At 54.7% G+C, this 57671-nt stretch carries 52 protein-coding genes, 1 pseudogene and 2 riboswitches (2 of these 55 cut by a window edge); of the genes and pseudogenes, 40 read left to right on the forward strand and 13 right to left on the reverse strand.

Going from position 1 to position 57671, the window contains the following annotated elements; translation table 11 throughout:
• A protein-coding gene (locus M3194_RS23230; RefSeq protein WP_251656474.1) for an acyltransferase crosses the window boundary here: on the reverse strand, positions 1-71 show its 5' end (the start). It extends 1093 nt beyond the left edge of the window; 71 of the gene's 1164 nt are visible here — the first part of the coding sequence; its start codon is at positions 69-71; its stop codon lies beyond the left edge, outside the window.
• Positions 72-263: 192 nt separating this feature from the next.
• On the opposite strand from M3194_RS23230, the gene bglX reads away from it, so the two are divergent.
• Together bglX and M3194_RS23240 are read left to right on the forward strand one after the other, a co-directional pair.
• Positions 264-2408: a beta-glucosidase BglX gene (gene bglX / locus M3194_RS23235; RefSeq protein WP_251656620.1), complete on the forward strand. Its 2145-nt coding sequence runs from the start codon at positions 264-266 to the stop codon at positions 2406-2408.
• Between the two features lie 303 nt (positions 2409-2711).
• Positions 2712-2903, forward strand: a riboswitch (cyclic di-AMP (ydaO/yuaA leader).
• 152 nt (positions 2904-3055) lie between these two features.
• Entirely contained in the window at positions 3056-4882 is a 1827-nt protein-coding gene (locus M3194_RS23240; RefSeq protein WP_251656475.1) for an APC family permease, read from the forward strand.
• 151 nt (positions 4883-5033) lie between these two features.
• On the opposite strand, the gene M3194_RS23245 is transcribed toward M3194_RS23240, so the two are convergent.
• From M3194_RS23245 to M3194_RS23260, 4 genes are all read right to left on the reverse strand, one after another.
• Complete coding sequence (locus M3194_RS23245) at positions 5034-7268, reverse strand: MMPL family transporter (protein ID WP_251656476.1); 2235 nt, start codon at positions 7266-7268, stop codon at positions 5034-5036.
• A complete protein-coding gene (locus M3194_RS23250; RefSeq protein ID WP_251656477.1) occupies positions 7265-7933 on the reverse strand; it encodes a TetR/AcrR family transcriptional regulator in 669 nt (222 codons plus the stop codon). The genes M3194_RS23245 and M3194_RS23250 overlap by 4 nt, the downstream gene beginning before the upstream one ends.
• A gap of 216 nt (positions 7934-8149) precedes the next feature.
• Positions 8150-8998: an aldo/keto reductase gene (locus M3194_RS23255; RefSeq protein ID WP_251656478.1), complete on the reverse strand. Its 849-nt coding sequence runs from the start codon at positions 8996-8998 to the stop codon at positions 8150-8152.
• A gap of 172 nt (positions 8999-9170) precedes the next feature.
• Positions 9171-10385, reverse strand: coding sequence for an MFS transporter (locus tag M3194_RS23260; RefSeq protein WP_251656479.1), 1215 nt, complete (start codon positions 10383-10385; stop codon positions 9171-9173).
• A gap of 159 nt (positions 10386-10544) precedes the next feature.
• Between M3194_RS23260 and M3194_RS23265 the strand changes: the two genes are divergently transcribed.
• A complete protein-coding gene (locus M3194_RS23265; RefSeq protein ID WP_251656480.1) occupies positions 10545-10931 on the forward strand; it encodes a winged helix-turn-helix transcriptional regulator in 387 nt (128 codons plus the stop codon).
• 49 nt (positions 10932-10980) lie between these two features.
• Here M3194_RS23265 and M3194_RS23270 read toward each other — a convergent pair whose 3' ends face one another.
• Complete coding sequence (locus M3194_RS23270) at positions 10981-11553, reverse strand: DUF11 domain-containing protein (protein ID WP_251656481.1); 573 nt, start codon at positions 11551-11553, stop codon at positions 10981-10983.
• An 82-nt stretch (positions 11554-11635) separates the two neighbouring features.
• Here M3194_RS23270 and M3194_RS23275 point away from each other — a divergent pair, with 82 nt between their 5' ends.
• The 3 genes from M3194_RS23275 (at position 11636) to M3194_RS23285 (ending at position 14850) form a co-directional block, all read left to right on the forward strand.
• Entirely contained in the window at positions 11636-12118 is a 483-nt protein-coding gene (locus tag M3194_RS23275) for a DUF6530 family protein (RefSeq protein ID WP_251656482.1), read from the forward strand.
• Positions 12119-12242: 124 nt separating this feature from the next.
• Positions 12243-14024, forward strand: coding sequence for an AAA family ATPase (locus M3194_RS23280; RefSeq protein ID WP_251656483.1), 1782 nt, complete (start codon positions 12243-12245; stop codon positions 14022-14024).
• A gap of 94 nt (positions 14025-14118) precedes the next feature.
• Positions 14119-14850: an HAD family hydrolase gene (locus M3194_RS23285; RefSeq protein WP_251656484.1), complete on the forward strand. Its 732-nt coding sequence runs from the start codon at positions 14119-14121 to the stop codon at positions 14848-14850.
• Between the two features lie 47 nt (positions 14851-14897).
• Here the strand turns inward: M3194_RS23285 and M3194_RS23290 are convergent, their stop codons facing one another.
• Positions 14898-15275: a hypothetical protein gene (locus M3194_RS23290; RefSeq protein WP_251656485.1), complete on the reverse strand. Its 378-nt coding sequence runs from the start codon at positions 15273-15275 to the stop codon at positions 14898-14900.
• A 256-nt stretch (positions 15276-15531) separates the two neighbouring features.
• Between M3194_RS23290 and rbsK the strand changes: the two genes are divergently transcribed.
• The 9 genes from rbsK (at position 15532) to M3194_RS23335 (ending at position 23027) form a co-directional block, all read left to right on the forward strand.
• Complete coding sequence (gene rbsK / locus M3194_RS23295) at positions 15532-16464, forward strand: ribokinase (protein ID WP_251656486.1); 933 nt, start codon at positions 15532-15534, stop codon at positions 16462-16464.
• 80 nt (positions 16465-16544) lie between these two features.
• The gene (locus M3194_RS23300; protein WP_251656487.1) at positions 16545-17273 is read left to right on the forward strand and encodes a polysaccharide deacetylase family protein; all 729 of its coding nucleotides are present in this window, start codon (positions 16545-16547) and stop codon (positions 17271-17273) included.
• A 160-nt stretch (positions 17274-17433) separates the two neighbouring features.
• The gene (locus M3194_RS23305) at positions 17434-17925 is read left to right on the forward strand and encodes a hypothetical protein (protein ID WP_251656488.1); all 492 of its coding nucleotides are present in this window, start codon (positions 17434-17436) and stop codon (positions 17923-17925) included.
• 158 nt (positions 17926-18083) lie between these two features.
• Complete coding sequence (locus tag M3194_RS23310; protein WP_251656489.1) at positions 18084-18344, forward strand: hypothetical protein; 261 nt, start codon at positions 18084-18086, stop codon at positions 18342-18344.
• A 488-nt stretch (positions 18345-18832) separates the two neighbouring features.
• Positions 18833-19537: a GntR family transcriptional regulator gene (locus M3194_RS23315; protein ID WP_251656490.1), complete on the forward strand. Its 705-nt coding sequence runs from the start codon at positions 18833-18835 to the stop codon at positions 19535-19537.
• Positions 19538-19567: 30 nt separating this feature from the next.
• Entirely contained in the window at positions 19568-20641 is a 1074-nt protein-coding gene (uxuA, locus tag M3194_RS23320; RefSeq protein ID WP_251656491.1) for a mannonate dehydratase, read from the forward strand.
• 1 nt (position 20642) lies between these two features.
• Positions 20643-21491 carry an SDR family oxidoreductase gene (locus tag M3194_RS23325; RefSeq protein WP_251656492.1) on the forward strand — a complete coding sequence of 283 codons (849 nt, stop codon included), beginning with the start codon at positions 20643-20645 and terminating at the stop codon, positions 21489-21491.
• 99 nt (positions 21492-21590) lie between these two features.
• On the forward strand, positions 21591-22520 hold the full coding sequence (locus M3194_RS23330; RefSeq protein ID WP_251656493.1) for an aldo/keto reductase: 930 nt from the start codon (positions 21591-21593) through the stop codon (positions 22518-22520).
• Positions 22521-22616: 96 nt separating this feature from the next.
• Positions 22617-23027, forward strand: a complete 411-nt coding sequence (locus M3194_RS23335; protein WP_251656494.1) for a hypothetical protein — start codon at positions 22617-22619, stop codon at positions 23025-23027.
• Between the two features lie 377 nt (positions 23028-23404).
• Here the strand turns inward: M3194_RS23335 and M3194_RS31510 are convergent, their stop codons facing one another.
• Positions 23405-24412, reverse strand: a complete 1008-nt coding sequence (locus M3194_RS31510) for a MerR family transcriptional regulator (protein ID WP_311291792.1) — start codon at positions 24410-24412, stop codon at positions 23405-23407.
• A gap of 255 nt (positions 24413-24667) precedes the next feature.
• A riboswitch (purine riboswitch) is annotated at positions 24668-24766 on the forward strand.
• Positions 24767-24889: 123 nt separating this feature from the next.
• On the opposite strand from M3194_RS31510, the gene M3194_RS23350 reads away from it, so the two are divergent.
• The 4 genes from M3194_RS23350 (at position 24890) to M3194_RS23365 (ending at position 29496) form a co-directional block, all read left to right on the forward strand.
• Positions 24890-26188 (forward strand): NCS2 family permease, encoded by a 1299-nt coding sequence (locus tag M3194_RS23350; protein ID WP_251656495.1) that lies wholly within the window; start codon positions 24890-24892, stop codon positions 26186-26188.
• Between the two features lie 81 nt (positions 26189-26269).
• On the forward strand, positions 26270-27031 hold the full coding sequence (locus M3194_RS23355) for a protein-glutamine gamma-glutamyltransferase (protein ID WP_251656496.1): 762 nt from the start codon (positions 26270-26272) through the stop codon (positions 27029-27031).
• Positions 27032-27296: 265 nt separating this feature from the next.
• Positions 27297-28595 carry a glycosyltransferase gene (locus tag M3194_RS23360; protein WP_251656497.1) on the forward strand — a complete coding sequence of 433 codons (1299 nt, stop codon included), beginning with the start codon at positions 27297-27299 and terminating at the stop codon, positions 28593-28595.
• Between the two features lie 166 nt (positions 28596-28761).
• On the forward strand, positions 28762-29496 hold the full coding sequence (locus M3194_RS23365; RefSeq protein WP_251656498.1) for a sugar phosphate nucleotidyltransferase: 735 nt from the start codon (positions 28762-28764) through the stop codon (positions 29494-29496).
• Here the strand turns inward: M3194_RS23365 and M3194_RS23370 are convergent, their stop codons facing one another.
• Together M3194_RS23370 and M3194_RS23375 are read right to left on the reverse strand one after the other, a co-directional pair.
• Complete coding sequence (locus M3194_RS23370) at positions 29497-30045, reverse strand: TetR/AcrR family transcriptional regulator (RefSeq protein ID WP_251656499.1); 549 nt, start codon at positions 30043-30045, stop codon at positions 29497-29499. It abuts the gene before it with no gap.
• Positions 30046-30132: 87 nt separating this feature from the next.
• A complete protein-coding gene (locus M3194_RS23375; protein WP_251656500.1) occupies positions 30133-30999 on the reverse strand; it encodes a helix-turn-helix domain-containing protein in 867 nt (288 codons plus the stop codon).
• Positions 31000-31089: 90 nt separating this feature from the next.
• Here M3194_RS23375 and M3194_RS23380 point away from each other — a divergent pair, with 90 nt between their 5' ends.
• Positions 31090-32196: a Gfo/Idh/MocA family protein gene (locus tag M3194_RS23380; protein ID WP_251656501.1), complete on the forward strand. Its 1107-nt coding sequence runs from the start codon at positions 31090-31092 to the stop codon at positions 32194-32196.
• 3 nt (positions 32197-32199) lie between these two features.
• Positions 32200-33096 carry a sugar phosphate isomerase/epimerase family protein gene (locus M3194_RS23385; protein WP_251656502.1) on the forward strand — a complete coding sequence of 299 codons (897 nt, stop codon included), beginning with the start codon at positions 32200-32202 and terminating at the stop codon, positions 33094-33096.
• 673 nt (positions 33097-33769) lie between these two features.
• On the opposite strand, the gene M3194_RS23390 is transcribed toward M3194_RS23385, so the two are convergent.
• From M3194_RS23390 to M3194_RS23400, 3 genes are all read right to left on the reverse strand, one after another.
• Complete coding sequence (locus tag M3194_RS23390) at positions 33770-34612, reverse strand: 1,4-dihydroxy-6-naphthoate synthase (RefSeq protein ID WP_251656503.1); 843 nt, start codon at positions 34610-34612, stop codon at positions 33770-33772.
• A complete protein-coding gene (locus M3194_RS23395) occupies positions 34609-35271 on the reverse strand; it encodes a futalosine hydrolase (protein ID WP_251656504.1) in 663 nt (220 codons plus the stop codon). The genes M3194_RS23390 and M3194_RS23395 overlap by 4 nt, the downstream gene beginning before the upstream one ends.
• Before the next feature lie 106 nt (positions 35272-35377).
• Entirely contained in the window at positions 35378-35593 is a 216-nt protein-coding gene (locus tag M3194_RS23400; RefSeq protein ID WP_251656505.1) for a hypothetical protein, read from the reverse strand.
• Between the two features lie 152 nt (positions 35594-35745).
• On the opposite strand from M3194_RS23400, the gene M3194_RS23405 reads away from it, so the two are divergent.
• The 19 genes and pseudogenes from M3194_RS23405 to galU form a co-directional block, all read left to right on the forward strand.
• Positions 35746-36816 (forward strand): lactonase family protein, encoded by a 1071-nt coding sequence (locus M3194_RS23405; protein WP_251656506.1) that lies wholly within the window; start codon positions 35746-35748, stop codon positions 36814-36816.
• Between the two features lie 26 nt (positions 36817-36842).
• On the forward strand, positions 36843-37769 hold the full coding sequence (locus M3194_RS23410; RefSeq protein WP_251656507.1) for an aminoglycoside phosphotransferase family protein: 927 nt from the start codon (positions 36843-36845) through the stop codon (positions 37767-37769).
• A gap of 336 nt (positions 37770-38105) precedes the next feature.
• The gene (locus M3194_RS23415) at positions 38106-38654 is read left to right on the forward strand and encodes a TetR/AcrR family transcriptional regulator (protein ID WP_251656508.1); all 549 of its coding nucleotides are present in this window, start codon (positions 38106-38108) and stop codon (positions 38652-38654) included.
• Positions 38655-38853: 199 nt separating this feature from the next.
• Complete coding sequence (locus M3194_RS23420; RefSeq protein ID WP_251656509.1) at positions 38854-40287, forward strand: MFS transporter; 1434 nt, start codon at positions 38854-38856, stop codon at positions 40285-40287.
• Between the two features lie 975 nt (positions 40288-41262).
• On the forward strand, positions 41263-42027 hold the full coding sequence (locus tag M3194_RS23425; RefSeq protein ID WP_251656510.1) for a YveK family protein: 765 nt from the start codon (positions 41263-41265) through the stop codon (positions 42025-42027).
• The gene (locus tag M3194_RS23430) at positions 42014-42700 is read left to right on the forward strand and encodes a CpsD/CapB family tyrosine-protein kinase (protein WP_251656511.1); all 687 of its coding nucleotides are present in this window, start codon (positions 42014-42016) and stop codon (positions 42698-42700) included. The genes M3194_RS23425 and M3194_RS23430 overlap by 14 nt, the downstream gene beginning before the upstream one ends.
• A gap of 133 nt (positions 42701-42833) precedes the next feature.
• A complete protein-coding gene (locus tag M3194_RS23435; protein ID WP_251656512.1) occupies positions 42834-44663 on the forward strand; it encodes a polysaccharide biosynthesis protein in 1830 nt (609 codons plus the stop codon).
• Positions 44664-44747: 84 nt separating this feature from the next.
• The gene (locus M3194_RS23440; RefSeq protein ID WP_251656513.1) at positions 44748-46142 is read left to right on the forward strand and encodes a flippase; all 1395 of its coding nucleotides are present in this window, start codon (positions 44748-44750) and stop codon (positions 46140-46142) included.
• A complete protein-coding gene (locus tag M3194_RS23445) occupies positions 46139-47383 on the forward strand; it encodes a polysaccharide pyruvyl transferase family protein (protein ID WP_251656514.1) in 1245 nt (414 codons plus the stop codon). Before M3194_RS23440 ends, M3194_RS23445 begins: the two co-directional genes overlap by 4 nt.
• Positions 47380-48519 (forward strand): glycosyltransferase family 1 protein, encoded by a 1140-nt coding sequence (locus M3194_RS23450; RefSeq protein WP_251656515.1) that lies wholly within the window; start codon positions 47380-47382, stop codon positions 48517-48519. The genes M3194_RS23445 and M3194_RS23450 overlap by 4 nt, the downstream gene beginning before the upstream one ends.
• Positions 48509-49870, forward strand: coding sequence for a hypothetical protein (locus M3194_RS23455; protein ID WP_251656516.1), 1362 nt, complete (start codon positions 48509-48511; stop codon positions 49868-49870). The genes M3194_RS23450 and M3194_RS23455 overlap by 11 nt, the downstream gene beginning before the upstream one ends.
• A complete protein-coding gene (locus tag M3194_RS23460) occupies positions 49848-50525 on the forward strand; it encodes an acyltransferase (protein ID WP_251656517.1) in 678 nt (225 codons plus the stop codon). The genes M3194_RS23455 and M3194_RS23460 overlap by 23 nt, the downstream gene beginning before the upstream one ends.
• 351 nt (positions 50526-50876) lie before the next feature.
• Complete coding sequence (locus tag M3194_RS23465; RefSeq protein ID WP_251656518.1) at positions 50877-52172, forward strand: glycosyltransferase family 4 protein; 1296 nt, start codon at positions 50877-50879, stop codon at positions 52170-52172.
• The gene (locus M3194_RS23470) at positions 52169-53215 is read left to right on the forward strand and encodes an NAD-dependent epimerase (protein WP_251656519.1); all 1047 of its coding nucleotides are present in this window, start codon (positions 52169-52171) and stop codon (positions 53213-53215) included. The genes M3194_RS23465 and M3194_RS23470 overlap by 4 nt, the downstream gene beginning before the upstream one ends.
• A 47-nt stretch (positions 53216-53262) precedes the next feature.
• Positions 53263-54321 (forward strand): annotated as a pseudogene (locus tag M3194_RS23475) (glycosyltransferase family 4 protein); the annotation flags it as partial.
• Positions 54322-54390: 69 nt separating this feature from the next.
• Entirely contained in the window at positions 54391-55011 is a 621-nt protein-coding gene (locus tag M3194_RS23480) for a sugar transferase (RefSeq protein WP_285889524.1), read from the forward strand.
• A complete protein-coding gene (locus M3194_RS23485; RefSeq protein ID WP_251656520.1) occupies positions 55008-55709 on the forward strand; it encodes an acetyltransferase in 702 nt (233 codons plus the stop codon). The genes M3194_RS23480 and M3194_RS23485 overlap by 4 nt, the downstream gene beginning before the upstream one ends.
• Positions 55710-55831: 122 nt before the next feature.
• Positions 55832-57004: a DegT/DnrJ/EryC1/StrS family aminotransferase gene (locus M3194_RS23490; RefSeq protein WP_251656521.1), complete on the forward strand. Its 1173-nt coding sequence runs from the start codon at positions 55832-55834 to the stop codon at positions 57002-57004.
• On the forward strand, positions 56991-57671 hold the 5' portion of the coding sequence (galU, locus tag M3194_RS23495; RefSeq protein WP_251656522.1) for a UTP--glucose-1-phosphate uridylyltransferase GalU. 216 nt of this gene lie beyond the right edge of the window; the window shows 681 of its 897 coding nt (coding positions 1-681); the start codon lies at positions 56991-56993; the stop codon falls past the right edge of the window. The genes M3194_RS23490 and galU overlap by 14 nt, the downstream gene beginning before the upstream one ends.

Consider the following 57671-nt stretch of genomic DNA (forward strand, 5'->3'; position numbering starts at 1 on the left):
AAAAGCGCGCGGACAAGCTGAATTTCCGGCAGTCTGCTTCTAGCAGCAGCCGCCCATTTCGTATTTTTCACAGGTGAACTCCAATCTAAGCTGTAACAAGGACATTATCAAAGGGTAGCCGCAAGAGCACCACCTTGTCAACAATTATTGCATATAGCCAGATCGTTGATGTTTTCGGCAACAATCGATATGTTGCTTTCAATCTGCAATCGATATAATTAGAGATAGAAATCACCTATTGGAGGGTTTATGAAGTGACCAATATGAATACCTTGCTTGAACAAATGACGCTGGAAGAAAAGATTTTTCAGTTGATGCAGCTAACTCCCAATTTCCTGAGCGAAGATGATGCGAATCTGACCGGTCCGCTTGCCTGGATGGGCGTAACGGAGAACATGGTCAACAATGCGGGCTCCGTGCTGAGCGCGGTTGGCGCGAAGGAAACGATGGCTTTACAGAAAAAATATATGGAGAACAGCCGCCTCGGAATTCCTCTTCTGTTCATGGCGGATATTATCCACGGCTACCGGACGATCTTCCCGGTAACGCTGGCAATCGGCAGCACATGGGATCTGGAGCTGGCCGAGAAGAGCGCGGCGATCGCGGCAAAAGAATCGGCCGTAACGGGTATTCATGTCACCTTTGCGCCGATGGTGGACCTTGTCCGCGACCCGCGCTGGGGCCGCGTGATGGAGTCGACGGGCGAGGATCCATACCTGAACAGCGAGTATGCCCGCGCATTCGTCCGGGGCTTCCAAGGGGAGGACCTGGCCGGCGATTTGGACCGGGTTGCGGCTTGCGTGAAGCACTTTGCGGCCTACGGGGCAGCCGAGGGCGGACGTGATTACAATACGGTGAATATGTCCGAAAGACAGCTTCGCGAGTCTTATCTTCCTGCCTACAAGGCTGCGCTGGATGAAGGCTGCGAGATGGTCATGACGGCTTTTAACACCGTGGATGGCATTCCCGCGACGGGCAACAAGTGGCTCATGCGCAATCTGCTTCGGGATGAGTGGGGCTTTGACGGCATGCTGATCTCCGACTGGGGCGCGGTAGGCGAGATGATTCCTCACGGCGTTGCGGCGGACGGAGCGGAAGCGGCGCAAAAGGCGATAGAAGCCGGCGTCGATATGGAAATGATGACGTCTCACTATGCCAATCATCTCAAGGAGCTCGTTGAAGCGGGCAAAGTAGACGTTAAGCTCATTGACGAGTCCGTTCTCCGCATCTTGAAGCTGAAGGAGAAGCTGGGACTCTTCGAGAATCCTTACCGCGCTGCAAGCGAGGAGCGCGAGAAGGAAGTGCTGTTGTCGGGCGAGCATCGTGCTGCTGCACGCGAGGTTGCCGCGAAATCATTCGTCCTGCTGAAAAACGAACAGGCGCTTCCGCTTCGGAGCGGACAAAAGCTTGCGCTGATTGGACCCTTCGCGGAGAGCGGAGATATCCTGGGACCTTGGTCGATCTGGGGCAAGCAGGAGGAAGCGGTACAGCTTCATGCCGGCTTGGCTGCCCGCTTGGGAGCGGATATCGTCGCCGTGGCAAAAGGCTGCGAGATCGAATCGGCTACGGAGGAGCAGCTGCGGGAAGCCGTCGCTGCCGCATCGGAAGCGGATGTCATCGTGCTGGCGCTGGGCGAAAGCTCCGAGATGAGCGGGGAAGCGGGAAGCCGCGGCGACATCCGTCTGCCGCAGGCGCAGCTTGACCTTATCGGCAGGCTGAAGCCTCTCGGCAAGCCGATTGTGGTCGTCTTGTTCAACGGACGTCCGCTTGATCTGCATGGCGTCATCGAGGAAGCGGATGCGCTGCTTGAGGTCTGGTTCCCGGGTACAGAGGGCGGCAACGCGATTGCGGACGTTCTGTTAGGCGACGTGAATCCGTCCGGTCGTCTGACCATGTCCTTCCCTTATTCGGTTGGACAGGTTCCGGTCTACTACAACAATTACAATACCGGGCGTCCGCTTACGCCTCAGAACGCGAGCGAGCGTTATGTTTCGAAGTATCTGGATATGCCAAATACGCCTCTGCTGCCTTTTGGTTATGGCCTCAGCTACACGACCTTCTCGTACAGCGGGATCAGTCTGTCGACCGACGTGCTGAATGCCGAAGATACGCTTCACGTATCCGTTGACGTGACGAACACGGGAACAGCGGCGGGCGAAGAGGTTGTCCAGCTCTACGTACGCGATATGGCCGGCGAGGTTGTTCGTCCGCTGAAGGAGCTCAAGGGCTTCCGGAAGCTGCTTCTGCAGCCTGGCGAGACGAAGACGGTGACGTTTGCCGTCACCGAAGAGCAGCTTCGTTATTATCATGCCGATCTGCAGCTGAAGAGCGACGCCGGCGAATTCCAAGTATTTGTCGGGGCCAACAGCCGCGATGCAGAGTCAAAGCCGTTCCGCTTGGTGAAATAAATAAATATTCAAGAAAAAACAACGAACCCGCTACCGCAGGTTCGTTGTTTTTTTGCGGGTAAAGCTCTTATAGAAGCATCCCTCATGCAAAATAGCTAATCTACTCCATAATCTAGGAGATATCGGCTAAATACGCTCTAAAAGAAAGCATGGCTGTTCATTGAGGACATTCCGCACGCGATTACCGAATGTATCCGCATTCATGGACGGAAAACGGTCTATTCCGCCTTTATTTGCGATTATATCGTGGTTTACAGAAAAGGGGGGAGAGGTCTATTATCAAATCTGCAACTCAACTTCATATGTTCGTATTCGCTGAGTTTCCGTTAGAACCGGAAAGCAGGGGAACCAATTGCGATGGGCTGCAAGTCAGCAGTGCCTGTCGCCGGGGTGAATCAGCAAAGCCGCCACATTGTTCGGGCAGCAAGCTGTAGGGCGATTCTCTAGACGCCCGAATCCGTCAGCTAACCTTGTAAGCGTTGATAGAGAGGGTGAACTTCGGTTTTTTACGGGCCGCGGGAGGATACTCTGCGGTTTTTTTGTCGTGTAAAAAAAGGCGAAGATGGTTACATTAGCACTGATAAGTGCCGGCGTGTCCAAGTATCCAGACGTAAAGTTGTTTAACTTCAATGTTGGCGGTGACCTGTGTGTTTACTCTTATCAAAAGATTACTGATCGGGCGTCCCCTCAAGTCCACGGAACTCGGGGAGCAAAAGCTCATTAAGACGAAGGCGCTTGCGATACTTTCCTCGGATGCCTTATCATCCGTTGCTTACGGTCCCGAGCAGATTCTGCTCGTCTTAATGACGGTGAGCGCAGCGGCGTTTTGGTATTCGATCCCGATTGGTGTCGGGGTGCTGGTCTTATTAACGGCACTTATTTTGTCTTACCGGCAAATTATATTTGCCTACCCGCATGGCGGGGGAGCGTATGTTGTATCGAAGGAAAATCTCGGGGTGTTCCCGGGTCTCATATCAGGCGGCGCGCTGCTGGTCGATTATATTCTGACCGTAGCTGTTAGCGTCTCGGCCGGTACGGATGCGATTACATCGGCTTTTCCAAGTCTGCATTCTCATTCGGTACTGATCGCTATCCTGTTTGTCCTTTTTATCACCATATTAAACCTGCGGGGCGTGACGGAATCGGCGTCTATCCTTGCTTATCCGGTGTACCTGTTCGTGCTGGCGATTGTTGTGATGGTCATTGTGGGCGTGTACAAAATCGCCACGGGCGATGTCTCGCCAGCTCTTCACACCTCGTTAGGCACGCCGGTAGCCGGCATCAGCCTATTCCTGCTGCTTCGGGCTTTCGCTTCGGGCAGCTCGGCGCTGACCGGGGTCGAGGCCATCTCGAACGCGATTCCCAACTTCAAGGATCCGGCGCCAAACAATGCGGCCAAAACCTTGCTTGCGATGGGAGCGCTGCTCTCGATCCTGTTCTCGGGCATCGTGTTCCTCGCGTATTACTACGGCGTCTCTCCGAAGGAGGACGTAACGGTTGTGTCGCAGATTGCCGAGGGGATCTTCGGACGCAACGTGATGTATTATTTTATCCAGGGTACAACGGCCTTGATCCTCATTCTGGCAGCGAATACCGGTTACTCGGCATTCCCGCTGCTTGCGGTTAACCTTGCGAAGGATAAGTTCATTCCGAGAATGTTCACGGTCCGCGGCGACCGTCTGGGCTACTCGAACGGCATCATCAGCCTAGGCGTTTTGTCCATTATTCTGATTATCGCCTTCCAAGGCAAGACCGAACATCTCATTCCGCTGTACGCGGTTGGCGTATTCATTCCGTTTACGCTGTCGCAGACGGGGATGCTGGTCAAATGGTTCCGTCAACGGCCGAAGGGCTGGGTCGGCAAGTTTATTATTAACTCGATTGGGGCTTTGATCAGCTTTATCGTAACGATGATGTTCTTCCTGACGAAGTTCGAACAGGTATGGTCGATTCTGATCTTCCTGCCGGTTATTATTTTTGTCTTCCATCGGATTAAGAAGCATTACGAGGCCGTGGGCGAGCAGCTTCGCCTCGCGACCTGCGAGCCAGTCATGCCAATCGTAGGCAACGTGATGATCTTGCCGGTATCGGGGATTACGCATGTGGTGGAACACTCGATCCTGTATGCGAAGTCGCTGAAGGCCGAGCAGATCATTGCCGTATACGTGCCGTTCGAGAAAGAGGATGAAGCGGCCTTCGAGGAGAAGTGGGAGAAATTCATGCCGGATGTCCGGCTTGTAACCCTGCATTCGCCATACCGCTCGATTACAAATCCGCTCTTCAAGTTCATTGATACGGTGCAGCGCAAGGCGAGCGAGAACAATTACCAGGTAACCGTCATTATTCCGCAGTTTATTCCGAAGAAGGGCTGGCACAACATTTTGCATAACCAAACGAGCTTAATGCTCCGTGCCCAGCTGCTGTACCGTAAGGATGTTGTCATCACAACGGTACCTTACCATTTGAAAAAATAGCGAAAAGCCAAAGTCCCGATGGACTTTGGCTTTTTTTTGATTGGAGTGTTCGGGGCGGTTCTCCAGCTATTGGCGGGATTGACGTTGCCGCATATCGTTAAGCGAGCAAGGAACGCCAGGATCGGGCGGGAGCAGCTTCGATAGAGAGTGCTTAACGATGCGAAATATCGTTAAGCTGTGCGGTCAACTTCTCATCCTTAGCAGCGGCTCTGCCTGGCTTCGAAGGCCAGAATACCCATTTGCCGATCCATACCGTTAGAGCCGGTACGAGGAAGGAGCGGACGATAAACGTATCGAGCAGAACGCCGATGGCCGTTACCGTTCCGAATTGGACAAGAACCTGAATCGGCAGAGTTGCAAGCACGGCGAAGGTGCCCGCCAGAATGACCCCGGCGGAAGTAATGACGCCGCCTGTCTGCGCAACGCCTTCCACAATTGCCTGATTGAGCGGCATCGACTTGCTCTTTTTCCAGATGCTCGACACCATAAAGATATTATAGTCCTCACCTAGCGCGACGAGGAAGACGAAGGCATAAAGCGGAATGAGGCCTTGTATCGCGTCTGCGCCAAATAGATGATGCAGAACGAGCCAAGCGATTCCAAGCGCGCTGAAGTAGGAGAGAAGGACGGTTCCCATCAGGTAGAGCATGGCCACAAACGAGCGCAGATAGATAAGCAATAGCAGCGCGATCATCCCGATAATAACGGGAATGATCCGATAGGCATCCTGGCTGGTCACATGGCGCGTATCATACTGCTCGGCTGTCGCTCCTGCAATCCATACTTTATCGGATGCATCCGTGATGCCGGCGTTCTGCAGGGTTTGTTCCGCAGCGGAACGGATCACCGGGATCATATCCAACGCTTCAACGGAATACGGGTTCATCGCAAGCTCCACGTTATAGGAAACAATGCTCGAATCCCGCGTATTTGCTACCGGTTCAGAAACGTCGCTGATATTCGCCAATTCCCCAAGCTTCTGATCCAGCGGGAAGTCCTTGCCGTCTGTTTGAACCAGCACTTGAACCTTCGCCAGGCTGCCTTCGGAGAAGTGGTCGCCAATCAGCGTGAACCCTTCGCGGGAAGGCATATCTTCAGGGAAAGAGGACAACGTGTCATACGTGAACTTGATCTGGGCTGAGAAGGCTGCCGTAATGCCAAGCACAATCAGTGTGGAGATGGCGATCGTCTTCGGCCGCTTCACGATGGCTTCGCCTAGGCGTATGCCGAAGCTTGATTTTGTCTTCGCGGCTGGCAGCGGTTTGTTCTTGCGCGCGGCGCGGGCAGCCTGCATCTCCGGTGTGCGCGGCACAAACGGATAGAAGGAAGCGCGGCCGAGTATGGCGAGCAATGCAGGTACAAGCGTTACGCTGGCGATCATCATGATAAGGATCGACAAGCTGAACGGCACGGCAAAGCGGTGGATTGCGCCGTATTGCGCGAGCAGCAGGGCAAGCAGCGACATCACAACGGTCAATCCGCTCATGGTAATGGCACCGCCGGAATCGCTGAGCGCTTTGAGCAAGGCCTGCTTTTTATTGGACTCTGTGGTCAGCACGCTGCGGAAACGGGCGATCAGGAAGAGGCAGTAGTCCGTTCCGGCGCCAAAGAGCAGTACGGTCATAATCGATAAGCCTTGCGAATCGTACGAAATCCAGCCCTCATCGGCCATCCAGCCGAGAATCGGACCGGTCAGGCCATAAGCAAAGCCAACCGCAACAAGCGGAATAAGGGCGAGAATAGGCGAGCGATAGATCAGTAACAGAATAATCAGGACAAGCAGGGTAGTTGCGATCAGGAGCGAGACGTCGGCGCCCTTGAACAGGGAGGTAGCATCCACGCCGATACCCGCCGGTCCGGTTATCCGGCCGACCAGTCCTTCATCATCCAGGGACGTATCAAACGGTTTGGTTGTAAAAATCGTATCCGCATCAGCCTGCAGCTGCTCCAGACTGATCTTCAGTTCATCGGATGAAGCGTTTTTGTCAAAAACGACCGTCTGGAGCATCGTTGTGCCGTCTTCCGATACCATCGCCTTCAGAGCAGGCAGCGGCATCTCGTGAAGCGGAGGCAGCTCTGTCTGATGAGGCAGCGGGCTGTCGGCAAGCTTTTTGGATAAGGCCTGAACCTGGGCAACATCCTCATCGGTCAGACCTGCCGTCCGGTGCCACGCGATAATGGCCGGAATACCGTTATGTTCATTCAGGGCGTCAGCCTGAACAGACGGAGCGCTGCTCTCCAGATTGGCAGCCGCATCGTTCTTGTGATCGCCGGATGACGGCAGAAGAACGTTCGCGAGAGCGACGAACACAATCCACAGAACCAGGGTAATCCATCGTCCCCGTTTACCGCTGACGGCATCTGCCATACGTGCTAAACCATTCATGCTTTCTCATCTCCCTTATTTTCGTTGTTTTCGTATTGAAGTCTTTCTTCCTCGGAGGCCAGCCCGAACAGCAGGACATCCACCGTCCGGGCGGCCATGACCTCTACCGGCACGGGATTGCCGATGCCTTTCGGTAGAGGGCTGCCGCTGCGTCCCGGCTTGCGTTGAATAACGCTGAGCAGGAAAAAAGCGGAAGGAATCGGCTCAAGCAGACCGCCCCGGAGGCTGCCGTTCTTTTGCCCTTCTTCGAATAAGGCGGCAATCGGCAGCAGATAGCTCTCCTGCCACCAGCTCCTAATGAGCTGCTGCGTTTCAGGCCGAAGCTCGTGCCGGATATCTCTTTCCATCTGGCTGAGATCGTCGGGCATATACAGCAGAATATAAGCAACAAGCTTGATTAACCTTTCCCGCACGGTCCCGCCGCTTAAGACAATCCCATTCATGGCGATCTTCGTCTCTTCCGTAACGGTTCTCAGCACTTCGGTATAGAGAGCTTCTTTATCCGCAAAATAATGGTACATTGCCGGCTGCGTCAAGCCGCTGGCTTCGGCGATCTGGCGTGTTGTAACCGACCGGTAGCCATGCTCCATGAACAGGTCGTGCGCGGTCTTAATAATCAAGGAGCGGGTTTCTTCATCCAGCGGCTGTTTTTTTCTGCGTCCCATAGCAAGGATTCCCTTCTGTTTGAAATGCTTTAGTCACTAATTTATCGTTTGATAAATTAATGTTGCTGAATAGATTTTATCAAGTGATAAATTAAAAATCAACCCAATCAAGAAGAGTTCATCAATAAGCCTTATTTGGCTTCTTAAGCGGATGAACAAAAAAAAGGACCGTCCCATCAGCCAATGACTGAGGGACGGTCCTTGTATAACGATAGATTAGAAATCAAAGTTGTCCGGGTCTGGACCTACTCGTTTGTCTTCGTTCAGGGCATCGATTTGAGCCATTTCGTCAGCGGACAGCTCGAAATCAAATACGTTGCTGTTCTCGATAATGCGGGATTCCTTGATCGATTTCGGAATCGTAACGACGCCGTTTTGCAAATCCCAGCGCAGGATCACTTGAGCAACCGACTTGCCGTGGCTGGCCGCGATTGCGCTCAATACCGGATGGTCAAGCAGCTGGCCCTGCATAAGCGGGGACCATGCCTCCAATTGGATATTGTGCTCGCGAGTGAAGGCGCGAAGCTCATGCTGCGCAAGCATCGGATGATATTCGACCTGGTCAACCATCGGCACAATCTCGGCATCCTGCATGAGATCCTGCAGATGACGGACATGGAAGTTGCTCACGCCAATGGCTTTAACGCGGCCTTGTTTGTAGAGGGTCTCAAGCGCACGCCATGCATCCTTGTATTTGCCTTCAACCGGCCAGTGAATCAGATACAGGTCCAGGTAGTCCAGGCCAAGCTTGTTCAGGCTTGTCTCGAAAGCGGCAAGCGTCGATTCATAGCCAAGGTCCGCGTTCCATACCTTCGATGTGATGAACAGCTCTTCTCTTGCTACGCCATACTCGGCGATAGCCTCGCTGATGCCTTGGCCAACGCCGGCTTCATTATCATAGATGGCGGCTGTATCGATGCTGCGGTAGCCGTTTTTGATCGCGTCTTTAACGGAGTTAACGACTACGTTGCCATCTTCCACTTTGAATACGCCAAGGCCAAACCAAGGCATAGCTACACCGTTTTGAAGTACTACTTTGTCGTTTAAATGTTGTGCTGTTGTCATTTTGTAAGTTCCTCCTAAAATGAATGATCACACGAATGGCTGCGTTCGAGCCATTCGTGATGATTCATGCTTCGTAAGCATAAACCAATGAATGATCACACGAACGGCTATGTTCGAGCCATTCGTGATGATTCATGCTACGTAAGCATGATCTAATGAATGGCCACTCCGCTTAAGAAGCGGAGGCTTGCGGCTCGTAATGGTCTGCCGTTTCTTTCTTCTCCATCGAACGGCTCCACGCGGTCAGAATAACAGCGCCAACCACCATAATCGCACCGATCCAAGGGGTATGAATCAGACCAAGCTCGTCGGTAATAATACCTCCGACGTAAGCACCGATAGCGATGCCGGCGTTAAAGGCCGAGATGTTAAGGGCAGACACGACATCAATGGATTTAGGCATATACCGTTCTCCGAGCAGAACGACATACATTTGAAGACCGGGAACATTCATGAAGGCCAGGAGACCCATGAGCGTTATCGTTATTAACGCAGCAGCCGCGTACGGCGCCGTGAACGTCAGCACGAGCAGGATAACCGCCTGCAGGATGAACATCACGAGAAGGGCCGACAGAGGCTTCTTGTTGGCGGCTTTACCGCCGATCAGATTGCCGATGGCAATAGCGATACCATACAGGACCAGAATACCCGCAATCGTGCTTTCCTTAAACCCGGTAATATCATGGAGCAGCGGAGACAAGTAAGTGAAGACGACAAACGTCCCGCCGTACCCCAGCATCGTAATGGCGAATGCGAGCAGCAAACGGCCATTTTTTAATACCTTGAAAGGCTCGCTCAGCTTCGTCCGGTTGCCCTTCCGCAGCGTGTTTGGCACGAGCAATAAATTCGCAATAAGCGCAATGATGCCAATTATCGCAATCGCGACAAAAGCGGCTCGCCATCCGGCATGCTGCCCGAGGAGCGTGCCTAGCGGCACCCCGGTAACCGTAGCGACCGTGAGGCCCGAGAACATCATGGCGATCGCGCTTGCCCGGCGGTCCTCCGACACGAGATCGGCGGCAATGGTAGAGCCGATGGACATAAACACGCCATGCGAGAAGGAAGAGATGACGCGGGCAACCAGCAGCATAGCGATGCTGCTCGATATGGCCGCGAGGCCGTTCCCCAGGATAAAGATGATCATAATGGCGATAAGCAGCGTCTTGCGCGGCACCCTTGAAGTAAGGGCCGTTAGCAATGGAGCCCCTACCGTAACGCCCACCGCATATAAAGTAACGGATAGTCCCGCTGTCGTAACGGATACACCCAGATCTTCCGAGATTAAAGGCAAGAGTCCAACGCTAATGAACTCTGTCGTTCCGATGGCAAAAGAGCTGATCGCGAGCGCCAGAAGCGCAAGCGCCGTGCGACTTTTTGCTGTAACCATGTTTTGCACTCCCCATATTTCGTAATGTTGTGTTAATCGGCCGGTAAGTGCTATTATGGAGGCAATCAGTCCGCGTGACTAGTACGCACTATTTTGTAATATAGATACCAAAAAGTAATATAGATACTTTAAAGTTCCTATGGAACAGGAGGAGCAGCAATGGAAACGATAGTAGCACCGCCGAAGAAATACAACATCTCCGTCGAAGCAACGCTTGAAGTGATCGGAGGCAAGTGGAAATGCGTGATCCTGTGCCATCTGACGCATGGGAAGAAAAGAACAAGCGACTTCAAACGTCTGATGCCGTCCATCACGCAAAAGATGCTGACCCAGCAATTAAGGGAGCTGGAGGAGGACGGGATCGTGAACCGGATCGTCTACAATCAGGTTCCGCCAAAGGTCGAGTACGAGCTGACGCCATATGGAGATAGTCTTCGCCCGATCCTTGATTCCTTATGCAATTGGGGCGAGCGGCATATTATTAAGGAATATGGCAGCAAAGCGGATATGTTAGAAGATAACGGGCTTAATAATTTAAGCGATTAATAAAAAAGGACGAAGCTGCCTCAATGAGGCCGCTTCGTCCTTTTTACAATTATTCTTCGTGGTCGGAGATCAGCACCGTAACCGGATTGGACTGTACCGTGCCCGGGATGCGCTGTCCGCTTGGTGTCACATAGTCGAAGCTGAGACTTGCGCTGTTGACGGTCAGCGGGTTCTCGGGTTCAGCCACTGCTTGAGCGGCGAAGGCTGCGCGGGTCGTCTGGAACCCGCCAATTGATCCAAGAGGAATGCCGGCGGCCGGATTTGTTCCAGGCGAACTCACGCCGTTAATGGAGACACTTCCCGGGATGAACGACAGGCCGGCAGGCACAATATCGTGGATTATCACATTATTGATCGGCGTCAATTCAGGATTGTTGACAACAAGGGTAAAGATGACCGAATCACCAACAAATACTTCGTTCACATTGACGGACTTTGTGATGGTTGGCGGCCTTAGAACGGTGACGTTAACGGGATTTGTGAATATTCTTTGATCCACAAGCTGACCGTTCGGCAGTTCAAATTGCAATAAAATATCGCCGCGGTTAACAAGCACACCGGTTGGCGGATAAGATTCGACCTTCAGGATGGCTGGCGGGTTTGACGGTGGCAAGACGGGCACAGTATAATAGAACTACTAATTTAGTAAATTAGTAAAATGTTAATGAATATAAAGGACAACCTATAAATGGAGGAATAGAAGCATGAAAATCCCAACAACCTTAAAGCATAAACCGGTTATTGTCTCTGAAAATTACGAGCACGTAGACGGACGGTACGCGGAAAATACCGATGCGAAGGGTCTATCCCTTGGTCTGGCTCAATGGAATGATAGAGGCAAGGTCGAGATTTCGGCAAAGGTATGGCGTTATACCGGGGAGAAATGGTCGCGCCAATCCGAGGAGCTGCCGCTTCACCGCGTGCTGGATCTTGCGATTCTGGTAGCCCGTTCGATGCAGCATTTCCGCGAGGAGTCTTACCGGTACGAGAACCTGTATGATCCGGAGCAGCCGGTCATTGACCGCATTGGCCTGCAAGGGGATGCGATGACCGTCGAGGTATGCACGGACAATGAGAAAATCAATCAGGATATCAAGCTGTTCAGCCAGGCGCTGAGCGACGACGATGAGCTGAACGGGGAGCGTCTTCGCACCTTGTCCCGCATTTTGAAGGAGCTTGGCTATTAAGACATGTTCGTCCATCTGACGCAGCAACGTTAGTCTTCTTCCTGCCGACGCTTCGCAAGAATGTTAGTCATGGCGCGGTATGCCGTTTCATAGAATAAGGCATACCTTAAAAGGAAGTGAAGCCATGAGGAGTTATCAGTGGATCAAGTGGCGTAGATTCCTCCTCAGGATCGTAGTCCTCATCATCCTGGTCTGGCTATTATGGGCAGGAGGACCACCGGCGTGGAATGTTGCGCTTACCGTTGCCAGCTTTTTATTTCAGCTGCTGTTCGCCGTCGTCTTCATCATTATCCAATTTGTCGCGTTGTTCTGGTTCCTCGCGAGAGGTCGAACGTATTGGGTACTGCCGGGAGAGACGGGCGCCACTTGGGACGATTATCGGGGCAATCCGGAGATCGTGGAGAATGCCAAGAAGATCGTGAGCTTGCTGAAGGGCGTGAAGGATTTCAAGCGGATGGGCGGGGAAGCCATCAGGGGCCTCCTGTTATGCGGACCGCCGGGAACGGGGAAATCTTATTTGGCACAGGTTATTGCAAACGAAGCACAGGTACCGTTCGCTTATGCTTCGGCTCCAAGCTTCCAGAACATGTTCTTTGGCGTCGGCAACCTGAAGGTCATGCGTATCTACAAGAAGGCGCGCAAGCTGGCGGGCATCTACGGCGCCTGCATTATCTTCATTGATGAAGTGGATGCCATCGGCATGAGCAGGCAGGGCGGCGGAGGCGGAGGCATGGGCATGTTCGGCATGGGCGGCGGTACGGGACTGCTCAACGAGCTGCTCCTGCAGATGGACCCTCCGAATCTCGACAGCTCGAAGTTCAAGAAGTTTCTCCGTTCGCTTGGCCTGCTGCGGAGGAAGGCGGAACGTCCGCCCGTGCTGACCATCGCCGCGACGAACCTGCCGGATGTGCTGGATCAGGCCTTGCTTCGTCCCGGCCGGTTCGACCGCCAGCTCTGGGTAGACTCGCCGGATTATGACGGCCGCGTCGACGTGTTCGGGTACTACCTCAAGAAGGTGAAATGCGACCCGACGCTTACGCCGGAGAAGGCGGCAATGGATACCATCGGCTACAGCCCGGCCCAAATCAAGCATATCGTTAACGAAGCCGTCGTGATCGCGCATCAGCGGGGGGCGCAGGAAGCGGGCTATGAGGATTTCCGCGCAGCCATGGAAACGTATGAATGGGGCCTGAAGCAGCCGCTCCGTTCCATGAAGGATGACGAGAAGCGAAATGTGGCTTACCACGAAGCAGGCCATGCGGTAGCTCAGTTTCTGCTTAAGCCCCATGATCGGGTATGGAAGGTTACGATTATCCGCCGCGGCGGATCGCTTGGGCTTGCGGCTACGAAGCCGATGCATGAGCGGTATAACCGGAGTGACAGCGAAATTCTGGCCCATATCCAGGTCTGCCTTGCTGCCCGCGCGGTAGAGGAGGAATTCCTCGGCAAGAAGCTGAACGGGGTAACCTCGGACCTTCGTCAGGCTACGGAAAGCGCCGGAGCTTATCTGGGCATGGTCGGGATGGGCGACGAGCTGTACAGCTTCCTGGCGGCGGGCTCCAGAATGGACGCGCTCAAGTCATTGCGCCCTCAGATTAACGAGCTGCTCAAGGATCAGATGCAGCAGGTGAAGAAGCTTGTGCGCGATCATGCCGACTTTGTGCATAAAATTGCGGAAGAGCTGCTCTTGCACGGGGATCTGACCGGCGAAGAGATTGAGCAGATCTACATGGATCTATACGGCCGGGCTCGCCCGGAGCCGTCGGAGGTTAAGTTGACCGTTACGGCGGCAGCTCCAGCCAAGGAGGCGGAGGAGTCTGCAGCCGAATTGATCGAGGAAGAACCGGAGGAAGAAGGCAATGATGGGCCGGATACCGATCCCGACCACCGGGGACCGGAGTCATAAGCATGAGGGAGAGACCCGGCCGATGCGGCTGGGTCTTTTGCCGTTCCAATGTTACAATAAAGGCATAGCAAGAGAGGAGCGGTAGCAGCCCGGTATGACACAAGAACCGAACAGGAACAGAAAAGGCGTTTTTTTTGATGTAGACGACACGTTGTACGATCATTTATCCCCCTTCCGTCAGGCTGTGATCGCTATAGTTGGCGAGCGGGAAGGGTTCCCGTACGAAGAGGCTTATCACCGGATGCGCTATTATAGCGACATGCTGTCGCTCGAGATGGGCGGGGCTGGCGTGATGGAAAGCGGAGCGAGCACGGAGCTGATGCGCCGGCGGCGGTTCGAGCTGTCCCTGGCGGAATTCGGCATTGCGCTCAGCGAGGAACAGGCTTCGGCCATGCAGGCCGCGTATATCGGCTGTCAGTTCAACATTACGATGTTCGAGGGAGCCAAGGAGCTCATTGATAGGCTGGTGAAAGCCGGTTATGTAGTTGGCCTCTTGACCAACGGCGCCGAGAACCATCAGCTCCGCAAAATCCGGGCGATGGAGCTTGATGAGCTGATCCCGCCGGAGCGGCAGTTCATCTCGGGCAAGGTCGGATGGGACAAGCCGGATATCCGGGTATTTAACCATGTGAATGAAGCGACCGGAACAACGCCGGAGAACAGCATTTATATCGGCGACTCCTGGCGTAACGACGTTATTGGCGCGCTGGAAGCGGGCTGGTCCGTGATCTGGTTCAACCACCGCGGAGCAAATCCCGAATCGGGGGAGCATACTCCTACTCATACGGCGGCAAGCTATGAGGAATTAGCCCGGCTGCTGGCATAAAAAAAGAAGACCCGGTCGGAGGTCCGGGTCTTCTTTTTCGTATGGTATTACTTTCTGTAGTACTTCTTTACGGTTCTGTGCAGCTCGGCTTGAGTGAAGCGCTGTGAAGCGAGCGGAGCACCGTCAGCGTCTTTGCCCCATACGGAGACAAGCACTTTTTTGCTGAAAGTCGTGATTTGGATTTCGTATTGATTGACGTTCGCCACATCCAGCTCGACAAAGCCGGAAGAACGTGCAGCCAGACTTAAGGTTCTTTTTGCGAGGAGCGCTTTCGTGCCGTTCAGGCGGTAGAGCCGGATAACAACTTCTTCGCGTTTGTAGCCGTTGTTCAAAGCTTTTACGAATACGGTGGTAGCAACACCCGGGACGTCAAGGCCAAACGCGTTCTCGACAGGACCGGTGGAATACACGTATTGAAGGGCCATTCTTGTTCATCACTCCCTTTCTGTACGAGTATGATTAGGATCCTTATCCCGCGGATGTCCGAAGGGATGAAGGAAATCTACTACTCTATTAACATATGCAAATCTCGTGAGAAGGTAATAGATGCAAGACTACGAAACTACTAATTGAGGAAAGCACCCGGCCCATCTTGCGGGAGCAGGAGCTTCGTTGCTATTTACCGAATGCTGTGGTATAGTCGCCGCAATTCGACATTAAGGAAGAAGGAAGGGATTATTGATGGGTACAAAAAAACCAAAGCTTGTCGTGATCGGCAGCTTGAATATGGATATTGTGGTAGAGACCAGCGCTTACCCGCAGGTAGGCGAGACCATTACAGGACAACGCGTTCGCTTTATTCCTGGCGGTAAGGGGGCAAACCAGGCGGTGGCCGGGGCGCGTCTTGGCGCGCATACGGTAATGATTGGCGCGGTCGGGGACGATGCGTTTGGCGAAGAGCTGCTAGGCAGCCTTCAGAAGGACGGAGTAGATATTGCCGGCGTAAAACGCGTAGAAGGAACGGCTTCCGGGATCGCATCGATCTACGTCGCGGAAGGAGACAACAGCATCGTTGTAGTTCCGGGTGCAAACGGTCTGGTCGAGCCGGCGGATATTGACCGCTGCGAGGACAAGCTGAAGGAAGCGGATATCGTGCTGCTGCAGCTGGAGATTCCGGTGGAGACGGTTCTGTATGCAGCCCGCAAAGCCAAGTCGCTGGGCAAGCTTGTTGTGCTTAATCCAGCGCCGGCGCAGCAGCTGCCGGAGGAGCTGTTCGGGCTTGTGGATTACTTCACGCCGAACCGGTCGGAGCTTAGCGGTTATGCAGGCATCAGCGCTGAAGGCGATTTGTTGGAGCCCGCGATTCGCCGGATGATGGAGCTTGGAGCGGCTCATGTCGTGACGACGCTTGGCGCAAGCGGCTCGGCTTATCTCGATGAGGAAGGCCGGCTTGTACAGGTCGCCGGCTACAGGATGCCGGTTGTGGATACGACCGGAGCGGGCGACTGCTACAATGCCTCGCTCGCGGTAGCGTTGGCCTCCGGCCGGGCGCTTCGCGAGGCGGTTGATTTTGCTTCAATGGCATCCGCACTGGCGGTAACCAAATTTGGAGCGCAGACCGGCATGCCTACCGAGGAAGAAGTGGCGCGGTTCGCGAAGGAGCAAGGGAAGTAAATCGCCCGGCAAGGGATATGGCGGCATTATTGAGGAATAATACCTGTGATGCCATCTCAAAGAGGAGCTGCTTCACAGGTATGAAAAGATTTGTATTAGGTGCGGCGGTCACGGCGCTGTTATGCGGGTTTGCCGCTCCCGAAGCAACCAAGGACAGAGCCTATTACGAAAGCCGCGGCGAGATCATCTGGGAGGTTCCGGGCGAGAGCAAGCGGATCGCGCTGACGTTTGATGACGGGCCATACCCGGAGACAACGGAGCCGATTCTGGATCTGCTCAAGGAGTATCATGCCAAGGCGACGTTCTTTGTTGTCGGCACCCGGGTGGAGGCCTTCCCGGATACGATCAAGCGGGAGATTGCGGAAGGACATGAGGTTGCGAATCATACGTTCCACCATTATTTTCTGCAGAAGAAAAACAACGAGACGGTGCAAAACGAGATTGTCCGGACTGAGCAGGCGTTAGAGCATGTAACCGGCAAGAAGCCCTTATTGTTCCGCCCGCCGGGCGGCTTTTATAACGAGCAGATGATTGCGATTGCGAAGAAATACGGCTATACCACCGTTCTATGGTCCTGGCACCAGGATACGAATGACTGGCGCAGCCCCGGCGTGCAAAAGATTGTGAACAAGGTGCTGAACAACGCCCGTAACGGGGATATCATTCTGCTCCATGATTATGTGCCGCATTCGATGCAGACGGTAGAAGCGCTGCGGCTGATCCTTCCGGAGCTCCAGCGGAGGGGTTACGAGATGGTTACGGTCACGGATCTGATTCATAATCGGGACGGCGTTCTGAATCCATATTAAGGAAGGGTAACCGGGAAGGGAAAGGGGAGGCTGATGTCGAACCTTTCTCTTATTCGAACGTTTCCGCTTTGGTGGAATAGTTTGAAGGGTGTGCCATACAATATTGTAAGCGCTATCAATGTGTTGGGATGCCAAATACACTTGAAAAGGTGGTATTGCGATGGGAACTCGTCTTTGGTGGGAACAGGCGGTCAGACAGCGTTTTCCGCATATTCGATATGTCACCATTCGCAGCTGTGGACATCATAAGGCGACGATCTATGCATGGGACGAACAGCTTCATTTGTCCGAAGAGGATTCGGTAAAGCTTCACCGTTATGCATCGGAATGGATGTCGCCGGATATTTGCGTATCGGTGAAGCCATACAATGAAGCGGCTGCGGATCAGGTATCCTGCCAGTCGCCCGATGAGGAGCTCACAAAGACAGCGCTAAGGGGCAGGCTGGACCAGTCCGCCGTGTTCGCGGTGCTGAACAATCTGTTTGCCGGCGTTGTTGTCTCCTTCAACCGGTATGACGTGCGTACAGGAACGGTCCATTTGGCCGCATACAGCCACTCCCCCTTCACGGATACGGCCAAGAGCAAAATCCGCCACTATGCCGAGGAACTGATGCCGGTTGGTTCAACGGTTAATGTCACGTACTACGGCTAATTTTCGCGACAAGCACAGGATCAACGAATGCCGGTCAGGATTGCCGAGCCGGACCAGTCGCTGGTCCTTTTTTTTGTCGCCTGCGCCTTCCATATCCTGTATAATCGTTGTACAAGCTAGGTGATGGGAATCCGGACAAAAGGAGATTTGAGTGCGGGATGAGACTGAGAAAATGGCGGAGTATCAAATACGCGGCAACCGCGGCATATCTGGTGATAATTGTTCTGGGCGTAACGGGGAATATTCCGAGCCGGTTATCGACAACTTTGGTTGTGGTCTTGTTAGGCATTGTCCTGTTCGTTCAAAGCTATGAAGACGCGAAGCGGGGAAGAACGGGCAGCATGCTGTTTGCCGCAATCGGCGGCATTATATGTATCTCGGCGTTGACGCTGATTCTGATATTGACGGAGTTTAGCTAGGTGATATAGAGCAAGCAATTAAGCAGAACTAAAAAGCCTTAACGATGCGCGGCATCGTTAAGGCTTTTTAGTTCTGCGGCATCGTTATGGCGGTGGCGAAAGTAGCAGATTGGGGAGAAAAGCGTGCGAGTAGGGAGCTTAACGACCTGCCGTATCGTTAAGGCGGTTAATAGTAGGTGGGCTGAGGTCTTAGCGATGTGCGGCATCGTTAAGGCGGTGGCGAAAAGCAGATGGGGGAGAAAAGCGTGCGAATGGGAGAGCTTAGCGATCTGCGGTATCTTTAGGGCGGTTAAATAGTAGGTGGACGGAGGCCTTAGCGCTGTGTGGCATCGTTAACGGTCCATAGGCATACCGATAAATGATTGAAAACCGTGTAACGGCGCGAGTTTCACCAGGGCTACAACAAACGAAAAAATTTAGGTCTTTACTTGTATACAAGAATACAAGTAAAGTAAAGATAAGAGACAAACGTGGAAGGAGGAACGCAGATGACTTTAATACCGCCTCTGCAGCCGCAGAAGCAGCGCAAGACGCTGGGCGATCAGATCTATGAATCGATCCGCGAGAGCATCGTTTCGTTCCGGCTGCCGCCGGGTACGATGATTTACGAGAATGAGCTGGCCGATACGATGAACGTGAGCCGCACGCCGGTACGGGAAGCGATCCGGCTGCTCGTCAGCGAACAGCTGCTGGAGGTTCTTCCGCAGCGGGGCACGCGTATTGCGCTGATATCGGAGCGCAAGGTGAGCGAGGCCCGTTTTATCCGGGAGCAGCTGGAGCTTGGGGCTTTCCGTCTTGCCGCTGCCAAATGGGGAGAACGCGACCGTTCCGCTGAAAGCGCTTCGCTGGAAGCACTGCTGGTGCAGCAACGCGCTGCGGCGGAAGCAAAAGATATCGCGCTGTTCATGCAGCTGGATGAAGCTTTTCACCGCGCTATTCTGGAGATTGCGGACAATGACACGCTGCTGCAGATGATCTATTACATGCGTGCTCATCTTAACCGTGCCAGATACCTGGCTATCGATCAGTTTGGTCACATGGACCGTGTCGTGGAAGAGCACCGGTTATTATACGAAGCCGTCCGCAGCGGCAATGAACAGCTGGCCGCAGAGCGGCTGGCGCAGCATATCCGCAAGCTGGATCAGGAGCTTCCGCAGCTTCGGGAAGCGCATCCGGATTATTTTCAGACTTAAACGACATTTCCTTGGGAGAGGACGACTATCATGAGAATGACTTTTCGTTGGTTTGGGGAAGGCAATGACTCGGTGACGCTGCAGCAGATCAAGCAAATTCCGGGCGTAGAAGGTCTCGTATGGGCGCTGCATGACGTACCGGCTGGCGAAGAATGGCCGATGGACAAAATCATGGCGTACAAGAATCTGGCTGACGAGCACGGCTTCCATCTGGAAGTTGTTGAAAGCGTAAACGTACACGATGACATCAAGCTTGGCTTGCCTACCCGCGACCAATATATCGAGAACTACAAGCGTACGATTAAGAAGCTGGCGACGGTTGGCGTTAAGGTGATCTGCTACAACTTCATGCCAATCTTCGACTGGATGCGGACGGACCTGTTCAAAGAGATGGAAGACGGTTCTACCGCGCTGTTCTTCGACAAAGCCAAGATCCAAAGCATGAGCGCGGAAGAGCTGGTCAACAATATCGCGGGTAACTCCTCCTACTCGATGCCGGGCTGGGAGCCTGAGCGCCTGAAGCGCCTTGCGCCGCTGTTCGAAGCGTATAAGGACGTGACGGAGGAGGATCTCTTTAACAACCTGCAGTATTTCCTCGAGCAGATTATTCCGGTGTGCGAAAAGCATGACATCAAGATGGCGATTCACCCGGATGACCCTCCTTACTCGGTGTTTGGCTTGCCGCGGATCGTAACGAACCGCGATAACCTGGCGAGATTGCTGAAGCTGGTCGACAGTCCGTATAACGGTCTGACGCTTTGCAGCGGATCGCTTGGCGCAAACCCGGACAACGATATTCCGGCTCTGGTGCGGGAGTTTGCGGACCGGATTCCTTTTGCCCATATCCGTAACGTGCGCGTGTATGAGAATGGCGATTTCATCGAGACTTCCCATAAGTCGAGCGACGGCACCGTGGATATCGCTGAGGTTGTGCGGGCTTACCATGACAGCGGGTTTACGGGTTATGCGCGTCCTGACCACGGCCGCCATATTTGGGATGAACAATGCCGTCCGGGCTACGGTTTGTACGACCGAGCGCTTGGCATCATGTATCTGTGGGGCGTATGGGACGGACTCGAGAGAATTCGAAAGGGGAATGTATAACATGGTACCGGTTCACGAGCAATTAGCGGGTAAAGTTGCGGTTATTACGGGAGGAAGCGGCGTGCTTTGCGCGGAGATGGCAAGAGAGCTCGGCCGTCAAGGCGTTAAGGTAGCAATTCTCAACCGAACGGCCGAAAAAGGCGAGGCGGTAGCGCGCGAAATCCGCGAAGCGGGCGGAGTGGCTATTGCGGTTGCCTGCAACGTGGTAGATGCGGAGAGCGTGAAGGAAGCAAGCGCGGTTGTGCTGGAGCAGCTCGGCAGCTGCGATATTCTGATCAACGGCGCCGGCGGCAACCATCCGGACGGCATTACGACGAAAGAAACGTTTAACCCGGATGATCTGGACAATCCTGAAATCACGACCTTCTTCGATCTGAAAAAAGAAGGCTTTGGCTTCGTATTCGACCTGAATCTTCTCGGAACCCTTATTCCGACGCAGGTATTTGCGAAGCAGATGATCAATAAGCCAGGCGCTACGGTGATTAACATGTCGTCGATGAGCGCGCCAAGTCCCATGACGAAGGTGCCTGCGTACAGCGCAGCGAAAGCGGCGATCAACAACTTTACGCAATGGCTGGCCGTTCATATGGCGGATGTGGGTATCCGCGTAAATGCGATTGCGCCGGGCTTTTTCCTGACGGAGCAGAACCGCAAGCTTCTTACGAACGAAGACGGTTCCTTGACGGATCGCTCGAACAAAATCATTACCCACACGCCGATGCGCCGTTTCGGCAAGCCGGAAGATCTGCTTGGCACCCTTGTATGGCTGGCGGATGACAGCGTGTCCGGCTTCGTAACGGGCATCACCGTTCCGGTCGACGGCGGCTTTATGGCTTACTCGGGCGTGTAGCCGAATTGAATTTCAGTCTTCGGTTACTCGAATTTATAATTTCTATTGTGGTAATATAAGGTGCAGCTTAGTTAGCTAAAATTGGAAGGAGTGGCGATTGTGAAATACCGGAGACTCGGAAGTACGGAGCTTGACGTATCTGTTATTGGCATTGGAACATGGCAGTTCGGAGGAGAATGGGGGCGCGAGTACACGCAGGGCGAAGCCGATGCGATTCTCGACAGGGGGCATGAGCTGGGCATCAACCTGATTGATACCGCGGAATGCTACGGCGACCATCTCTCGGAATCTCTAATTGGCGACTATATCAGCCGCCGCAATCGCGAGGACTGGATTATCGCAACGAAGTTCGGCCATCACTTCCATGAGCGGTTCACGCGCACGGATTCTTTTGACCCGGCGGGTGTAATCGAACAGCTGGATGCATCCTTAAAGGCGTTAAAAGTGGACTACATTGATCTTTATCAGTTCCATTCCGGGCCTGATCAGGTCTTTGATAACGATGAGTTGTGGACGGCGCTGGACAAGCAGGTGCAGGCGGGCAAAATCCGCTTCCTCGGCACTTCGATTGGCAGCAACGCGAATATTCATCAGACGGAAGCCTCCACGAAAGTGGGCTCCCGCGCGATCCAAGTCGTGTATAACCGTCTGGACCGCGTGCCGGAGGAGCAGGTATTCCCGTCCTGCCAGCGCCAGGACCTTGGCGTGCTTGCACGGGTGCCGCTCGCGAGCGGCTACCTCAGCGGCAAATACAAGCCGGGCGCGGTATTCGGCAGCACGGATGTGCGCCATCGTCATGATGCGGAGAGCACGCTGGAGAAGCTGAAGGAAGTCGAGCGCATTCAGCGCGAGGAAGTGCCGCAAGGCGTCGATATGGCAAGCTGGGCATTGGCATGGTGCCTTAAGCATCCGGCCGTTACGGCGGTTATCCCCGGCTGCAAGGATCCGGAGCAGGTAGCATCCAATGCGCTTGCCGCGCAGCTTGTCAGCGAGCCGCATCCGCAGGACGTGAGGATTTCGAAGGAATAGCGTTGTTTGAATAGGGCCGGCCCTTTTTAGTGAATGGGCGGGCTCTATTTTATATTGGCGGAAGGCGGATGAGCAGTTGTGGTTAGAGGGTGGATAGTGGCAGCTTTGTTGGCGCTAGTGTTTGTCATGGCAGGCTGCAGCCAGAAAGAAGAGCCGGATAAAGCGCCAGTTCCGGACTATACGCCGTTCCTGGCGGAACAGTCAGGGGAGCTGAAGGTTATCGTGCTGGCGAAGGAGAAGGTGCGGGAAGAAACGCGGGCCGTGAATGATATGGTCGCGGCAATGGCAGGCCGCTTCATGCCGGTCATCTATGATGTGCAGACAGAGGAAGGGAAGCAGGCGGCAGAGCAGCTAGGCGCAGGTGCAGGCGCAGGCGCTGAAAGCTACCCTATGTACTATTTGTTCGATCATCAGCAGCTATTGACGCAGGGCCATGACTTGCCGCAGATCGCGCAAGCCGCTATGGACTATACGGATAGGCTGTCGATTGGCGGGACGGGCGATTAACGCAGAGTGTTAACTGGTGCGCTAACGGTTGTATGAGGTAACTGTAAGCACCAAAAGCGACTAACAGAGCTCCAACTGGAGCGCTCGCGGTTGTTCGAGGTAACTGTAAGCTCCAAAAGCGTCTAACAGCCGCCGGATTGCGAGAAAAATAGTGCTGTAAGCGCCAAAGGAGTCTAACAGAGCTCCAATTGGAGCGCTCGCGCTTGTTCGATTTACATCAAAAGGCAGTAAGCAGCCTTACAACAGCCTTACAACAGCCAGGCAGCTAGTGACTGGCTCGCCAAGCCAACCAGCAAGCCAAAATGGACCTAACCCGGCCACACTCGGGGAGGATTCCGCGGGAGTGAAGGGAGCTAGGTCCTGCGATAGGTTAGAGGTTAGAAGAAAAAGAACGAGCGGAAGCCGCGTTTTTTGCGTTTGCCGTCGGATTCGGAGGAATCAGCGGCTTTGTCGGCTGCCTGCTGTAACGGACTGCGAAGCGCTTCGATATCGGCGGCCAGCTCGGTCAGCGACTTGCGGAGCTCCTCCAATTCCTTGCGGTGATGGAGCAGCTGGACGGTAACGACTTCATCGGCCTTCTGGGACAGGGCAGCTTCTATCGCATTAAGACGTTCGAGCATCGGATCAGGTTCGTCAATTATGGAGGATGAAGGACGGATAGGGGCAGAAGGGACGGTTGCTTGCGAAGCTTCCTGCAATTTGACAGCCGGGCTATCCGGCGAAGGTGTGACAGGGCGGGCGCTAACGCCGCCGGCAACCTCAGTCGCTGCAGCAGCATGCTGAAGGCCAGCCGTAATCTCGGCCGATGCCTTGGACCCAGCCTCGCCGGTTACCGCGGTGCCGCCGGCCGCATGAACATTGCCCGCGCTGTCTACGACAAGAGCACCGGCACGACCGGCCGCACCGTTGTTGACCTTGGCACCGCTTGCGCCAGCCGCATGAACATTCCCCGCGCTATCCACGACGAGGGCGCCAGCACCGCCGCCTCTGCCAATACCGGAAGTCCCTTCAGAGGCTGCGCCTGCAACAGCCGCATGAACGTTACCGGCCGCATCGACAACCAGCTTATTGGAATCATCGGTTTTTGCTGCTGGCCGATCCGCCTGGGATTGGTCAACGGCGCCTGCAGTTCCCATTACCTCAGCGGCAACGGCCGCCAATGTTTCTTCCTCTGCGAGCGACAGAAGCCTGATATCGTACAGAGCTGTTCCCGAATCGAGTTGTCCCTTGATTTTCCGAAGCTTCTCCATCGCCGAGGCATCAAAGATATAATGTCCAAACATATCCTTCCGGAAAGAAGCCGGGAAGGTGGACACCCACCGCCTGACGGTTGTTTCGCTGACGACCAGCTGCTGGGCCGCCTCTTTTGTTTTGAGCAACGTCATTTCATCACCTCATTCATTGTCTCTTACGACACTTATTCGTCCTCGCAAGCCATCTCCCTTCCCGCCTGACAAAGGTAGTGGTATATCGCTAAAAGAAGTGCTCATCCGATTCAATTCGCCCGCCGCCGCAATTTTCGGGAAAAACGAACATTATTAATGCGGTTAATCCTATAGTTCGTGAATAGACGACAAAATCCGCAGAAAAAGGTTGACACAGCTACCTGCCTCCTTTAACCTTATGAAGGTTAATTGAACAGAATGCTTCACAAACACATTCGTATATCCTCATCAATATGGCGTGAGGGTCTCTACAAGGAGCCAAAAATCCTAACTACGAATAAGGGATACGTGTACCGTCTTCCCTTCATTCGCGGCGCGGGATTTTTTTGTTTTCCCAAATTTACTAATTCGCTGCGGTCGAGGAGACAATAGGTACCAACACCCGGACATTATCGACAACCTGGAGGGAACGAATCAATGGATCGCCTGTTTAAATTGAAGGAGCGGGGCACGACGGTAACGACGGAGCTGCTTGCGGGAATAACGACTTTTCTGACGATGGTCTACATCGTCATCGTAAATCCCGGCGTGCTAAGCGAAGCGGGAATGGACTTTCATGGCGTCTTTATCGCCACGGTTCTCGCAAGCATTGTAGCCACGCTCATTATGGGACTGTTCTCGAACTACCCGATTGCACTCGCACCAGGCATGGGGCTTAACGCGTACTTTGCTTTTTCCGTAGTAGGGGGAGAAGGGGTATCTTGGCAGACTGCGCTTGGCGCCGTATTTGTCGCGGGGGTTATCTTTGTATTGTTGTCGCTCACGAGCTTCCGCTATATGCTGCTTGATGCGATCCCGTCAAGCCTGAAGCACGCCATTACGGCGGGTATTGGCTTATTTATTACGTTTATCGGTCTGCAAAACGCAAAAATCGTCGTCGCTTCGCCGGCAACGCTTATTACGATGGGAGATTTGTCGCAGCCGATGACGCTGCTTACCATAGTTGGTCTTGTTATTTCGCTTGTTCTGATGGCTTACCGGGTCAAAGGCTTTCTCTTCATCGGGATGATCATTACGGCCATTATCGCGGTTATCTCCGGCGAGATGCATATGCCGGAGAAATGGGCCGCGCTGCCTACGGGCCTTGATGCGACAGCATTCCAGCTTGATATTGGCGGCGTGTTCGAAAACGGTCTTTATGCCGTTATTTTCACCTTTCTGCTTATTACGCTGTTTGACACCACCGGCACAATGCTTGGTGTTGCGGAGCAGGCGGGCCTGCTTAAGGATAATAAATTCCCTCGTTCGCGCGGTGCCTTGCTTGCCGATGCGATTGGCACCACAACGGGCGCGTTGCTCGGAACTAGTCCTACATCCGCTTATATCGAATCAAGCTCCGGGGTAGCCGTAGGCGGCAGAACAGGCCTGACGGCAATCGTGGTCAGCGTGCTGCTGGCGCTGACGCTCTTTTTCTCCCCGACGGTATCGGTTCTGGCGGGTATTCCGGCCATTACGGCTCCTGCGCTTATTATCGTAGGCTTCCTGATGATGAACGTCCTGCGCAAAATCGAATGGGGAGACATTGAAGAAGCCTTCCCGGCCTTCCTGATCGTTGTACTTATGCCTCTTACTTACAGCATTGCAACGGGGATTGGCATTGGGTTTATCGTTTACCCGGTTCTGAAGCTGATCCGCGGCAAGGGCAAGGACGTTCATCCGATTTTCTATGTGTTCGCGGTGTTGTTCTTTATCCAAATCGGGTTCTTCAGCCATTAAGACGTAACTGCCTAGAAGAGCACCAATCCTATTCCTTATACGTACAATAACCCATGGCATGATCATGGGAGGGGTAGGCGAATGCTTCAGATTTCGGGCAGTGACGCCGGGCAGATCAACCCGTTTGCGTTAACACCGGTGGAGCGGGAAGTGCTGCAAGGCAAGCAAAATAGTCCGATTGTGTACCGGTATGATTCGATGAATGAGCTTCGTTTCGAGCTGCGGCTGCGGGACCGCATTGTGAATGCGGCAAGAATGATGCAGGACAGCCGGGTAGATTTCGCGGTATTCCGGGAATCCAGATGTAATCCGCGTTATTGGACGCGAACCGACAACGGCGGCTTTCAGATGAATCCCGGCGTGAATCCGTCGGATGCGATAAATGATATATTTTTGAACGGTGAGCTGTACGGCTTCGAATGCGCAACGGCGATCGTTATCGTGCTGTATAAAGCGGTGCTGGATACCATCGGGGAGCAGATGTTCAATCAGCTGTTCAATCCTCTGTATTTGCGCGACTGGAATCATGACAGCGATCTGTGGTTCATTACGACACATAACAAGAGCGAATCGTATCCGGGCGACGTGATGTATTTCCGCAACCCGGACTTCGACCGGGATACGCCGGAGTGGCAGGGGGAGAATGTCGTGAAGCTGTCGGAGGATCTCTTCTTCGGCCATGGCATCGGCATTGAGGCAGGGCGGGAGATCGTTACCGCACTGAACAAAATGCGTCAGCCATTCAGCACGGAATCGGCTTATCTCGACGATCTGGTCGTTCATCCGAACTTCAAGCATCTGCTTGCGATAACGTCGCGTGGCTACCGCTATTCAATAGCTTAATCTTTTTACGGCTCCTCCTACGGCAGACAGGTAAGAAATAAACCTGTAGCCAGTAGGAGGAGTTTTTTATTTAGTGAGAGTCGGGTTTATTAAATATTATTAATCATTGCAACATTGATATAGAGCTTAGCTGTGGCTATAATCGGTTGTAATATTACTTACTATCCGGATGGTAAGTAATATTACATTTATTTGAAATCTTTGAGGGGCATATGTGAAAATAGGCTCCCTGACAGCTCAGAATTCACTTGGAGGATGGTAAAAGATGGCTCGAATTTTATTTAGCACCACGCCGGTTCACGGCCATGTGAGCGCGAATTTGCTGCTTGCCAAGAAGTTGGTTGAACGAGGCCACGAAGTGATGTGGTACACAGGAAGACGGTTCAAGGAAACCGTTGAAGCCATTGGTGCAAAGCATGTAGCAATGAGTGTCGATTACGATGATCGGAAGCTGGAAGAGGAATTCCCCGAGCGCCGCAATCATGAAGGCTTGGACAAGCTCAAATTTGACTTCAAGCATATTTTTATGGCACCAACTCCTGTTTATTATGAGGAAGTATCGCGCACGCTGGAGACGTTCCCCGCGGACATTATCATTTGCGATCCTACCTGTTTATATATTTTGCCTATGATAAATTCCGGTGAATTTAAAGGCTTGAAGTTTGCTGTTACCGGTTTTACCGGATTGTCGGTGTCCAGCGTCGATGCACCGCCGTTTGGCCCTGGGATTCCCGTCACCCCCGGCGTGGATGAACGCGCTCGAAATATTGAATTAAACTCTCAATTCCAAAACGTCATCTTTGCTGACATGCAAGAGCATTTTGGCAAGCTGCTCGCCGATCACAATCTGGCCCAAGTGGATAACTATCTCATGGATGCATCAGCGCTGCTATGCGATCTTTACCTTCAATTTACGATTCCGTCCTTTGAATATCCGCGTTCTGATCTGCCAAAAAGCGTTCGATTCGTAGGTCCCATGTTATCCAAGAACCAGAGTGCGAGCATGCCAAAGCTTCCGGACTGGTGGGAGGAGCTGGACGGCGATCGCCCAGTCATCCACGTAACCCAAGGAACGATAGATAACAGTGATTTTAATCGGCTTGTCGTGCCTGCGATTCAGGCGCTTGCCCAAGAGGATGTCCTTGTTGTCGCTTCGTTAGGGGGACGATCGGAATCCGAACTTTCAATCGAGCTTCCCGCCAATGTGCGGGTAGCGGAATTCCTGCCGTACGAACAATTCCTTCCGAAGGTGGATATGATGATCACGAACGGTGGATATGGCGGCGTACAATACGCGCTGTCACACGGCATACCGCTGATCGTGGCGGGCGACACGGAAGATAAGCCGGAGGTCGGCCAACGTGTAGCCTGGTCCGGCACAGGCATTAACCTGTTGACGGGTACACCGTCAAGCGAACAAATCCATCAGGCGGTTCAGGAAATACTCTCGAATGATAAGTACCTTACCCGCGCACAAGCCCTTCAGGCGGAGTTCGCGAATTATGACGGACCGGTCAATGCAGCTCAGTTAGTGGAGCAGCTTATTGAAAAGGGTAACTTTTAATGATAGAAACCAAGTAAAGCTGACTTAGGGCTATTAGGCTGCCGCAAGATCATCTTGTGGCAGATTTTTTTAAGAGATAAAAAGAGGTCTTTTTTACAATCAAACGCTTAGGGTTCAATATGGAGAGCTTACACACATCTGTGTTATAAGCATGAGGAGGTCCATCATGAAAGGAATCATTTTAGCGGGGGGGACGGGATCTCGCTTATATCCGCTTACGAAAGTAACAAATAAGCATCTGCTTCCGGTGGGCCAATATCCGATGATCTTCCATGCTATATATAAATTGAAGGAAGCGGATATTCAAGATATTCTTATCGTCACAGGAAAGGAACACATGGGGGATGTAGTTTCTCTATTGGGCAGCGGTGGGGATTTCGGCGTGTCTCTTACGTACAAAGTGCAGGACAGCGCCGGCGGAATCGCGCAAGCGCTTGGCTTGGCGGAAACGTTCGTCAATGGCAGCCAGATGGTGGTCGTCCTCGGAGATAATGTGTTTGAGGATAGCATTGCGCCTTACGTCCGGAGCTTCCGCTTGAAGGGGAGCGGAGCCAAGGTCCTGATCCAGAAAGTCCAGGACCCGCAGCGGTATGGAGTGCCGGAGCTCGCCAATGGCAAAATCCTATCCATAGAAGAAAAGCCAGCTGCTCCGAAGAGCCGGTATGCCGTTACGGGCATCTATATGTACGACAGCAAAGTGTTCGACATCATTAACGGATTGACGCCCTCCGAACGCGGCGAGCTGGAAATCACGGATGTTAACAACGCTTATATCCGTAGAAATGAATTAACGTACGATGTGCTTCAAGGCTGGTGGACGGACGCCGGCACGTATACCTCGTTAAGCAAAGCAAATGAGCTTGCTAAGGATGTTCGGTTCGAAGTCCTCCAGAGTCGGTAATCATCTTCTTAAGAGACGGTTAATGCCGTACATGATATCCGGAATGAAATCCTTCTGCATGGCACGATTGTACTGCAGCGCTCCCTCGAAGGTAGATAAAATCGTGATTGCCAAGGCGCGTGTGTTAACGGCAGGGTCATCTATGCCTTCGGCAACAATTTCATCAATGGTCGAAAGCTCAAGCTCGACAATTTCTTGAAGCTTTTGCTTCATCGATTCGGGCAGCATGCAATAATCGGCTTTTAAGGAAGTCGTCAAGCTGATATCGTTTTTTTCAAAATGCCGGGTTAGATCGATGAAGCAGTCGTAGAGCTTCTCTTCCGCTGGCTTTGATGATTGTTGAAGAACAGACCTATAGTTTAATAAAGCTTGGTACAGTCGATCCAATACGGCGAGACCGAGATCTTCCTTCTTCTCGAAGTGATAGTGAATACTCGCTTTTGTTACGCTAAAATGCTTTGAGATTTCCTCATAGGAAAAGGTCGAGTAACCTTTTTTCCGTATGAGTGAAGAGGCCAGTTCAATAATTTGTGTTTTTCTATTTTCCATGTAGAGATTATTACGTACAAGCTGTCCAGAGTCAAGGACTTACAAAAGGTTGCCATGGATTACAAATCCGGCTACTAAGCCTCGGGATTACGTCGAGCGCATGTTCTTGCGGAAAAGCTGAGGCGCTTCGCCGGTGATCTTCTTGAACAGCCTCGAAAAATAAAACACATCGCCGTAGCCTAGCGCCGCCGCGATTTCTTTGACCGTCTGCTCGGTGTTGAGCAGGCGGTTTTTCGCTTCGGCCATCTTTAGCCGGTGTACGTATTCATGAAGGGCGAAGCCGGTATATTCGCTGACCGTCCGCCGGAGCGTAGACAACGCCCAATGATGGCGTTCGGCAAAGGCCGCCGCATCAAACGGCTCATGCAGGTTAGCGGACAAAGCCTCGAGCAGTTCAGCAAGCCGGGCCGTCTTCCCTTGCACAGCGGGGGACGATTGACAGCTCTGGATCCAATCATAGAGGAGCGACTCGAGCAGCAGCGAAGCGCGGTCAGCGTTAGCCGGCGTACCGCTTTCCATCAGCGCAAAAATCCGGTCAATCCGGTTCTGCGAGGAGGCATCCTCTCCTGGATGCATAACCGCATGGGGCTGAATCGGCCAATGCGCAAGCCATTCCCGCGATCTTGTTCCTTCTACGGTGAAGTAGTATTCATCCCAATGACCAGCCGGGTCTGGTCCGTAATCATAGTGGACGCCGGGCTCAAAGAAGAAGAGGCTGCCGGCCGTTACCCGCTGCGCTTCGCCGTGGTTCACCCGGTAGGAGCCCTCGCCCCCGGCGATATAGACAATCGCCAAATGGGTAAAAACAGCCCCTTGCCGGTAATGCGTCCGCCCGGGCAGATAGCCCGCCGTCCGAATCACAAGAGAGCGAACGGACAGCTTGGCGGGATCCAGCGTTAAATCGACAATACGTAGGGGCTTTGGACTGATCATATAATCCATGAATTGAGCCATGCTGTTCATTCCTCTCTTCTTACTCTCATGATAAATTGAACTTAGAGTTGGTTGCAACTGATTATAGGAAACATGGAGGAGATGCAGGCAATGGCGAAGTTAAAGGTTGGGATTATTGGAGCAGGGTCAATATCGGGTTCACATCTGCATGCGTATTCGGTTCATCCTGAGGTGGAGCTTACGGCTATTGCCGATTTGAACGGGGAGCGCGCGCAGGAGAAGGCCGCTTCTTACGGCATCCCTCATGTTTACGATAACTATAAAGAATTGTTGGCAAATCCGGAGATTGAGGCCGTGAGCATCTGCACCTGGAATAACAGTCATGCCGAGATCGCGGTTGCGGCCCTGGATGCCGGGAAGCATGTGCTGTGCGAGAAGCCGCTTGCCCAGACCGTTGAGCAGGCGCTTGCCGTGCAGGAGGCAGTGGAGCGTTCCGGTAAAATGCTGCTGGTCGGCTTTGTCCGCCGTTATGCCGATCAGGCGCAATTAGTGAAGCAGTATGCGGAGAGCGGCCAGCTCGGCGAGATCTATTATGCCAAAGCATCCGCTATCCGCCGGCTTGGCAATCCGGGCGGGTGGTTCTCGGATGCCTCGCGTTCGGGCGGCGGACCGCTGATCGATGTCGGGGTACATATGATTGATTTATGCTGGTATCTGATGGGCAAGCCAAAGCCGGTCTCCGTGAGCGGGAATGCGTACCGGAAGCTCGGCAACCGGTCGCATATTGAAGGCTTAAGCTTTTATAAAGCGGCGGATTATGATGCTTCCCTAAATGATGTCGAGGATATGGCCAACGCTCTGATCCGCTTCGAGAACGGAGCTTCGCTGTACGTGGATATCAGCTATACGCTGCATGCCGCGCAGAACGAGATGAGCAGCAAAATTTACGGAACCAAAGGCGGAGCGGAGCTTGATCCGAAGCTTAAGATCGTAACCGAGCAGTTCAACAAAATCGTGAATATCGAGCCGCAGCTGGATCATCTGGACTTCCAGTTCCAGGACAGCTTTAATAAGGAGATTGCGCATTTTGTGGATTGCTGCTTCGGAAAAGCCGAGCCAATCAGCCCGGTAGAGGATGGCGTTGAGCTGATGCGGATGCTCCGGGCTGTCTATGAATCGGCGGAGCTGGGAACTGAGGTTGTATTAAATAAAGAGGCTGCGGCCCCGGCAGCCGCTGCGGCGCGGGAGGGCGTATAATTCATGACGGATCTGGTGAGAACAAAGGTGAATAATCCGATTGGCGTTATTGTCGAGAGCTTTGGAGTAGGCTTGCATGAAGGACTGAAGAAGGCCGTTGAGGTCGGAGCGGAAGGCGTGCAGATCTATGCAGTGAGCGGGGAGACGGATCCTGCCAACCTGTCCGCATCGGCGCGCCGTGAGCTGAAGGACCGCATCGAGTCGCTCGGTCTCACCATCTCTGCTTTGTGCGGCGATCTTGGCGGGCATGGCTTCCAGGATGCGGCGGCTAATCCGGCGAAGATCGAGAAGTCCAAGCGTATTCTGGAGCTGGCGCTTGATTTGGGGACAAATATCGTTACGACGCATATCGGTATTGTACCGGATGATACGGAGTCGGCGATTTACGCCGCGATGCAGTCTTCCTGCGAGGAATTAAGCAGCCATGCGAGCAGCATGGGAGCGTATTTTGCCATTGAGACGGGGCCTGAGCCTGCTGCAAGATTGAAGTCGTTCCTGGATTCATTAACGACCAACGGAGTGTCGGTGAACTTTGACCCGGCGAATATGGTTATGGTTACGGGCGATGATCCGGTGCAAGGCGTCTACCTGCTAAAGGACTATATCGTTCATACCCACGCGAAGGATGGATTGAAGCTGGCGGCGGAGATTGATCCTCGCGTCGTGTACGGCTACCTGGGCTTTGCGGGGATGAGCCATGAGGCGATTGCCGATATGGCAAGCGAAGGCGCTTTATTCCGCGAGGTTCCGCTTGGGGAAGGCAGCGTTCCGTTTGACCGTTACTTGAAGGCGCTGCAGGATATCGGGTTCAATGGCTATTTGACGATCGAGCGTGAGGTTGGGCAACGTCCGGAGGAGGATATCCGCAAAGCGGTGGAATTCCTTCGTGCCTTCCGATAGGCTTCAGCGGCCCGTAAATGGCAGATACCGGTGAAAACCGTTGCAAAATGTTAATATTTAAGCGGTATATGCTACCCTTTTCTCCGTTAAGATAGAAGTAATAGGCGTGAAGGGGGGAGTTGCAGATGAACGTTCCTGCTGGAGTTTGGATTTTTGCTGCCATCATCGTTGTTTTGCTCACCTGGATGACCCTTTGGGTCACAAAGAAGGCATATTCGAAAAAATGGGACGACTCCGACGTATAGTCGGACCGTAACGAAATAGATAAGAGCTGCCTAATTGAACAACGCTCCTTGACTGTGCAAGAACGGAGCGTTGTTCAGCGGGCAGCTCTTTTTCGTGCTGTCTGGTGGAGGGAGAGCTTAACGATGCGGCGCATCGTTAAGGAGGCGAGAATGCGTGTTGGGAATGAGTTTAACGATGCGGGACATCGTATAGGTGGGTTGAAATGTGCGAGAGTGGTCGGAAAGTAGTTGTATGAAGGAGCTTAGCGATGCCGCGCATCGTTAAGGAGGAGAGAAAGCGTGTTGGGAGAGGGCTTAACGATGCGGGACATCGTATAGGTGGATTGAAATGGGCGAAAGTAGGCGATCAGTTCGACAGCCATTGACATATAAAAACGGGCAGCCCTTAAGCCAATGGCTTAGAAGGGGCTGCCCGTTTGCTTAGCGCGTTAAGCAGGGAACTCGAGTAGAGCAGGGTCGATGGCAGGCACGAGGCCTTCGTCTGCCGCTCGGTTGAGCAGTGTCGAGATCGCGGCATAACCGCTGCTGCCAAGGTTGCCGGTGAAGTCGTTCACGTACAGGTTGATGTGCTGCTGCGCGACGGACGGGTCCATTTCCTGCGCATGCTGCATCACATATTCCTTCGAAGCTTCGGGATGCTTCCAGGCATACTCGACGGATTGCTCGATCCAGCTGGAGATGGCAGCAAGGTCCAGCGAACGGCGGGCAATAATGGCGCCGAGCGGAATCGGCAGTCCCGTATCGGACTCCCACCAGCTGCCAAGGTCAACCAGCATGGATAAGTCGTAGTTCTGGTAAGTGAAGCGGGCTTCGTGGATAACAAGTCCCGCATCAATCTTGCCGTCCCGCACGGCAGGCATAATCTCATGGAACGGCATAACGACAATTTCGCCTACGCCGCCGGGAACGTTTTGCGCTGCCCATAGACGGAACAGCAGATAAGCGGTTGAGCGCTCGCTAGGAACGGCGACTCGTTTGCCGCTCAGGTAGGACGCGTCGCTCAGCTTCTCTTTCGTAAGAACAAGGGGGCCGCAGCCCCGGCCAAGCGCGCCGCCGCAAGGCAGAAGAGCATAATCCTTCAATACCCATGGAAGAGCAGCGTAGGAGATTTTGAGCACATCAAGATCACTGTCGCCGTTTGCCGCCAGATTGTTCGTAATGTCGATATCGGCATACATCACATCAAATTCCGGAGCACCGGGAATGAGGCCATGCGTCAGGGCATGGAAGACAAACGTGTCGTTTGGACACGGGGAAAAAGCGATTTTCATCGTATAACCTCCCGTAATACGGAGCTTGCAGCTTCGAGAGACTGCAGAGCATCCTTAATCCGCCATGCGCTGCGGTCACGCGGACCAACCGGATTCGAGATCGCGCGCAGCTCCAGCACCGGCAGACCCGCGCGGCGGGCAGCAGCGGCAACGCCAAAGCCCTCCATCGCTTCCGCGGCCGCGCCAGGCACCCGCTCGGTTAGTCCGGAAGCGGTCTCGGCCGATCCAGTCACCGTAGATAACGTAAGGACAGGGCCAAGGGCAGCCTGCAGTTCGGCAGCTTGAAGCGCCGAAGCCAGTCGCTCGGCCAGCTCCGCATCAACATCGATATGAGCGGAGCCAAAGCCAAGCTTGTCCACGCTGCGGAAGCCCTCCGGCGTTTCGGCGCCAAGATCGGCGGCAATGATCGCACTCGAGACAACAAGCGAGCCAACCTCGGCGCGCTCCTTGAATCCGCCGGCAATACCCGCCGATATAACAAGGCGATAAGCGCCGGGACCAGCCAGTGCGAGAACCGTCGCCGTGCTGACGGCTGCTTCCACCGGACCTACGCCGGCTTCCATCACCTCGAAGCGCTCGTCACCGCCCAGACCGCGAAGGACGGCATCCCGTTCGACCGCAACGGCGGTCATGACGAGTATTTTTCCATTTTCGCTCATGCTGCAAACTCCTTTGATAGGAATGAAACGCGCCGCGCCGCCAAAGGACGGCAAAGCCGCGTTTCTTTACCTCTGAAGTAATTATAGACCTCTTGCGAGGGGATTGTCATTTTTTCCGAACCTCAAAAAACTCGCATTCCTGCCTGGTGTAGTAGACGAGGTCGCTTACGCTGGACTGGATCACGACGATACTGTCGTCGAATCGGATCACCGTGCCGCCGTTGTTCACAATATAATCATCCTTAAACACGCGTACCGGATATTTTCGCTTTACGGCCTCTTCGAAGTCCGGATCGGTCATCAGCTTACGGTTGATAGCCAATATTCTCATCTCTCCTTTCATTTGTAGTGAATCGTTAAAAACAGTTTAGGCTTATTTCCGGCGGTTGTCCATGCGGAGCGAAAAGCTTGGTTTATGCGGGATGAGAGGGTACAATATAAAGAACATGGCATAGAAGCAGGAGGATATGATTGATGACCATACATAATGACAAATTGACGGTATTCATCGGTTCGTACGCGGAGGCGCCGACAAGCGGCGTATACCGTTATGAATTTGACACGACAGAAGGGATGCTGACGCTGAAGGATCAGGCATCGGGCCTGAAAAATCCAACGTTCCTGAATGTCGATGCGGCTAACGGCAGACTGTATGCGATTGCCGAAGGCGCGGATGCGGAAGGGGCGAAGGTGGGGGACGCGGTTGCTTTCTCGATCGAAGGCAACGGGCTCTCGCAATTGAACCGGGAGCTGGCTATTACAGCACCATCCTGCCATATCCAGCGCGATCCGGACAGTGAATTTGTACTGCTGTGCAGCTATCATGGCGGCCGTATCAGCCTTGTTTCGCTGACGGACAATGGCGAGATCGGCGAAATTCTCGACATTCAGCAGCATGAAGGAAGCGGCCCTCATCCGAACCAAAAATCGCCGCATCCGCATAGCACGAATTTCAGCCCGGACGGCAACTATATTTTTGTGCCGGATCTCGGAACCGACCGGATCGTTGCCTACACGCTGGACAAAGAAAACCGCAAGCTGGTCCGCCATGGCGAAACCGTGGTACAACCGGGCGCTGGCCCGCGCCATATGAAGTTCCATCCGAACGGACAATTCGCTTTTGTAATTAACGAGCTGGATTCGACTATTATCTCCTTCCGATACGATGCGGAAAAAGGTGCGCTTGAAGCGGTGCAAACCGTATCGACGCTGCCGGAAGGCTTCGCGGAAGCAAACGGTACGGCAGAAATCGCGATCTCCGAAGACGGCCGTTTCCTGTATGGTTCGAACCGCGGTCATGACAGTCTGGTTGTCTTTGGCGTGGACGCGCAAAGCGGCCGGTTGACGCTGGTCGGTCACGTGTCGACGGAAGGGAAGCATCCGCGGAATTTTGCGCTGGTACCGGGCGGTCAATACGTAATCGCGGCGAACAAGGATACAAATAACGTAACGGTATTTCGAATTAACGAGTCCGGCATGCCGGAGTTTACGGGACATTCGGTCGAGATTTCCCAGCCGGTGTGCGTCATTCCGGTTCAGCTCTAATCTGATAATGGCCAGGGGGAGTGTGCGTGAGGCAGATTCCGGAGCATTTGCGTCAGACGATCCGATCCGTTCATGGTGAACAAGGTGAGGCATGGCTGGCCGGATTTGATAAGCTTCTAAGCGATTGCGAGGACAAATGGGGGATGACGGCGGAACTGCCGTCTCCTTTTACTTTGTCGTTTAACTTTGTGGCTCCGGTTGTGCGGAGGGACGGGACGGCGGCTGTGTTGAAGCTTGTTGTACCCGGCCGGGAGTTCCGCACGGAGCTGGCTGCGCTGCGGTTGTACGATGGCCGCGGCTCGGTGCGGGTGCTGGCCGCGGACGAGGAGCAAGGCGCGCTGCTTATCGAGCGCGCCAAGCCGGGTTTGACGCTGGCGGAGTCGGGACTTAGCGACGACGACGCGACGCTAGCGGCCGCCGAGGTCATGCGGCGGCTGGTTGTTCCCGCGCCGGACGGGGGAGAATTCCCGTCCGTAGCGGACTGGGCCGCGGGCTTCGCCCGGCTGCGCCAGCGGCATGGCGGCGGCACGGGGCCGCTGCCGGAGCGCGTGGTCAGCCGCGCGGAGGAGATGTTCCGCCGCCTGCTCGAAGAGGGCGGCAGCGGGTTGTATCTGCTCCATGGTGACCTGCACCATGGGAATATTTTGTCTTCGGGAGATGGCGAGCCGGGATGGCTGGCCATTGACCCGAAGGGTGTGGTTGGGGAGGCGGAATACGGAACGATTCCGCTGCTCTTGAACCAGCTGCCGCCGAAGGGGCAGCGGGAAGTGATCCGGCGCCGCGCCCTTCTATTATGCGGCGCGCTTGGTCTGGACCACGCCAGGCTATTGGCGTGGGGGTTCGCCCATGCGGTGCTGTCTACCGCATGGTGCGACGAGGACGGCGTCGGCGATATCCCCGCCTCGCTGGAGAAAGCCGGCTGGTTCGAGGAGCTGCTGGACGAATTGTCCTAGCCTGTAACTAGCTCAATAAGCCGGAAAAACCGTGTTGCAGCGGTTAACCGGCCAGTCCAACTGGTGCGCCTAGCGCAATAAGAGGAAAAAACCGTGTTACAGAGAGCTGAGCGTGCGCAGTTGGGCTAGAGCAGCTCAATAGAACGGAAAAACCTTATTACAGTGGGTAACCAGAATAGCCAAGCAACGCTTCTAGCTCCGAAGTCCGCAAACTACACTCCGTAAGCCGCCATCTTGGCGGCCTTTTTTCCGCTTAATCAAAATTCCGCGAAGAAACAGTTGACATTTCCATTCCTATACAGTAATTTATTGATAAATAAATAAAAGAGGTTGCCTATGACGCCAAGAGAAAAAGACTTCCACGCTGTAACGAACCGGAAAGAACAGATTTTAGATGCAGCTGCCTCGCTGTTTGCGAATAACGGGTATTACAAGACAACTACAGGCATGGTTGCTGCCGAGGTGGGGGTAACGCAGCCCTACGTATTCCACTTCTTTAAGACGAAGGAAGTATTGTACCTGGCCGTACTGGAGAGAGCACAGAAAAGATTGATGCATGCCTTCTCCACGGTAGAAGCCCCGCCGGAGTTTCTTCACCATCAGATGGGGAATGCCTTCAACGAGCTGATGGCCCACTATCGGGATGAAACGCTGTTATGCATGCAGTCGTACACGACACCGGAGCCGAATGTCCGGGAGATCGTGAGACAGAGATTCGCCGAGGTTCATCAAGTCATTACAGAACGTTTCGAGCGTGCGGGGATGCCGAATCCGAGCCAGCAAGCCTCCACCTTTATTGCCTGCGGGATGGTTATCACGATGTCCGAAATCCTCGAGCTTCCCGTTCTTGGAGATTTGGGACACCTGGGGCACATGGAAAAGTAACAGGCAGCGAGGTCTGCCTGATAAGAATCCGTATAGCTATGCGGATTTTTTAACGGGGATTCATTTATTGATCGATAAATAACCGAAGTATAGAGGAGGAGCAAACATGCATAAGATCCACGACCCCGTGCAGCCTATTTTTTTGAACAAGTATTTATTAATCAATAAATAAAAAACCAAAATAAGGAGAGATTTGAACATGTTATCTACCGCTGCTCGTGTTCGGTTGCTTGTGGTTACTTGTATTGCTCTATTTATGGCGATGCTCGACAATCTGGTCATTGGGGTGGCTCTGCCCTCCATCCAGGAGGATTTTCATGCCGGAATGTCCGATCTGCAATGGTTCCTCAATGCATACACTTTAGCGTTTGCGGTGCTGCTCATTCCGTTTAGCGCGCTTGGCGACCGTTTTGGCCGCAAAAAAATGTTTCTGTTCGGCATTGTCCTGTTCACTCTGGGCTCACTAGCTTCCGCTCTCAGCACCAGCTCCATCGAGCTGTCGCTGTCGCGGGCATTGCAGGGGATAGGCAGTGCGGCCATTATTCCGCTCAGCTTAACGCTTGTGAACGCGGCCTTCCCTCCTGAGAAGCGTGCCGCAGCTATCGGACTATGGTCCGGCATTTCCGGGCTGGGACTGTCGATCGGACCTTTGGTCGGCGGAATTATCGTCAACGGCGCTCCGTGGGAAATGGTATTCTGGATTAACGTGCCGATTGGTATCCTCGCGGTTATCCTTGGCGCCATGTGGCTGACGGAGTCGAAGGGAGAGCGCAAGCCTCTGGATCTGCCGGGTATTGTGCTCCTGGGGGCCTCATTGTTTGGCATCGTGTTTGGATTAATGCGCGGCAACTCGGAAGGCTGGGATGCTTCCAGCGTCTGGGGAGCCATTGCAGGCGGCGTAGTCCTGCTGCTGGCATTCTATTTCTGGGAGCGAAGCCGGAAGCAGCCTTTCGTCCAATTCGCCTACTTCCGCAACCGGACTTACAGTGCTTACTTGTCGGCGGGATTTTGGATGAATGCCGGAATCTTTGGCGCGATCTTTCTGCTGACCTTGTTCCTGCAGCAAGCCCAGGGCTATTCTGCTCTTGGGGCAGGGGTAAGGGAGATGGCATGGACCGTCTGCACGATGATCTGCGCGCCGCTTGCTGGACTATTGGTTGGCCGTTACGGCTCGAAAAGGATTTTGCTCTTTGGCTTGTTCCTGCAGACGGCGGCCATGATCTTTATCGCCTGCCTTATTATCGGTAAAGGCGCGATCTTCCCGTTTGGCTATATCGTACCGGCGATGGTCGCGGCAGGCGCGGGCATGGGCTTCAGCTTCACCCCATTGTCCCACGGCATTCTGACCTCCGTTCCGGAGCATGCGGCTGGTGAAGCAAGCGGTCTGAGCAATGCTTCGCGCGAGCTTGGCGGCGTATTTGGGGTAGCTATCAGCGGCCTTGTCTTCGAAAGCGGCGGCGCCATCACTTCACCGGAGGTCTTTGGCGATCATCTCGTTCCTGCCTTGTTTGTTCTCGCTGCCATGCTCGCCATGGGCTTCCTGTCGGTCGCATTAATGATTCGGGGAAAACGGACGGCGTCAGCCGCAAAGGATGCTCCTGCTGCCGGGTCGCGAGTCGAGACGAGCAATTAATATTATATTTACATTTATAATAGAAGAAAGAGAAAAACCCAGCCCGTTCTCTCAGAGATCCGGCTGGGTTTTTGCGTGCTGTGAATGAAGGATAGTCTTGAATTCATCCAGTGCAACCGTCAAGTAATGGCTCATTAACAGCCAACTGGTACAGAGGTACGCCACGAGGTGGGAAAGTTTTCACACGAAAAAAGGAAAGCGGTTACAATTTGTTGCGCTTAACGGTCCTTGCGGACTACGGGACTCGTGATTCGGAAGTATAGGCAGCCAAGCCAATTGTCCATCGTCCTACCGCTGGACTAGCCTATTTTACAATTGGTTTATGGGGAAAGCGGGGATTGAGCCATAATGAGGTCATTTTCGAGGTAAATGCTCGGAATTAATCGTCAATTATGCATGTTGCCAGGGAAAATGCTCAATGCATGCACTCCCGTTTCAGTCCGTTATGGCCATTTCAGGGGCCAATGGACTCTGAAATACCGACAAACCTAGGCCAAGGGGCAGGAAACCGGGAGGGTTCAGAAATATGAGAATGCTCTTATCGTTTTTACCCACCCGGGCAATATCCCGACTATTTGACGTCCGTATGGCGAAAGTCCCTTGCACCTGTTTTTCTCTGCGACTATCTGTAGCAATTTCCTCGACCATCCATCCCTGACAAAGCCCGCCGCTATGCGGCGGAACGCCACTTTCCCGCCCGTCCTGATTCTGTGCCTATGGATGTGTATGGAATACCTAGTTTTGTAACACTTTTGCACACAATAACACTCAAATTTACTGGAAATAATTCTCTCTAAATGATTAATTCTTGATTAGAAATATGAAACGTTAGGAAATTCAGCATGTAATTCATGTACAAAAAATGATAACAGCCGCCTAATTGAAAATATTACCTTCTTCCCTCTATGTCCCCATAACCCTTATGACATAATCAAAGTCGAATGTTGATGGAAAGGGATGGAGGTTATTGTCGTTTTGAGCAGCCAATTGGATTTAAAGGAAATAGTGTGGCTCATTCGGAAAAAGCTTTGGCTGGTCATTCTTGTGACTGTTCTCGGCGCGGCAGCGGCGGGAGCCTACAGCGCATGGGTGATGAAGCCGGTCTATCAAGCCTATACGAAGCTGATCGTCAATTCGACAGCGGGTCAGGCAGGATCGTTCAAGCTGGATCTGAATATGATCAACACGAATTTAAGCTTAATCAATACGTACAAGGAAATTATCCGGACTCCGGCCATTATGGACCTGGTGGTTGAGAAGCATCCTGAGCTTGGGCTGACAACGGATCAATTGATGCACAATATCCGGTTCAGCTCGGTGAACGGCACGCAGGTGGTCACCATCTCTTATCTGGACACGGATTACAAGAGAGCGGCGCAGGTCGTAAATACGGTCTCCTATGTGTTCCAGCAGCAGATCCCGCTCATTATGAAAGTGGATAACGTGTATATCCTTCATACCGCGGACTCCAATGATCAGCCGGTAAAGGTGAAGCCGGATACGAAGCTGAACACCGCCATCGGATTTGTCGCAGCGTTCCTGCTGTCGATCACGCTGGTACTGGCCCTAAATTACTTTGACGATACGTTACGGACGGAAGCGGATGTGGAACGGTATCTTGGCCTTCCTACGCTGGCAGCCATTCCGAATATTAAGCAAGGCGATCTGAAGCCGAAGGCATTGGCCGTAGGCAAAACAACCATAGGAAAGGAGGGGGATGGCAAAAATGTCTCGCAGTGATCTTAAGCTTCGGCCGGTTGTGGCCGATGCGAACCCCACTTCCCCGATCTCGGAGGCTTACCGGACCTTGCGCACGAATCTGCAATATGCCGAGACGGACCGTCCGCTGCAGCTCTTGATGGTTACCTCCGCAGGACCTGCGGAAGGCAAGTCGACGACCATCATGAATCTGGCTGTCACTTACGCGCAGATGGAGAAACGCATCATTCTGGTGGATGCCGATCTTCGGAAGCCCACCGGGCACTTCACCTTTGGACTCAGCAACAGAACGGGATTGTCGCATGTGTTATCCGGGCAGGCGGACCTTAAAGAAGTCATTAAGGAAAGCCGGATTCCCGGGCTTGATATCTTAACTTCCGGTCCGGTGCCGCCTAATCCGTCGGAGCTTCTGGGATCTTCCCGCATGGACGATCTGCTTGGAAAGCTGCGCGAGCAGTACGACATGGTGCTGATCGATACGCCGCCTGTGCTGGCGGTAGCCGATGCGCAGATCGTTGCTTCAAAATGCGACGGCGTGCTGCTTGTGGTTAATGCGCGTACCGGCAAACGACAGCATGCGATTAAAGCGAAGAATGCCCTGCAGTTCGTGCAGGCGAGAATCGTGGGCATTGCGCTTAACCAGACCGCGCACCGCGATGCGGGACCTTATTACGAATACGTAGATCGGACGTGAGACCAACCAGGCACTAAGCAGAACCATATATAGATAAACGCAAAGGGAAAAGCTGATGCTTACGAAGTATGAATTACCACAAACGTAGCTGTGTTACCTTTGGTCAAGTAATTCATTTTAGGAGGAATTAATAATGCGGGCTCATTATCGGACAAAAGTTATTGTGGCGGGGGACTTGGCAGCGGTCATTGCCAGCTTCGCCATCGCGTTTGCGCTTGAACCTTCGGTACCTCAAGGCGGAGCGGTTGCATGGCTGTCTTACGGGGCGTTAGCGGCGGTTGTTGGCTTCTGGCGGCTTCACCGGCTCCGGCTTCACCGCCGGATCTGGCAGTATACCGGTATTTCAGACATGCTCTGTCTGCTGCAGGTTGCCCTGATCTCGGCCGTTGTTCCATTCGCTGCCTGGTGGGTGATGCAGGGCGAAGCTCATCCGCTGCTTATGCTGCATCACGCGGCAGGCACCTTCCTTCTGCTGACGGCTCCGCGTCTTGCATGGCGTATATTCTGTGATAAATACAGCGTTAGCAAGCCGGCCGGCGGCCGCCGGGCGCTTATTATCGGAGCAGGAAGCTGCGGTACGATGATCGCGAAGGAAATGATGCAGAACGACGGCGTTACCGTTACGCCGGTTGGTTTTATCGACGACGACCCTTACAAGCACCGGATGGACGTTCTTGGTCTGCAGGTCCTCGGCAACCGTCACGAGATTGCCTGCGTGGTGGAATCCCATCATATCGACGAGATTATTATCGCGATGCCTTCGGTATCGAAGACTCAAATCTCCGAGCTGGTTAACTTGTGCAAAACAACAAAAGCGAAGCTGAAGATCGTACCGGATCTTCAGGACATGATTGATAACCGCGGCGCGGCAGGCCGCATGCGCGATGTCAGCGTAGAGGACCTGCTTGGCCGCGACCCGATCCGTACCGATCTCGAGCATATTGCCGGATACGTACAGGATAAAGTGGTACTGGTTACGGGAGCAGGCGGTTCGATCGGCTCCGAGCTTTGCCGCCAGATCGCGCCGTTTGCCCCAAGCAAGCTTCTGCTTCTTGGCCATGGCGAGAACAGTATTTATACGATTGAGATGGAAATGCGGGGCATGTTCCCGAGCCTGGCCATCGAGACGGTTATTGCGGATGTACAGGATCGCACGCGGATCGACAGCGTGTTTGCCAAGTTTAAGCCCCAGGTTGTCTTCCACGCGGCTGCGCATAAGCACGTACCGCTGATGGAACGTAACCCGGCGGAAGCGATCAAGAACAACGTATTTGGCACCAAAAACGTCGCCGAGTGCGCAGACGCGTACGGAGCGGAACGCTTCGTCCTTATCTCCACGGACAAAGCGGTTAACCCGACGAGCGTTATGGGTACAACCAAACGAATCGCCGAAATGTTTATTCAATCCCTCGACATGCACAGCAATACGAAGTTTGTAGCGGTACGGTTCGGCAACGTGCTTGGCAGCCGCGGCAGCGTTATTCCGCGCTTCAAGGATCAGATCGTGAAGGGCGGTCCGGTGACCGTTACTCATCCGGAGATGGTGCGTTATTTTATGACGATCCCGGAAGCCGTTCAGCTGGTTATTCAAGCCGGTTCGTTCGCCAAAGGCGGCGAGGTGTTCATCCTCGACATGGGCAAGCCGGTTAAGATTTACGATCTGGCCGTTGACCTCATCCGCTTGTCGGGCTACGAGCCTCATGTCGATATCGATATTACCTTCTCGGGCATGCGCGAAGGCGAGAAGCTGTACGAAGAGCTGCTGACGAATGAGGAAGGCCTGACTTCCACGATGCATAACCGGATCTTCATTGGCAGACCGGTACAGCTTAACCGCAAAGAGCTTGATTTCGAGATTCGCAAGATGGAAAAGGTGCTTGGACAACATCCGGACGATATCCGCGCGGTTCTGCAGCATCTGGTTCCAACCTACCGTAACAACGGCGCAATTGCAGTTGGTTAACGAAGTAAGAATTGCTTCGCAATTCTTTAAGTTAATGCTTACGAAGTAAGAATTGCTTCGCAATTCTTTTGAGGAGAGTGCAGCATGAACATCAGCGGTAAAGAGGAAGGCACCGCCGGTGCAGGATCCATTCGAACGCTAATTACTACGCGGCTCAGCCGCGGAGGAGGCGCCAGCTTCCTGATCAATTCCATCGGGATGGGCCTGGCGATGCTGCTGCAGATTGCGCTCGCCCGGTTGATCGGCGTCGAAGATTACGGGATTTATGCTTTTGTAACAACCGTCGTAACGTTTATGGTGTTTCCGGCCAAGCTTGGCTTCGATACGGCAACGGTTAAGCTGGTCTCCGCCTATCGGGTGAAGGGCGACTGGCCCATGATCAAAGGGCTCCTTCGCCGCAGCAATCAGATTGGCCTCACGCTCTCCATCCTTACCGCGCTAATCGGCATTGCCGTTGTGGCTTGGATGGATTGGGGCCGGGGAGCGGATGGCGGAGGCGGCGATCACGCCAAAACGATTGCCTATATAGCCGGCTTTGCCGCGATACCGCTTCTGACCCTTGCCACCTTGCGCCAAAGCGCGCTGCAGGCCATGAAGGATGCGCTGTACGCGCAAATGCCGGAGAAGATTATCCGTCCGGTGCTGACGATTGGCTTCGTTGCCGCGCTTGCGGCCGCGGGAGTAGAGCTTGGAGCAGCTATGGCGCTGCTATGCTACCTGGCTGCAACAGCGGTCACCTACGTAATTGGCGCCATCGTGCTGAAGAAGCGGATCGGTTCGCAGACGGCCGGCGTTGCTCCCAGCTTCGAGACTCGGGGCTGGCTGAGATTATCATCGTCGTTAATGGTTAATGCCGGCATGTATTTAGTGCTTGGACAATTAAACGTGTTAATGATGGGCTTCATGCGGGGAGAGACGGAGTCGGGTTTATTCTCGGCAGCGGTCCGGCTGTCGGTCCTGGTGTCGTTTATGCTGACAGCCGTTAACATGACGGCTTCGCCGGCCATATCCGAAAAGTACGCGAACGGCGATATGGCAGGACTTCAGCGGGTAAGCATACGGACGGGGCGGATCGGATTCGCTTTTGCCGCGGTTGTGTTTGCCTACTTCGCGGTTCTTGGCCATTGGACGCTGGGGCTGTTTGGCCCGGAGTTTACGAAAGCCTATCCTTCCCTGCTGATCTTGGCGTTTGGCCAGCTGTTCAGCGCTTATTGCGGACAGAACGGAACCGTCGCCACGATGACCGGGAGCCAGAATGCGCTGACGAAAATCCTCATTGCCGCAACGGTGGTGAATGCGGCGTTAAACGCGCTGCTGATTCCCACACTGGGCATGCTTGGCGGCGCACTAGCCTCCACCATATCGATTATCATCTGGAAATCGGCAGCCGTGCTGCTGGTCAGCCGCAAGCTGGGCGTTCAGACGCTTGTATGGACGCCAAGACTGGCGCTTGCTAGAAAGAGGGGGAATTACTCGTGAAGAAAGTACTGCTGGCGGGGGTTCCGAAGTCGCCGAACCTTGGCGACGGTCTCATCGCTTACACATTAAACCGGATTATCTCCATGCGCGGCAAACATCAGGTCATTCATTTCGATCTGCTGGATGGCCGCTGCGATCAATCCATGCCGATCTACGCGGCACGGGGCGGCCTCCATTACGCGCTGGCCGGTCCGCCGTCGCCAGCTCCGGTGCAGGGTGCCCCGGCACCGGCCTTGAAGCTCAACAACGCGGGCTCGAGCAAGAAGATGACGCCCGATGCGCTCCGGCGCCTGAAGGCTTATTGGATTCACCGCGGCAAGAACGAGAAGCTGAACCGTGAATTGAAGCAAGCGGTTGGCGAATCGGAAGCGGTCTTGATCGGCGGAGGGCATCTGCTTATCGATACGTACTGGACCTTCCCGCTTGCTGTGCGCCGCGTGGCGGAGGAGGCGAAGCGCCAGGGCAAGCCGCTTCATATTCTGCTTGTCGGCGCGCGCGGACCTTGGAGCGCGCAAGCAAAGCGCTGGCTCCTTGGGGTTTGCCGGTATGCGGCATCTATCGCCGTACGGGATGAAGATTCTAAACGTTTCCTGCTCGGGCTGGATCCGAAGCTTGCAAGCAAGACGGTTACCTTGGCTGACCCGGCGCTGTTTACGCCGGAGGCCTTTGGTCTAACGGAAGCAGCTGCGGGTCGGGAGAAGCAAACGGGGAAGCGGACAATCGGCCTTGGCGTGATGGATCCGCATGAGATGAACCGTCACTGCGAGCTCCGCTGGGAGCGGGAGGCTTGCGCCGATTGGTGGACGCAGGCGGCGAAGGTCGCCCTTGGAGCGGGTCACAGCGTAAGCTTCTTCACGAACGGCGCAGCATCGGATAACGCTTTTGTCGAGGAGTTTGTGAAGCCTCGTCTGGCCGGCCTGAAAGGGATCGAGTTCTCGCCGTATCCAACGACGGTCGAGCAGCTGGTCGGCACGATTGCTTCCTGCGACAGCGTTATTGCGCAAAGGCTTCATGCCTGCATTCCGTCGCTTGCGATGGGCAAGCCGACGTACGGGCTTATCTGGGACCGGAAGCTTGAGAATATTTTTGCGGATCTGGGCATGAAGAGCCAGCTGATCGACTTCCGCGAGAGCAGGCAGCAGCTTGCCGCAGCGGTGGACGGCAGGATGGTGGAATCGGGACCGGCCATTGACGAGAAAAAGCTGCAGCTCTATGAACATATCGGGAGAATATTGCAATGAGCCATACCAAAATCAAAGTGCTGCATGTCGTTGGACGCATGCATCCCGGCGGCATTGAAACGCTGCTGATGAATGTATACCGAAATATTGACCGCGATAAATACGAATTCCATTTTGCCGTACAATCGGCGGAGCCCTCCTTCTACGATGATGAGATCCGGGAGCTTGGAGGAACGATCTTTGTTCAGCCTCCGCCGAAGAATGGCATCCGTTCCTTCCGCAAGCAGCTGATGGCCAACATGAACAAGTACGGTCCTTATGCCGCGGTGCACAGCCATGTATTCGGCTTCAGCGGCTACGTGCTGAAGCTTGCCGAGAAGATGGGCGTGCCGGTGCGGATCAGCCACAGTCATAACACGAGCGACAGCAAATCGTCTTCGCCGATCCGCAACCTGTACCGGTCGTATATGCGAAGCCTGATCAGCCGTTACTCGACGAATATGCTTGGCTGCTCGCGGGCGGCCTGCGAGTCCCTGTTTGGCAACAGCTGCTGGAAGGACGGCCGCGTGGATGTATTTCCGAACGCGATTACGCTAGCTCCTTACGAGTCGCTGATAAGGGAGAACCGCCAGGAGCTGCGCCGCCGCTTCGGTGCAGCGGATGATGAGCTGCTGATCGGGCATATCGGCCGGTTCAGCAAGCAGAAGAATCATGCGCTGCTGCTGGACAGCTTCGCAAGCCTGGTGAAGCAGCGTCCGAAGTCCCGTCTTCTGCTCTGCGGCGACGGACCGCTGCGTCCGGAGATGGAACAGAAGGTACGGGAGCTTGGAATAGCGGGCAAAGTCAGCTTCCTGGGTCTCCGCAAGGACGTGCCGGAGCTGCTTGGCGCATTGGACGCTTTTGTACTGCCGTCGCTCTATGAGGGACTTGGCATTGTGCTCATTGAAGCGCAAGCGGCAGGCGTGCCGTGCCTGATCTCCGAAGGCGTGCCGCGCGAAGCGGATCTGCGGATCGGGCTGATCGAGCGCCTGGCGGTGAACGATGCGCCGGAGCGCTGGGCGGAAGCGATGGCTACTCTGGCCGATCGCAAGGGCAACGGCGGCGGGGAATGGCAGGAAAGAGCGGCGGCGCTGGGCGAGCGCGGCTATGATATCCGCGTAAGCGCGGCAAGGCTGGAGCAGCTCTATGCAGGCTGACCGTTTAGTCGATACGAGAAAGATCATGCTGGTGGGCTATTCGGTCCTGCTGGTGCTGACGGCGAAGTGGGCTTTTGCCGCGGATGAAAGGCTGTCGCTTATTCTATACAGCGGGCTGCTGCTTCCGTTCTTCGTGCTGATGCGCTGGCCGAATGCGCCGGTGCTGCTGATGGCGAGCTTCACGGCTACGCTTGCGGGCAAAGCCATCTATGCGGCAACCGTCAATCCGCTGGCCGGACCGGATGAGATTCATTACTACGAGCAGGTCACGACCTTCGAGAAGCTGTCGCAGTTTATGCCTTATGCGGTGGAGCAGATCCAGAGCGGCTGGATGAACATTTCCGCCTACCCGGTGTTTGGCTTGATGTACATGCCGTTTTACAAGTGGCTGGAGCTGGATGATCCGCTGGCGATTATTTTGTTCAACACGGTGCTGCTCATCCTGATCGTCAACAGCACGTACAAGCTGAACGAAAGCCGCTTTGCTTACGAGCTTCCTGATCCGGACAATTCGAGGCAGCCCTTTATTATTATCTCGGTAGTCGGGTTGATGCTTAGTCCGTCGCTGATGTACATGTCCTCCCTGTTTGCCAAAGACATTACCTGCGTATGGCTGGGACTGCTAGGGGCGTTGCTCATGGTCCGCAAGAAATGGGTGCTGTTCATCATCGTCATCCTGTATGCGACGGGGCTGAGGGATTACGCCATTATTTATACGCTTTGCTTTTATTTCTTGTATACGCTTCGGGTCCGCACCGCGATTTGCGTCATGGTGGGGGCGGCGGGACTCTTGTTCCTGCAGATTGGACCGCTTGGCATTATCAATGCCGCGATGCTGTCGATCTTCCTGTTTCTCAGTCCGAATCCGATCAACTTCGGCAACTGGGAGCCCGAGCTGCTGCTGCGGACGCTGGAGGCGGTGTTTATGGGCTTTGTGCTCATGATCTCGGTCTATCAGGCGATTGTGTACAAGGAGACAAGGAAGTTTTACCTGATAGCGGCGGCTCTGATTTTCACGTATGCCTGCACGTTAGTGCTTGTGGGATATGTGACCATTACGGGCCGGGAGCTGGATTACGGCGTTGGCACGATCGGGGACAACATGGTGCGCAAGAAGCTGCCCGTACTGCCGCTTCTCTATACGATTGCTGCCTATGCGCTTGTGTGGTGCCGCAAAATCTTTATTCTGAAACATCGGAAAATTCAGTCTTTGGAAGCTGGGCAAAATCGCGAGCTGAAGCAGCTAGGAGCTGCCGACGGACCGCTTGGCGGGGGAAATGCTCCTGCTTGGCATAATCAGCTTGCCGGAGGAAAGGGGGCGCAAGGACATGCGGGAACAAGAACGACGTAGGGGAGTTGAATGGACGGGAGAACGATTGGAGCGCAGTACGGCCCACAAGACGAAAAAAAGAGGCCGCGACCAGTTCGGCCGGTTCCGCGGATTGCTGCGGCTGGCCGAAACGGTGCTGAAGCCGGTGCCCAGGCCGCTGCTGCAGTGGATGTGGGTGCTAAGCGACTGGCTGCCGGATCTGCCGGGCGTGGCTATGCGGTATGTCCTGCTGCGAAGGATGGCCAAGCGCTGCGGCGACAATGTCCTGATTGGACGGTCGGTAGAGCTCCGGTATCCGGAGCGGCTGGTTATTGGATCAAACGTGAGCATCCATAAGCAATGCTACATCGATGCCTACGGCGGGCTCATCATCGAGGATGAAGTATCGATCGCGCATCAGTCGTCGGTTGTCTCCTTCCAGCATACCTGGAATGATCCGTCCCTGCCGATTCGCGACAACCCCGTGCTGGGCTCGGCCATTCGGATTGGCCGAGACGTCTGGGTCGGCTGCGGCGTCCGCATCCTTGCCGGCGTCGAGATTGGCGCCCGCGCGGTTATCGCCGCCGGCGCCGTTGTGAACAAGCCGGTCGCCGCAGGCACGCTGGCGGCCGGCGTGCCAGCCCGCCCCGTGAAGAGCATCGGGACGGGAGCGGCTCCAGCGCCCGAAGGCGCTTAGTGTAGGGGAAAGGCTTTTGGCAGAAGACTCAAAAGTCGGCGGAAAGCGCATGTAGAGAGTATTTAAGGTCCTTAAGGAACCTTAAGCTGCGAATGCAGCGGCTGATGCGGGCCGTTACGGTCCCCGAGGGACCTTATGGATCGGGAAAAGACGCACAAGTCGGCGGAAAGCTTTATGTAGAGAGTATTTAAGGTCCTTAAGGGACCTTAAGCTGCGAAAGTTGCAGCTGATTCGGGTCGTTAAGGTCCCTGAAGGTCCTTAAGTTGTGGAAATGCTGGATGAGTAATGAGGTAGTAGGCCCGAGGGCATGAATCGCCTAACCGGGCAATGGAAACAGAAGGAGGGAACGGCATGAACGTGCTTTGGGCACATGACCATACGTTTTATTTTAACGAATCGGGGAAATTCTTCTCCGGCGGCAAGCTGCCTTATGCGGTGTGGGAGCGGTATCTGGGCGTATTCGACCAGATTACGGTTGCCTGCAGGGGGAAGAAGGCATCCTCGGATGCCGATATGGCGGGCAAGACATTGTCGAGCGGACCTAATGTTGATTTCCTTGTACTTCCGTCGCTAAGCAATCCGGTTAATAAAATGACGAAGCGGGGCTACATCGAACAGCTGCTGCAAGAGGCGATCGGCAAAGCAGACGCCGTTATTGCGCGAGTGCCAAGCGAGATTGGTGCAGAGGCTATCCGGGTAGCGCGCCAGATGGGCAAGCCTTACGCGGTTGAAGTCGTGGCCTGCGCCTGGGACGGGCTGTGGAATTACGGCAACCTGCAGGGCAAGCTGTACGCGCCATTCTCGCTGAACCAGACAAGGGCTATCGTCAAGGACGCCCCTTATGCGCTGTATGTTACCGAGAAGTTCCTTCAGCAGCGTTATCCGAACATCGGCGGCAAAACGGAGTCCTGTTCCAACGTCGAGATTCCGGAGCCGGGAGATGAGGTGCTGACGCGCAGAATGGAGCATATGCAGGCCATGAGCCCGGATTCGCCAATGACAATTGGGCTGATCGGTTCGCTGAACGGCCGCACGAAAGGGATCGACATTGCCCTTCGCGCGATTGCCAAAGCGAAGCCGCAGCTGCCGGCCATAAAGTTCCGCGTTCTTGGCGATGGAGATCCGGCACGCTGGCAGGCTATGGCCGACAAGCTGGGTATCGGCAGCCTTGTCTCCTTCGAAGGTGTACTGCCAAGCGGCGGGGCAGTCTTCGAATGGCTGGACGGCATTGATCTCTACCTGCAGCCAAGCTATCAGGAAGGCCTGCCGCGGGCAACGATTGAAGCGATGAGCCGGGGATGCCCGGTGCTGGGATCTACGGCTGGCGGTATTCCGGAGCTGATCCATGACAGCTGCCTGCATCGTCCGGGACAGGTTGGCATTCTCGCGGAGCAGATCAAGCGCGCGGCGTTTGACCGTAGATGGCTGAAGGAGCAGGCGGAGCGTAATTTCGGCCGTTCCCGGCAGTTTACGAAGAAGCTGCTCGATGCGAAGCGGCAGGCGTTCTGGCAGTCCTTCGGCGACGCGGTGAAGCAAGGCTCCTTGAAGGAAACCGTAGCCGCAGCGGATCAGGTCCGCGCGGATAAGGTTGAGCAGAGCACGAATTCGAGTACAAGCGAGAGCAGAGAAAGGGTGGAGGCGTTATGACAATTTTGGTGACGGGAGCAGCAGGTTTTATCGGCTTCCATTTGAGCGCGAGATTGCTGAAGGAAGGCAAACGCGTCGTAGGCCTGGATAACTTCAATGACTATTACGACGTGCAGCTGAAGCGGGACCGCTGGTCGCAGCTGGTTGCATCGCCATCCTTCAAGGGAGCCGAGCAGGATCTGGCTGACTACGAAGCATTGCTGGCGCTGATCCGGGAGGAAGGCGTTACGACGATCGTCCATCTTGCTGCGCAGGCGGGCGTGCGTTACAGCCTGACGAATCCTTTTGCCTATCTGGAGACGAACCTGCAGGGCTTCGGCCACGTACTGGAAGCTTCGCGCCAGGCGGGCATCAAGCACCTGGTCTACGCTTCCTCGAGCTCCGTGTACGGCGCGAATGTCAGCATGCCGTTCTCGGTGAGCGACAATGTCGATCATCCGGTCAGCCTGTATGCCGCAACGAAGAAATCCAACGAGCTGATGGCGCATGCCTACAGCCACCTATATAACCTGCCGACGACGGGTCTTCGGTTCTTCACCGTATACGGTCCATGGGGCCGCCCGGATATGGCGTATTTCAGCTTCACGCAGAAAATCATGGCCGGAGAGCCGATCCAGGTGTTCAACGAAGGCAAGATGCAGCGTGATTTTACGTATATCGATGACATTGTGGAAGGAATCTACCGCTTGCTTGACCGCGCGCCGCAGCCAAATCCTAATTGGGATCGCGCGGAGCCGGATCCGGGCACAAGCTACGCGCCTTACAAGGTGTACAACATCGGCAACAACAAGCCGGTCGAGCTTATGGCGTTTATCAATACGATCGAGGACAAGCTTGGGCAAAAGGCGGTTATGGAGTTCAAGCCGATGCAACCTGGCGATGTGACGGCAACGTTTGCGGATATCGACGGTCTGATGGCGGATGTGGATTTCCGACCGGAGACAACCATTGAGGAAGGTATCGGGCGGTTCGCCGAGTGGTACAAGTCGTACTATGGCGCCCCTGCGGGTCTGGAAACGGCGGCAAAGGCGGCGGGACAATGATTCAAAAAATAGCCCATATCTGCACCTCCGGCATCAGCCACAAAATTATGGGCGACAAGCTTCGGCTGCTTCAGCAGCAGGAGGGCGTTCAGGTAACATTCATCACTTCCCCCGAAGGTGTAGATGAGGGATTGATGAAGGAGAAGGCCTATCCGTTCGAATGGAAGCTCCTGCCGATGGCGCGTTCCATCCAGCCCGCAGCTGACTTGCGATCGATTATGGCGATGTACAAGCTATTCCGCCGCGAGCGGTACGACATCGTGCATACGCACACAGCCAAGGCGGGGCTGATCGGACGGATTGCAGCGAAGCTGGCCGGCGTTCCGGTCGTTATTCATACGAGCCACGGATTGCCTTTCTACGAGGGGCAGTCGAAGAAGACGTATTTGCTCTACAAAATGCTCGAGAGGTTTGGCGCGTTATGCTGCCATGCTCTTGCCTCGCAGAACGAGGAGGATGCCGGAGTGCTCCGGGAGCTGGCGCCTTGGCGGCCGGTCTTCGTAGAGGGCAACGGGGTAGACCTGGAGCATCTGGACCATTTGGCGGGCAGGGTTACGACAGAGCAGCTCGCGGCGCTTCGCATGAAGAACGGGATCGACCCGGAGGAAAAGGTGCTGTTCATGGCGGCGCGGTTTGAACCGGTGAAGGATCATGGCCTGCTGCTGGATGCTTTGACGGAGCTCAAGCGTGTCGGGGCGTTGAACTGGGTGACGGTTCTGGCGGGACAAGGCCCGCTGGAAGACGAGATGAAGCGCAAGTCGGAAGCGAGCGGTCTGGCGGATGATGTGCTGTTCGTCGGGCAGCAGTCCTCGATTATCCCGTGGCTCGCAATGTCGGATGCGGTAACGCTGACTTCGGAAAAAGAGGGCATTCCTCGCTCCCTGATGGAGGCGATGGCGCTGGGCAAGCCGATTGTCGCCACCAATGTGCTTGGCACGCGGGAGCTGGTGGCGCATGCCGAAACGGGGCTGCTTGTACCCTACCGGGACTCGATGCAGCTGGGCGAATCGCTTGCGGCCATGATGAACACGCCGGAAGCTAGACGGCGCATGGGGGAAGCGGGACGCCGGCGGATCGAGGCATCGTTCACGGAAGCCCGGGTCGTCGAGCGGCTGATGCGGCTGTACCGCAGCACGAAGCTGCGTGTTAGCCGAAGCCGCGGGGTAGCGGCAAGGCTGAATGCCTTTGGCAAACGGCTGTTTGATCTGGCGGCGAGCGTGCCTGCAGCGGTATTGCTGTCGCCGGTCATGCTGATCGTTGCGGTGCTGGTGAAGCTGAAGCTGGGCTCGCCGGTCCTGTTCAAGCAGCAGCGCCCGGGCAGGTACGGCAACCCGTTCTACGTGCTGAAATTCCGCACGATGCGGGACGCGTATGACAGGTTCGGCCAGCCGCTGCCGGACGAGGCACGTCTGACGTCCTTCGGCAAGCTGCTCCGCAAGCTGAGTCTGGACGAGCTGCCGCAATTATTTAACGTGATACGCGGAGATATGAGTCTGGTGGGGCCAAGGCCGCTGCTGATGGAGTATCTTCCGCTTTATACCGAGGAGCAGGCGCACCGTCACGATGTCCGTCCGGGCATTACGGGCTGGGCGCAGGTGAACGGACGCAACGCCGTGTCCTGGGAGGACAAGTTCAAGCTTGATCTGACGTATGTAGAGCGGCAAAGCGTATGGTTTGATTTTCGCATATTGGTACGTACTGTGGGGAAGGTGCTGAAGCGCGACGGGATTTCGAGCGCGGGTCAGGCCACCGTTCAAAAATTTACGGGATCAAGGGAAATGGGGAATGCATCATGATTAGCGGTCATACGGAGCAATACCGGGTAATGGAAGAGCCTGCAAGGCGCCCTCTTATCGTAGTGGGCATGGGCGGACATGGCCGGGTGCTGATGGATATCGCCCGCGTATCGAAGACATACCGGCTTGCGGCAGTGCTGGATGACCGCTTCTCCGGCGTCGAGCTGCGCGGCGGTCTGCCGTATGGTCCGATCGCGACGCTCAAGCATTTCCTCGCGGACGAGCCGGGCATGCACGTGGTCATCGGCATCGGCGACAACCGGACGAGAAGGGCGATTGTCGAGATGCTTAATCTGCCCGAGTCGTCTTACGCGGTGCTCGTCCATCCCGCGGCAGTTGTCGCGGAGGATGCCCGCATCGGGCTTGGCGCCGTGGTTATGCCCGGCGCGGTGATTGGGCCGGGCGCCGTTGTAGGCGCCCACGCCATCATTAACTCCGGCGCGGTCGTGGAGCATGACGCGCTGGTTGGTCCGTTCGCGCATGTATCGCCGAACGCGACCATGGCCGGTGCCGCCTCCGCCGAGGAAGGCGCGCATATCGGCAGCGGGGCGGTACTGATTCCGCGCATCCGCGTCGGCAGCTGGTCCGTGCTTGGCGCCGGCGGCGTCGCCGTCCGGGATATCCCCGGCGGCAAGACCGCCGTTGGCGTCCCGGCGCGGGTCATACCGCCGCGACTCGGCATCGAGAAGGCGCTGTAAGGCCGGAAAACAGCCTTACAGCTCAATAAAACCAAGCGCGCGGCGCAGCCAAAAGCGCGCCGCGGGCACCACATAGCCCGCCGTTACGGCGACGGGCAGCAAATTGAGGAGTTGATCACGACGTGAACAGTCGAATCTATTTATCCCCGCCGCATTTGGGAACGCGGGAGCGCGAATATGTCGAGTTAGCTTTCCGCACGAACTGGATCGCGCCGCTTGGACCCAATGTCGACCAGTTCGAGCGCGAGCTGGCCGAGAAGGTGGGAGCGAAGGGGGCAGTTGCGCTGTCCTCGGGCACCGCGGCAATCCATATGGCGCTCAGGCTGCTGGGAGTTGGACGCGGCGACCGCGTTTTCGTCTCCTCGCTGACTTTTATCGCGAGCGTTAATCCGGTGCTGTATGAAGGCGGCGTGCCGGTATTTATCGACTGCGACCCCGAGACCTGGACCATGTCGCCGCAGGCGCTGGAGCGTGCTTTCGAGGAAGCGCACCGCAACAAGCAGCTGCCTAGAGCCGTCATCGTGGTTCATCTGTACGGGCAAAACGCCGACATGGACGCCATCAACCAAATCTGCGCCAAGTACCGCGTGCCGGTTATCGAAGATGCGGCGGAGTCCCTTGGCACAACGTACAAAGGGCAGTCCAGCGGAACCCACGGCAAGTTCGGGATCTACTCCTTTAACGGCAATAAGATCATTACCACCTCCGGCGGCGGCATGCTTGTCTCCGACGATACGGCAGCACTCTCGAAAGCGCGCTTCTGGGCGACGCAGGCCCGCGAGCCGCAGCCTCACTACGAGCATGCGGAGCTTGGCTACAACTACCGGATGAGCAACGTGCTGGCAGGCATTGGCCGTGGACAGCTGGAGCTGCTCGACGAACGGGTGGATGCCCGCAGAGGCGTGTTCAATCGGTACAAGCAGGCTTTTGCCGATATCGAAGGCATTACCATGATGCCCGAAGCGGAATACGGCAGGGCTACCCGCTGGCTGACAACGATGACCATTGATCCGATTACTACGGGCTGCACGCCGGCCGATCTGTTGGAACGCCTGACAGAAGCCAATATCGAAGCACGCCCGGTGTGGAAGCCGATGCACCGCCAGCCGCTTTTGCAATATTACCCTTACTTCCCGCATGAATCGGGCAGCAGCGTGTCCGACACGTTGTTCGAGCATGGCATCTGCCTGCCGTCCGGCTCCAGTCTCACGTGGGATGAGCAGGACCGCGTTATTACGTGCGTCAAGCAAACCATTCAAATGAAATCAAGGAGGATGTCCCATGAAAGTGCGTAAAGCGATCATTCCAGCCGCCGGTCTCGGCACCCGTTTCCTGCCTGCAACAAAGGCTCAGCCGAAGGAAATGCTGCCCATCGTGGACAAGCCGACTATCCAATACATTATCGAGGAAGCCATCGCTTCCGGCATTGAAGACATTCTGATCATCAGCGGCCGCGGCAAACGGGCGATTGAGGACCATTTTGACAAGACGTTTGAACTCGAGGACATGCTGGCGAAGAAAGGCAAGACCAAGGAGCTTGAGCAGATCCGCGGCATCTCCGAGATGGCGAATATTCACTACATCCGGCAAAAAGAGCCGAAAGGCCTCGGCCACGCGATCTGGTGCGCACGCAGCTTTGTCGGCAACGAGCCGTTTGCCGTTCTTCTCGGCGACGATATTGTACAGTCCGAGGAACCTTGCCTCAGCCAGCTGATCCGCGTCCATGACCGTTATCAGTCCTCGGTTGTTGGCGTGCAGCGCGTAGCTGATGAAGACGTATCCAAATACGGCATTATCGCTCCTCGCGGGTCGTCGATCGAGCCGTCCGTCTTCTTCCTGGACGGTCTGGTCGAGAAGCCTTCGAAGAAAGCCGCTCCTTCCAACTACGCCATCATGGGCCGTTACATCCTGACGCCGGAGATCTTCGATATCCTCGAGCATCAATCCCCGGGCGCGGGCGAC

Origin of the sequence: Paenibacillus glycanilyticus (assembly GCF_023715145.1) — a bacterium.
In the GTDB taxonomy this organism is placed as follows: Bacteria; Bacillota; Bacilli; order Paenibacillales; family Paenibacillaceae; genus Pristimantibacillus; species Pristimantibacillus glycanilyticus_A.

Bases quoted from the DNA above. Each gene is read 5' to 3' on its own strand.
- bglX (WP_251656620.1), top strand. From the start codon at position 264: ATGAATACCTTGCTTGAACAAATGACGCTGGAAGAAAAGATTTTTCAG.
- M3194_RS23245 (WP_251656476.1), bottom strand. From the start codon at position 7,268: ATGAATGGTTTAGCACGTATGGCAGATGCCGTCAGCGGTAAACGGGGA.
- M3194_RS23250 (WP_251656477.1), bottom strand. From the start codon at position 7,933: ATGGGACGCAGAAAAAAACAGCCGCTGGATGAAGAAACCCGCTCCTTG.
- M3194_RS23255 (WP_251656478.1), bottom strand. From the start codon at position 8,998: ATGACAACAGCACAACATTTAAACGACAAAGTAGTACTTCAAAACGGT.
- M3194_RS23260 (WP_251656479.1), bottom strand. From the start codon at position 10,385: ATGGTTACAGCAAAAAGTCGCACGGCGCTTGCGCTTCTGGCGCTCGCG.
- M3194_RS23265 (WP_251656480.1), top strand. From the start codon at position 10,545: ATGGAAACGATAGTAGCACCGCCGAAGAAATACAACATCTCCGTCGAA.
- M3194_RS23275 (WP_251656482.1), top strand. From the start codon at position 11,636: ATGAAAATCCCAACAACCTTAAAGCATAAACCGGTTATTGTCTCTGAA.
- M3194_RS23280 (WP_251656483.1), top strand. From the start codon at position 12,243: ATGAGGAGTTATCAGTGGATCAAGTGGCGTAGATTCCTCCTCAGGATC.
- M3194_RS23285 (WP_251656484.1), top strand. From the start codon at position 14,119: ATGACACAAGAACCGAACAGGAACAGAAAAGGCGTTTTTTTTGATGTA.
- M3194_RS23290 (WP_251656485.1), bottom strand. From the start codon at position 15,275: ATGGCCCTTCAATACGTGTATTCCACCGGTCCTGTCGAGAACGCGTTT.
- rbsK (WP_251656486.1), top strand. From the start codon at position 15,532: ATGGGTACAAAAAAACCAAAGCTTGTCGTGATCGGCAGCTTGAATATG.
- M3194_RS23300 (WP_251656487.1), top strand. From the start codon at position 16,545: ATGAAAAGATTTGTATTAGGTGCGGCGGTCACGGCGCTGTTATGCGGG.
- M3194_RS23305 (WP_251656488.1), top strand. From the start codon at position 17,434: ATGGGAACTCGTCTTTGGTGGGAACAGGCGGTCAGACAGCGTTTTCCG.
- M3194_RS23310 (WP_251656489.1), top strand. From the start codon at position 18,084: ATGAGACTGAGAAAATGGCGGAGTATCAAATACGCGGCAACCGCGGCA.
- M3194_RS23315 (WP_251656490.1), top strand. From the start codon at position 18,833: ATGACTTTAATACCGCCTCTGCAGCCGCAGAAGCAGCGCAAGACGCTG.
- uxuA (WP_251656491.1), top strand. From the start codon at position 19,568: ATGAGAATGACTTTTCGTTGGTTTGGGGAAGGCAATGACTCGGTGACG.
- M3194_RS23325 (WP_251656492.1), top strand. From the start codon at position 20,643: ATGGTACCGGTTCACGAGCAATTAGCGGGTAAAGTTGCGGTTATTACG.
- M3194_RS31510 (WP_311291792.1), bottom strand. From the start codon at position 24,412: ATGACGTTGCTCAAAACAAAAGAGGCGGCCCAGCAGCTGGTCGTCAGC.
- M3194_RS23350 (WP_251656495.1), top strand. From the start codon at position 24,890: ATGGATCGCCTGTTTAAATTGAAGGAGCGGGGCACGACGGTAACGACG.
- M3194_RS23355 (WP_251656496.1), top strand. From the start codon at position 26,270: ATGCTTCAGATTTCGGGCAGTGACGCCGGGCAGATCAACCCGTTTGCG.
- M3194_RS23360 (WP_251656497.1), top strand. From the start codon at position 27,297: ATGGCTCGAATTTTATTTAGCACCACGCCGGTTCACGGCCATGTGAGC.
- M3194_RS23365 (WP_251656498.1), top strand. From the start codon at position 28,762: ATGAAAGGAATCATTTTAGCGGGGGGGACGGGATCTCGCTTATATCCG.
- M3194_RS23370 (WP_251656499.1), bottom strand. From the start codon at position 30,045: ATGGAAAATAGAAAAACACAAATTATTGAACTGGCCTCTTCACTCATA.
- M3194_RS23375 (WP_251656500.1), bottom strand. From the start codon at position 30,999: ATGGCTCAATTCATGGATTATATGATCAGTCCAAAGCCCCTACGTATT.
- M3194_RS23380 (WP_251656501.1), top strand. From the start codon at position 31,090: ATGGCGAAGTTAAAGGTTGGGATTATTGGAGCAGGGTCAATATCGGGT.
- M3194_RS23385 (WP_251656502.1), top strand. From the start codon at position 32,200: ATGACGGATCTGGTGAGAACAAAGGTGAATAATCCGATTGGCGTTATT.
- M3194_RS23390 (WP_251656503.1), bottom strand. From the start codon at position 34,612: ATGAAAATCGCTTTTTCCCCGTGTCCAAACGACACGTTTGTCTTCCAT.
- M3194_RS23395 (WP_251656504.1), bottom strand. From the start codon at position 35,271: ATGAGCGAAAATGGAAAAATACTCGTCATGACCGCCGTTGCGGTCGAA.
- M3194_RS23405 (WP_251656506.1), top strand. From the start codon at position 35,746: ATGACCATACATAATGACAAATTGACGGTATTCATCGGTTCGTACGCG.
- M3194_RS23415 (WP_251656508.1), top strand. From the start codon at position 38,106: ATGACGCCAAGAGAAAAAGACTTCCACGCTGTAACGAACCGGAAAGAA.
- M3194_RS23420 (WP_251656509.1), top strand. From the start codon at position 38,854: ATGTTATCTACCGCTGCTCGTGTTCGGTTGCTTGTGGTTACTTGTATT.
- M3194_RS23430 (WP_251656511.1), top strand. From the start codon at position 42,014: ATGTCTCGCAGTGATCTTAAGCTTCGGCCGGTTGTGGCCGATGCGAAC.
- M3194_RS23435 (WP_251656512.1), top strand. From the start codon at position 42,834: ATGCGGGCTCATTATCGGACAAAAGTTATTGTGGCGGGGGACTTGGCA.
- M3194_RS23440 (WP_251656513.1), top strand. From the start codon at position 44,748: ATGAACATCAGCGGTAAAGAGGAAGGCACCGCCGGTGCAGGATCCATT.
- M3194_RS23450 (WP_251656515.1), top strand. From the start codon at position 47,380: ATGAGCCATACCAAAATCAAAGTGCTGCATGTCGTTGGACGCATGCAT.
- M3194_RS23455 (WP_251656516.1), top strand. From the start codon at position 48,509: ATGCAGGCTGACCGTTTAGTCGATACGAGAAAGATCATGCTGGTGGGC.
- M3194_RS23460 (WP_251656517.1), top strand. From the start codon at position 49,848: ATGCGGGAACAAGAACGACGTAGGGGAGTTGAATGGACGGGAGAACGA.
- M3194_RS23465 (WP_251656518.1), top strand. From the start codon at position 50,877: ATGAACGTGCTTTGGGCACATGACCATACGTTTTATTTTAACGAATCG.
- M3194_RS23470 (WP_251656519.1), top strand. From the start codon at position 52,169: ATGACAATTTTGGTGACGGGAGCAGCAGGTTTTATCGGCTTCCATTTG.
- M3194_RS23485 (WP_251656520.1), top strand. From the start codon at position 55,008: ATGATTAGCGGTCATACGGAGCAATACCGGGTAATGGAAGAGCCTGCA.